The 57,671-nt window shown below is 59.1% G+C and carries 52 protein-coding genes and 4 pseudogenes (1 of these 56 running past the window's edge); 25 read left to right on the top strand and 31 right to left on the bottom strand.

What is annotated here, in order from left to right:
* The 3 genes from CAI21_RS16755 to CAI21_RS16745 form a co-directional block, all read left to right on the top strand.
* A protein-coding gene (locus CAI21_RS16755; protein ID WP_220348609.1) for an FIST N-terminal domain-containing protein crosses the window boundary here: on the top strand, positions 1-1,097 show its 3' portion. 28 nt of this gene lie to the left of the window's left edge; the window shows 1,097 of its 1,125 coding nt (coding positions 29-1,125); its start codon lies off the left edge, out of view; the stop codon is at positions 1,095-1,097.
* A 34-nt stretch (positions 1,098-1,131) separates the two neighbouring features.
* The gene (locus CAI21_RS16750) at positions 1,132-3,603 is read left to right on the top strand and encodes a hybrid sensor histidine kinase/response regulator (RefSeq protein ID WP_116303342.1); all 2,472 of its coding nucleotides are present in this window, start codon (positions 1,132-1,134) and stop codon (positions 3,601-3,603) included.
* Positions 3,604-3,718: 115 nt separating this feature from the next.
* Positions 3,719-4,939, top strand: coding sequence for an EAL domain-containing response regulator (locus CAI21_RS16745; RefSeq protein ID WP_116303341.1), 1,221 nt, complete (start codon positions 3,719-3,721; stop codon positions 4,937-4,939).
* A gap of 206 nt (positions 4,940-5,145) precedes the next feature.
* On the opposite strand, the gene CAI21_RS16740 is transcribed toward CAI21_RS16745, so the two are convergent.
* From CAI21_RS16740 to CAI21_RS24125, 7 genes and pseudogenes are all read right to left on the bottom strand, one after another.
* Complete coding sequence (locus tag CAI21_RS16740; RefSeq protein ID WP_116303340.1) at positions 5,146-5,682, bottom strand: DUF6624 domain-containing protein; 537 nt, start codon at positions 5,680-5,682, stop codon at positions 5,146-5,148.
* Between the two features lie 118 nt (positions 5,683-5,800).
* Positions 5,801-6,183 (bottom strand): annotated as a pseudogene (locus CAI21_RS26105) (DUF2750 domain-containing protein).
* Between the two features lie 72 nt (positions 6,184-6,255).
* On the bottom strand, positions 6,256-6,438 hold the full coding sequence (locus tag CAI21_RS16730) for a hypothetical protein (RefSeq protein ID WP_116303338.1): 183 nt from the start codon (positions 6,436-6,438) through the stop codon (positions 6,256-6,258).
* Positions 6,439-6,462: 24 nt separating this feature from the next.
* Positions 6,463-6,891: a YybH family protein gene (locus tag CAI21_RS16725; protein WP_116303337.1), complete on the bottom strand. Its 429-nt coding sequence runs from the start codon at positions 6,889-6,891 to the stop codon at positions 6,463-6,465.
* Between the two features lie 262 nt (positions 6,892-7,153).
* Positions 7,154-7,534: a hypothetical protein gene (locus CAI21_RS16720; RefSeq protein WP_116303336.1), complete on the bottom strand. Its 381-nt coding sequence runs from the start codon at positions 7,532-7,534 to the stop codon at positions 7,154-7,156.
* 105 nt (positions 7,535-7,639) lie between these two features.
* A complete protein-coding gene (locus tag CAI21_RS26100; protein WP_404840888.1) occupies positions 7,640-7,858 on the bottom strand; it encodes a VOC family protein in 219 nt (72 codons plus the stop codon).
* 34 nt (positions 7,859-7,892) lie between these two features.
* Complete coding sequence (locus CAI21_RS24125) at positions 7,893-8,036, bottom strand: VOC family protein (protein WP_220348605.1); 144 nt, start codon at positions 8,034-8,036, stop codon at positions 7,893-7,895.
* Between the two features lie 550 nt (positions 8,037-8,586).
* Here CAI21_RS24125 and CAI21_RS16710 point away from each other — a divergent pair.
* Positions 8,587-10,491, top strand: a complete 1,905-nt coding sequence (locus CAI21_RS16710) for a TonB-dependent receptor family protein (protein ID WP_258868979.1) — start codon at positions 8,587-8,589, stop codon at positions 10,489-10,491.
* 644 nt (positions 10,492-11,135) lie between these two features.
* Here CAI21_RS16710 and CAI21_RS22930 read toward each other — a convergent pair.
* Together CAI21_RS22930 and CAI21_RS16705 are read right to left on the bottom strand one after the other, a co-directional pair.
* Positions 11,136-11,567: a hypothetical protein gene (locus CAI21_RS22930; protein WP_147305150.1), complete on the bottom strand. Its 432-nt coding sequence runs from the start codon at positions 11,565-11,567 to the stop codon at positions 11,136-11,138.
* Positions 11,568-11,791: 224 nt separating this feature from the next.
* Positions 11,792-13,687 (bottom strand): hypothetical protein, encoded by a 1,896-nt coding sequence (locus tag CAI21_RS16705; protein ID WP_147305149.1) that lies wholly within the window; start codon positions 13,685-13,687, stop codon positions 11,792-11,794.
* A gap of 428 nt (positions 13,688-14,115) precedes the next feature.
* Between CAI21_RS16705 and CAI21_RS16700 the strand changes: the two genes are divergently transcribed.
* Positions 14,116-14,448 carry a hypothetical protein gene (locus CAI21_RS16700; RefSeq protein WP_116303334.1) on the top strand — a complete coding sequence of 111 codons (333 nt, stop codon included), beginning with the start codon at positions 14,116-14,118 and terminating at the stop codon, positions 14,446-14,448.
* Between the two features lie 30 nt (positions 14,449-14,478).
* Here the strand turns inward: CAI21_RS16700 and CAI21_RS16695 are convergent, their stop codons facing one another.
* From CAI21_RS16695 to CAI21_RS16685, 3 genes are all read right to left on the bottom strand, one after another.
* Entirely contained in the window at positions 14,479-15,654 is a 1,176-nt protein-coding gene (locus CAI21_RS16695; protein ID WP_116303333.1) for a fumarylacetoacetate hydrolase family protein, read from the bottom strand.
* A gap of 3 nt (positions 15,655-15,657) precedes the next feature.
* Positions 15,658-17,235 carry an aldehyde dehydrogenase (NADP(+)) gene (locus CAI21_RS16690; protein WP_116303332.1) on the bottom strand — a complete coding sequence of 526 codons (1,578 nt, stop codon included), beginning with the start codon at positions 17,233-17,235 and terminating at the stop codon, positions 15,658-15,660.
* 107 nt (positions 17,236-17,342) lie between these two features.
* Positions 17,343-18,545 (bottom strand): ROK family transcriptional regulator, encoded by a 1,203-nt coding sequence (locus CAI21_RS16685; protein ID WP_116303331.1) that lies wholly within the window; start codon positions 18,543-18,545, stop codon positions 17,343-17,345.
* Between the two features lie 345 nt (positions 18,546-18,890).
* Between CAI21_RS16685 and CAI21_RS16680 the strand changes: the two genes are divergently transcribed.
* The 11 genes and pseudogenes from CAI21_RS16680 (at position 18,891) to CAI21_RS16635 (ending at position 30,544) form a co-directional block, all read left to right on the top strand.
* On the top strand, positions 18,891-19,661 hold the full coding sequence (locus CAI21_RS16680; protein WP_116303330.1) for an SDR family NAD(P)-dependent oxidoreductase: 771 nt from the start codon (positions 18,891-18,893) through the stop codon (positions 19,659-19,661).
* A gap of 76 nt (positions 19,662-19,737) precedes the next feature.
* Positions 19,738-21,027, top strand: coding sequence for an ABC transporter substrate-binding protein (locus CAI21_RS16675; protein ID WP_116303329.1), 1,290 nt, complete (start codon positions 19,738-19,740; stop codon positions 21,025-21,027).
* Between the two features lie 75 nt (positions 21,028-21,102).
* Complete coding sequence (locus CAI21_RS16670; RefSeq protein WP_116303328.1) at positions 21,103-22,035, top strand: carbohydrate ABC transporter permease; 933 nt, start codon at positions 21,103-21,105, stop codon at positions 22,033-22,035.
* On the top strand, positions 22,032-22,859 hold the full coding sequence (locus CAI21_RS16665; protein WP_116303327.1) for a carbohydrate ABC transporter permease: 828 nt from the start codon (positions 22,032-22,034) through the stop codon (positions 22,857-22,859). Before CAI21_RS16670 ends, CAI21_RS16665 begins: the two co-directional genes overlap by 4 nt.
* A 20-nt stretch (positions 22,860-22,879) precedes the next feature.
* Entirely contained in the window at positions 22,880-24,487 is a 1,608-nt protein-coding gene (locus CAI21_RS16660; protein ID WP_116303326.1) for a glycoside hydrolase family 43 protein, read from the top strand.
* A gap of 58 nt (positions 24,488-24,545) precedes the next feature.
* Positions 24,546-25,592, top strand: coding sequence for an ABC transporter ATP-binding protein (locus tag CAI21_RS16655; protein ID WP_116303325.1), 1,047 nt, complete (start codon positions 24,546-24,548; stop codon positions 25,590-25,592).
* An 18-nt stretch (positions 25,593-25,610) separates the two neighbouring features.
* Positions 25,611-26,117, top strand: a pseudogene (locus CAI21_RS26095) (aldose epimerase family protein); the annotation flags it as partial.
* Positions 26,118-26,131: 14 nt separating this feature from the next.
* Positions 26,132-26,485 (top strand): aldose epimerase family protein, encoded by a 354-nt coding sequence (locus CAI21_RS26090; protein ID WP_404840887.1) that lies wholly within the window; start codon positions 26,132-26,134, stop codon positions 26,483-26,485.
* 88 nt (positions 26,486-26,573) lie between these two features.
* Entirely contained in the window at positions 26,574-27,713 is a 1,140-nt protein-coding gene (locus tag CAI21_RS16645) for an endo-1,4-beta-xylanase (protein WP_116303324.1), read from the top strand.
* Positions 27,714-27,784: 71 nt separating this feature from the next.
* Positions 27,785-29,584 (top strand): IlvD/Edd family dehydratase, encoded by a 1,800-nt coding sequence (locus CAI21_RS16640; protein WP_116303323.1) that lies wholly within the window; start codon positions 27,785-27,787, stop codon positions 29,582-29,584.
* Positions 29,585-29,623: 39 nt separating this feature from the next.
* Positions 29,624-30,544: an SMP-30/gluconolactonase/LRE family protein gene (locus tag CAI21_RS16635; RefSeq protein WP_116303322.1), complete on the top strand. Its 921-nt coding sequence runs from the start codon at positions 29,624-29,626 to the stop codon at positions 30,542-30,544.
* 214 nt (positions 30,545-30,758) lie between these two features.
* On the opposite strand, the gene CAI21_RS16630 is transcribed toward CAI21_RS16635, so the two are convergent.
* The 3 genes from CAI21_RS16630 to CAI21_RS16610 form a co-directional block, all read right to left on the bottom strand.
* Positions 30,759-31,790 (bottom strand): DUF2156 domain-containing protein, encoded by a 1,032-nt coding sequence (locus tag CAI21_RS16630; RefSeq protein ID WP_116303321.1) that lies wholly within the window; start codon positions 31,788-31,790, stop codon positions 30,759-30,761.
* Positions 31,790-32,638 carry a metal-dependent hydrolase gene (locus tag CAI21_RS16625; protein ID WP_116303320.1) on the bottom strand — a complete coding sequence of 283 codons (849 nt, stop codon included), beginning with the start codon at positions 32,636-32,638 and terminating at the stop codon, positions 31,790-31,792. The genes CAI21_RS16630 and CAI21_RS16625 overlap by 1 nt, the downstream gene beginning before the upstream one ends.
* A 551-nt stretch (positions 32,639-33,189) precedes the next feature.
* A complete protein-coding gene (locus tag CAI21_RS16610; protein WP_220348601.1) occupies positions 33,190-33,678 on the bottom strand; it encodes a GNAT family N-acetyltransferase in 489 nt (162 codons plus the stop codon).
* 1,044 nt (positions 33,679-34,722) lie between these two features.
* Here CAI21_RS16610 and CAI21_RS16605 point away from each other — a divergent pair.
* The 4 genes from CAI21_RS16605 to CAI21_RS16590 all read left to right on the top strand — a co-directional run bounded on the left by CAI21_RS16605 (position 34,723) and on the right by CAI21_RS16590 (position 37,262).
* Positions 34,723-36,003, top strand: coding sequence for a serine hydrolase domain-containing protein (locus CAI21_RS16605; protein ID WP_258868215.1), 1,281 nt, complete (start codon positions 34,723-34,725; stop codon positions 36,001-36,003).
* Between the two features lie 113 nt (positions 36,004-36,116).
* Positions 36,117-36,398 (top strand): putative quinol monooxygenase, encoded by a 282-nt coding sequence (locus CAI21_RS16600; RefSeq protein WP_116303317.1) that lies wholly within the window; start codon positions 36,117-36,119, stop codon positions 36,396-36,398.
* Positions 36,399-36,717: 319 nt separating this feature from the next.
* Positions 36,718-36,963, top strand: coding sequence for a type II toxin-antitoxin system CcdA family antitoxin (locus tag CAI21_RS16595; protein WP_116303316.1), 246 nt, complete (start codon positions 36,718-36,720; stop codon positions 36,961-36,963).
* Positions 36,963-37,262 (top strand): CcdB family protein, encoded by a 300-nt coding sequence (locus CAI21_RS16590; protein WP_258868978.1) that lies wholly within the window; start codon positions 36,963-36,965, stop codon positions 37,260-37,262. The genes CAI21_RS16595 and CAI21_RS16590 overlap by 1 nt, the downstream gene beginning before the upstream one ends.
* Positions 37,263-37,973: 711 nt before the next feature.
* Here the strand turns inward: CAI21_RS16590 and CAI21_RS16580 are convergent.
* From CAI21_RS16580 to CAI21_RS16550, 9 genes and pseudogenes are all read right to left on the bottom strand, one after another.
* A complete protein-coding gene (locus CAI21_RS16580) occupies positions 37,974-38,564 on the bottom strand; it encodes a class I SAM-dependent methyltransferase (protein ID WP_258868977.1) in 591 nt (196 codons plus the stop codon).
* A 2-nt stretch (positions 38,565-38,566) separates the two neighbouring features.
* The gene (locus CAI21_RS25135; protein ID WP_258868976.1) at positions 38,567-38,728 is read right to left on the bottom strand and encodes a hypothetical protein; all 162 of its coding nucleotides are present in this window, start codon (positions 38,726-38,728) and stop codon (positions 38,567-38,569) included.
* A 61-nt stretch (positions 38,729-38,789) separates the two neighbouring features.
* Positions 38,790-38,975 (bottom strand): annotated as a pseudogene (locus tag CAI21_RS16575) (IS3 family transposase); the annotation flags it as partial.
* A 247-nt stretch (positions 38,976-39,222) separates the two neighbouring features.
* On the bottom strand, positions 39,223-39,738 hold the full coding sequence (locus tag CAI21_RS16570; RefSeq protein WP_116303314.1) for a ClbS/DfsB family four-helix bundle protein: 516 nt from the start codon (positions 39,736-39,738) through the stop codon (positions 39,223-39,225).
* Between the two features lie 305 nt (positions 39,739-40,043).
* Positions 40,044-40,538, bottom strand: coding sequence for a hypothetical protein (locus tag CAI21_RS24120; protein ID WP_220348599.1), 495 nt, complete (start codon positions 40,536-40,538; stop codon positions 40,044-40,046).
* A 42-nt stretch (positions 40,539-40,580) separates the two neighbouring features.
* A complete protein-coding gene (locus CAI21_RS23290) occupies positions 40,581-40,757 on the bottom strand; it encodes a hypothetical protein (protein ID WP_181919485.1) in 177 nt (58 codons plus the stop codon).
* Positions 40,747-41,178, bottom strand: coding sequence for a hypothetical protein (locus tag CAI21_RS16560; RefSeq protein WP_220348597.1), 432 nt, complete (start codon positions 41,176-41,178; stop codon positions 40,747-40,749). Before CAI21_RS16560 ends, CAI21_RS23290 begins: the two co-directional genes overlap by 11 nt.
* A 137-nt stretch (positions 41,179-41,315) precedes the next feature.
* Complete coding sequence (locus CAI21_RS16555; protein ID WP_116303311.1) at positions 41,316-45,218, bottom strand: DUF3683 domain-containing protein; 3,903 nt, start codon at positions 45,216-45,218, stop codon at positions 41,316-41,318.
* A gap of 214 nt (positions 45,219-45,432) precedes the next feature.
* A complete protein-coding gene (locus CAI21_RS16550) occupies positions 45,433-45,723 on the bottom strand; it encodes a helix-hairpin-helix domain-containing protein (protein WP_116303310.1) in 291 nt (96 codons plus the stop codon).
* 363 nt (positions 45,724-46,086) lie between these two features.
* Between CAI21_RS16550 and CAI21_RS16545 the strand changes: the two genes are divergently transcribed.
* Entirely contained in the window at positions 46,087-46,446 is a 360-nt protein-coding gene (locus tag CAI21_RS16545) for a hypothetical protein (RefSeq protein ID WP_116303309.1), read from the top strand.
* A gap of 172 nt (positions 46,447-46,618) precedes the next feature.
* Here CAI21_RS16545 and CAI21_RS16540 read toward each other — a convergent pair whose 3' ends face one another.
* The 3 genes from CAI21_RS16540 to CAI21_RS16530 all read right to left on the bottom strand — a co-directional run bounded on the left by CAI21_RS16540 (position 46,619) and on the right by CAI21_RS16530 (position 49,089).
* Positions 46,619-47,809 (bottom strand): alpha/beta hydrolase family protein, encoded by a 1,191-nt coding sequence (locus CAI21_RS16540; RefSeq protein ID WP_116303308.1) that lies wholly within the window; start codon positions 47,807-47,809, stop codon positions 46,619-46,621.
* A gap of 143 nt (positions 47,810-47,952) precedes the next feature.
* The gene (rnk, locus tag CAI21_RS16535; RefSeq protein WP_116303307.1) at positions 47,953-48,366 is read right to left on the bottom strand and encodes a nucleoside diphosphate kinase regulator; all 414 of its coding nucleotides are present in this window, start codon (positions 48,364-48,366) and stop codon (positions 47,953-47,955) included.
* A 114-nt stretch (positions 48,367-48,480) separates the two neighbouring features.
* A complete protein-coding gene (locus tag CAI21_RS16530; protein WP_220348595.1) occupies positions 48,481-49,089 on the bottom strand; it encodes a TetR/AcrR family transcriptional regulator in 609 nt (202 codons plus the stop codon).
* 295 nt (positions 49,090-49,384) lie between these two features.
* Here CAI21_RS16530 and CAI21_RS16525 point away from each other — a divergent pair.
* From CAI21_RS16525 to CAI21_RS16515, 3 genes and pseudogenes are all read left to right on the top strand, one after another.
* Positions 49,385-51,667: pseudogene (locus CAI21_RS16525) on the top strand (acyl-CoA dehydrogenase); the annotation flags it as partial.
* A 94-nt stretch (positions 51,668-51,761) separates the two neighbouring features.
* Positions 51,762-53,513 carry a cation:proton antiporter gene (locus tag CAI21_RS16520; RefSeq protein WP_116303305.1) on the top strand — a complete coding sequence of 584 codons (1,752 nt, stop codon included), beginning with the start codon at positions 51,762-51,764 and terminating at the stop codon, positions 53,511-53,513.
* A 26-nt stretch (positions 53,514-53,539) separates the two neighbouring features.
* A complete protein-coding gene (locus CAI21_RS16515; protein WP_116303304.1) occupies positions 53,540-53,734 on the top strand; it encodes a hypothetical protein in 195 nt (64 codons plus the stop codon).
* Here the strand turns inward: CAI21_RS16515 and CAI21_RS16510 are convergent, their stop codons facing one another.
* The 3 genes from CAI21_RS16510 to CAI21_RS16500 form a co-directional block, all read right to left on the bottom strand.
* On the bottom strand, positions 53,735-54,562 hold the full coding sequence (locus CAI21_RS16510) for an SAM-dependent methyltransferase (protein ID WP_116303371.1): 828 nt from the start codon (positions 54,560-54,562) through the stop codon (positions 53,735-53,737).
* Positions 54,563-54,648: 86 nt separating this feature from the next.
* Positions 54,649-55,395, bottom strand: a complete 747-nt coding sequence (locus CAI21_RS16505) for an SDR family oxidoreductase (RefSeq protein ID WP_116303303.1) — start codon at positions 55,393-55,395, stop codon at positions 54,649-54,651.
* 82 nt (positions 55,396-55,477) lie between these two features.
* Positions 55,478-56,359 (bottom strand): LysR family transcriptional regulator, encoded by an 882-nt coding sequence (locus CAI21_RS16500; protein WP_116303302.1) that lies wholly within the window; start codon positions 56,357-56,359, stop codon positions 55,478-55,480.
* 124 nt (positions 56,360-56,483) lie between these two features.
* Between CAI21_RS16500 and CAI21_RS16495 the strand changes: the two genes are divergently transcribed.
* Positions 56,484-57,260 (top strand): ferredoxin--NADP reductase, encoded by a 777-nt coding sequence (locus tag CAI21_RS16495; RefSeq protein WP_116303301.1) that lies wholly within the window; start codon positions 56,484-56,486, stop codon positions 57,258-57,260.
* A gap of 78 nt (positions 57,261-57,338) precedes the next feature.
* Here the strand turns inward: CAI21_RS16495 and CAI21_RS24115 are convergent.
* Positions 57,339-57,671 (bottom strand): hypothetical protein (locus tag CAI21_RS24115; protein ID WP_220348593.1); only part of this gene is annotated, 333 nt, incomplete at its 5' end.

Raw genomic sequence — 57,671 nt, 5'->3', positions numbered from 1 at the left:
CGTCTGACCCCTACCGGGCCGGCCTGGAGCTTGGCTCGGCGCTCTGCGACAACCATCCTGAAGTGATTTTCCTGTTTTCCAGCGTCCACTACGGCCATTCTAACGAGCTGCTCGAAGGCATCTACGACAGCCTGGAGCGAGACGATACTGTGGTCGTGGGCAATACCGGCGACGGCTTTTACGAAACCGGCGGCGTCGGCGATATCGGCGCCGCCGCCCTGGGCCTGAACACGCAGGGCCGGGTTCGCTGGCATACCGCGGTCGCTCACGGCGTACACGAGCACTCCGCCAAAACCGTACACGAGGCGCTCGCAAAGCTACAGGCCGAGCTACAGGGCGTACAACCCGCGTTTATGTTCCTTACGTCGGACTTCAAGGTCGACCCTAGCATTCTGGAGAAGATCATCGAACGCGAAACGTCGGTGCCGCTGATGGGCGGTCTTGCCGCCGACGACAACCAGATGGCGTTCTGCGCCCTGTACAACCGGGAAGTCCATTACGACGCCATACTGCTGTTGGCGGCCGTCGGCGACATCGATTTCCGCATCGTCATCGGCAACGCCCTCACCACCCCGATCGGCAAGCCGGGAGTCATCGACAGAGCCGAAGGCAGCAAGATCTATACGATAGACGGCACGACCGCGATGGACTTCCTCGAACGGGAGACCGGCCGACCGCTGATGCAATCCGACCGCGGGGTGACTTCGCTCACGATCATCGACACCGATCAACCCGAAATCAGGCGGTTGCGTTCGCTCGCGCCGGGCTTTTCCTCCACGGATTCTTCACTGGGCCTGTACGGCGGCATCGAGCGCGGCAAGACGGTTCAGGTTCGTCTCGCGCAGCCGGACGAGATCCTCCGCGAGGTGTACGAGATCGCCGAACAGGTGAACGCGGACGACTTCGACCCAGCGGCGGCGGTGATCGTCAGCTGTGCCGGCCGCAAGTGGGTACTGGGAGAGAGAATCGATCATGAGGTGAAGGCCCTGGCCGAGCGATTTGGGCACAATCTGGCAATTGCCGGTTTTCCTCGTTCGGCGAACTCGGACCGCTGTGGGGGTCGCAGGGCTACTCGCGCAACTTGTTTCACAACATGACCTACGTGCTGCTGTTAATCGGCCGGTGACCGGCATGCACTTTATTAGCGCCGAGCAGCCTGCCCCACCTGGATTCGAGCAGCGCATGCCCAGCAAGGCCGATCTGCTGCGCGATCCGGTGCTGGTGCTGACCGCCCGTCCGGACACGGCGCTGGCGCCCCTCCACGGCAGCGTGGAGCGTATGCGTGGGCTCGTCGCAGTACCTGCCGAGCACCTGACGGTTCAGCAGATGGCACCGCAGCTGTGGCGGATAGAGATTCCACAGGTCTTCGTACCTGAGCTGCGAAAGCTGTTCACGCCTATGCTCAGGATCCTGCAGGAGATGGAAACGCTGCTGGACGACCGCACCCGGCTCGATATTCAGCTAAAGCGGGTCAGCCGCGATCTTGCCGTTACGCATGAAGACTATCAGCGCGTTGCTAATCGACTCTCGAAGCAGGTTGCCGACCTGACCGCGGCTCAGGCCGAGATCCTCCAGCTCAATCGCGTCCTGGAGCGGCGAGTCGAGGCACGCACCGCCCAGCTCGCCGCCGCGAATCAGGATTTGATGGCAGCCAAGGAAGCAGCCGAGGCCGCCAACCAAGCCAAGAGCCTGTTCCTGGCCACCGTGAGCCACGAGATTCGCACCCCTATGAATGCGATCATCGGCATGCTGGAGCTGATGACAGACACCGCGCTCGACGCCAAACAGCAGAAGATGATTGGCACAGTCCAGGAATCGACCTTCTCGCTGCTCAATATCCTCAACGACATCCTCGACCTCTCCAAGATCGAAGCGGGACGGATGGACATCGAGCAGGCGCCGGTAGATCTGCTGGACGTGGTGGAAGGCGTGGCCGAAACCCTGCTGCCGATGGCGGTCAAAAAACACCTGCGCCTGCGCACTGAGGTCGATCCGGCCATCCCGCGCCGCATCCTGGGCGATGCCGTGCGAATTCGCCAGATTCTCTTCAACCTGGGCAGCAATGCGGTAAAGTTCACCGAAACCTCGCCCAATCGGCTGGGTAAGGTGATGCTCCGTGCCGAGCTGGCAGAGCGCAGTGAGCGGCAAGTCGTAATCCGCTTCGTAGTCGACGACAACGGCATCGGCATGAGCGCCAAGACCCAGGCCGAGCTGTTTCACCCGTTCAGCCAGGGCGAGCTGGACGTGGCGCGGCGGCACGGCGGCATAGGCCTGGGCATGTCGATCTGCAAACGGCTGGTCGACATGATGGGCGGCACCATCACCGTCGAGAGCGAACAAGGCGTCGGCTCGCGGTTTCAAGTTAAAGTGACGTTTCCCATCGCCGCGGAACAAATTCCGCCGCCGGATCTGCACGGCGCCGACGTGCTGTGCACCATCGACGACCCATCCATGGCAGCCACCGTACGGCGTTATCTGGAACACTACGGCGCCCGCGTGGCGAGCGCACCGGACCTCGACCGCGTGCAGCAAATCCTGCGCGAACGCGCTGGCACGCGGCCTATTTTAGTCGTCTACACCCCTAGCATGCAGGCACGCTGGACCGCCCAACTGACCGACCTTTTCGGCGGCAACATCGTGGCGCTGGTTCCGCGCAACGAAATGAGCCCGCCTCTCGCCAAGCGTTTTGTCAGCGTGCAAGCCGACCCGCTACGGCGGGACGATCTGCTTCGCGCTGTGGCGGAGGCCAGACACGGCCGCACATCCTCGTCGTACTCCTGCAGCAGTGCCGCGGCGCCGCCGACACTGCCGGCTATCGACGGGCGGCGACCACGGATTCTAGTGGTGGAAGACAACCTCACCAACCAGGACGTGGCGCGCATGCAGCTGGAACGGCTGGGTGCTGACAGCACCGTTGCCGGCACCGGCCAGGAGGCGCTGAAAAAGTGCGAGGAGGCAGAATACGACCTCATCCTCACCGACTGCCACATGCCGGTGATGGACGGCTCCGCATTCGCGCAGGCCATCCGCGCCAAGGAGCAGGTACAGGGCGGGCACGTGGCGATCATCGCCGTAACGGCCAACGCCGTTCGCGGCGAGGAGCAGCGATGCCTCAGCGGCGGCATGGACGGCTACCTGGCCAAGCCCGTTCAGATCAGGCAACTGTACAAGACGATCATGAGCCACTTGCGGCGGACCGCTAAGGACAGCGCACCGCGGGCACACGAACACGAACAACTCTCAACCCTAGACCCGACCAGGCTGGACGACATTGTAGGCCCCGACCCCGCCCTACATGCCCGCATCATCGAATCCTATCGCCAGGATGCCCCGCGCAAACTTGCCGCCATAGACGATGCCGTGCAGCGTGGCGATGTCGAAGCCGCCGCGCTATCCGCCCACAGTCTGAAATCGTCGTCCAAGGCTTTGGGCGCCGATCGGATGGCCGCATGTTGTCAGCGATTGGAACGACTGGGAGAGTCCAGAACCAGGGCGCCAGACGCAGCCGCGATAGCCTTGGAGGCGCTGCGCGCCGAGTTCGACGCCCTGGAGTCGGCGCTGGATCGTCTGGCCGCCGGCAAGACCAGCAAGACGCGACTCTAGGCGAGGCTGTCGCGGACAAGGCTTCGTCGGAGCATTTACGGCTTCGGGTAGCGCTTCCAGCAGCGCTACCACCGCTACGGCTTCATGCGTAGCGCCCAACACGAGATAGGCGCCAATGAGGAAAGAACGGCTTTCCCGCCTGCGAGCTCTGGTCGTAGACGACGACCCTTTCATGCAGGAGCTGGTCAAGCTCACCCTGGAGCGCCTGGGGCTGGCCGATGTGCAGACTGCTGGGGACGGGCGGGAAGCATTAGACAAGATAAACCAGGGCAATCCGTTCGACCTGGTGTTGTGCGACCTGCACATGCCGGGAATGGACGGCATCGAGCTCTTGCGCCACTTGAGCGACTTTGAGTTCGGCGGCGGGCTCATTCTCTTCAGCGGTACCGACGAACGTATCCTGCGCGCTGCCGTGAGCTTGGCGCGCGCACGTTTCCTGAACGTACTCGGCTCTATCCACAAGCCAGTGACGCTCAATGCCCTGGCAAGCCTCATCTTCCGTTTCGAGGAAGCAGCGGGGTGCGGCAAGAAAACCGGCCAGCGTGTCTCGGTACTAACAAAGCACGAGCTCAAGCAATCGCTGGCGGAGGATCACCTGACCTTGTTCTATCAACCGCAGGTCGACATGTACTCGGGTGCTGTGGTGGGCGTCGAAGCGCTGGCACGCCTGCGTCACTCGACTCACGGCGTACTGCGTCCGGCGGCCTTCGTACCGCTCACCGAAGACGACGACCTCATCGTGCCGTTCACCGAGGCTATCCTTAAGCAGGCGCTTAACCAAGCGCTGCGCTGGAGCGAGGACGGCCAGAAACTGCGGGTGGCCATCAACCTCTCGGCGGCGGCGCTAACGCAGCTGGATCTGCCGCAGATTTTTGCAGACTGTTGCTCCGGCAACGGCTTGCCCCCCGAGCTGGTCATGCTCGAAATCACAGAAAGCCAGATTACCAGCGACGCCATCGAGAGCCTGGAAGTGCTTACCCGCATGCGCCTGCACGGCATACAGCTTTCCATCGACGACTTCGGGACCGGCTACTCCTCGTTGGAGCGCCTCAAACAGATTCCCTTCGACGAGCTGAAGATCGACGGCAGCTTCGTGCACGGCGCCGTCAGCGACATCACGGCCAAAGCCATCTTTACCTCCAGCGTGGCTCTGGGCAAGCAGTTGGCACTTTCGGTGCTCGCCGAAGGCGTCGAGACACCGGAAGACTGGTCGCTCGCGCTCGACCTGGGCTGCGACCTGGTGCAGGGCTATTACGTCGCGCACCCGATGGCACCCGACGATCTAAATCGTTGGATGCGGGACTGGAAAGGGTTGGCGAACTTACCCAGCCACTAGCGTCCCGGCACGCGCCCAGGGTACGTGCAGACTGAGCAGCCCCCTCTCCCCCTGCGATCATCCAGCATTCGACGCACCGACCTATGCCAGCCGGCAAAATGTTGGAATGTGAGAGTTGGGCCCGGTCTTGTCTTCACGGCCGTACCTTCACACATAACGCTTCGCATAACCGGCGCCGCTTTTGGCCACCCAAGCTCACGCGCTTGTTAGCCACTTTTATTGATGACAGGCCGATACCGGTCCTGAATTCGCTTGGTTGCCTCGGATAGTGGCTCAAGACCTATATCCCGCCGTAAGAGGTCAACTTTGCCAGGCTCCGCGATTGGCAAGGGAAAGGCAATGCCGTTCTCGTCGAAATCGTGCTGCGTTCCGTAGATTTGTGGCTTACCCGCCATGGTTAACACCCTGTCTTGCAGATACGCCAGGCACCAGCCTTCGGCGTCGCCATTCTTTACCGCTTCTTCCAGCAAGGGCAAAGCTCGTTCCATGAACGCAGTGTCCAAAACCGCATGTTGAACCATCAGCCACGCTGCCTTGGCGCCCTCCTTCCCGACCAGGGCGACACCAGGCCAACCGTACTCGCCAACGATCGCCTTGATTCGTGCATTATTCCGCTCATGCACGGCGCGCATCCGCGGGTGGTACTCCTGTTCACGCAACTCGCCCGCGTCCATGAGTTCCCGCAGGACTCGCTGGTCTTCCTCCTGCATCGACAGTAGCTCTTGACGCAACCGATGATTCATCGCCGTGGGCTCCTTGGCTAACAATGTATTCAGCGGTCGGTTTGTGAAGCGACAGCCTAACAGACCGATTCGGCGGAGGCCTGTCAGGGCCGGAGCGTACTGGATGACTGGCGATGTTTTACTCATACAAGGCCAGCTCATCCCTCAAGCATTGCGCCAAATCTGTGGGTTCCATTACCCAGAAAACCCACTCCTTATTTGGAAACACCCCGACCTTGATCCCGTCGCGCTCGAATGTTGGCAGCCAATGGGACAGGAACTCTTCCAAAGCGATTTCAACCGCATGATGGCCAGGGAAATGCGCATCTGTGATTTTTGAGCATATTCTGGATGCGGCCAAACAGGAAAATACTCCCAATCATCAGGGGTGATCGGAACAAGCCAACCTTCGTCGTTTTTTACGCCCCATAATTGCTGCCAATCTACCACCTTACCGACAAAATGAGCGCTTCGATCCGCACCGCTAAGGGTTAATACAGACTCATATTGTTGAGGGCTCATTCGGTATGGCATTGATATCCCTTTGAGCATAACGTCGCGCACGCTGAAGATCAGCCCCTATGACGTGGACTCCTACATGAAGTAAATGAGCTCATCATGATATTCGACGAACACACGGACGAGAAGGTCGGTCTCCAGCGATTGCATGAGCAGCCCGCCGACAAACCTACCGCCAGGCCCAAGTGGCAGTTGGATCGGCGCGATTAGCGCCGCGCTACGCTCCGCCACCACCCGGTTGAGGTCGGTTTCGCGCATGGAGCGGGCAGGTTGAGTGTCTTGCTAAGAACCATCGGTCACTGCCAAGGGGCCAGGAGCGGACTCATGGTAATGGATAACCTTCCAGGTACCACGCTTACGGTGCAAGATAAAAGTGACCCGTCCATCAGCGCTGTGACTCTGCCCCTGGGCCTCTCCCTCAAAGTGAAAGTTGCAATATGCATAAGCCACATCGCCAAAGAGATCCAGCGACAAATCGCTCACCGTCATCGCACTGACCCGCTCTAGAAAGCCACTGACTCTCCTGTAGTATTGCTCTACTCCTCTCCAACCATACACTGGTTGGGCCATTTCCTGAGCAAGGTAGATGATATTGTGGTAGTCCTGATCCCATATGGCTTCGAGCACTTCCACGTCCATCGTGGCAAACCCACGGCGATACTGCTCAATCACCGCCGCAATTTCTTGCCTGTCCTGACTGCTAGACGACATAGCACAGCCTCTTCATCTTTTACCTAACAACTTCACGGAAGAGCCAAAGGGCTAAGTAAACCCCTTCTCTCACTCAGCGAGCCAATACTCTACTCGTTGAAGCCACGTCGCCGCGTTTATCGCTAAACTGGTGCGGCTGGACGGAGTCCCCTTGTTTCTTGTTTCCGCACATTGTTCATCTTAGGCGGGGCCTCCCTAAGCTTGACTCACATGCGCCGAGCTACCCGCCGCGGCACCTAGCGCCACCGCCTTCAACGACTTGTTAGGGATTGCTGGACAGCTCGCTAATCCAGTTTTCCAATTGCCTATCTCTTTCTTCTTGGGTTACAACTTCAAGATACGGACTTTCGGCAATAGGCGTTCCAATACGGGCCTTGAACAAAGGTATCAGATCATTTTGATATTCACTTGTTACCTGAGCTATCGCATCCCACACTGTGTCTGGAAGTTGGTAATCGAATAGCTCTATGAAAGCATTGCGTGATTCTTCGGTATTCATCCTTCCAAGAACAAGTACCAATTGATCTTCGCCAAATGCAAAATCAGCTGACTCCAAATCACCAACACCACCATGCTCAGTAATATATGCCAGCCTAAGAATAGAAATCTTTATTGACTGTGCCAATCGGTGTTCTTCTTTCATATATTTGATCCCTAACGCCGCGCACACCGGCGCGAGCTCGCGAGCGTCCGGCAGCCAGAGGCTGCATAGTGCTGCGTTTAGTTATGTGTTGACCAGGCTGCCACCTTAGTTCGACAGATTAAGCTGCCAAGATACGCCGTACCTATCATTCAACCATCCAAATTTATGACTAAACCCGTAGTTATCCAAAGGCATTAACTCCGCCCCACCATCGGCTAAGGCTCGGAACGCCTCTTCTATTTCGCTTGCTGATTCACACTCAACATACAACGACATGGAAGGCGTAAAGTTAAACTTATGACCAAGATGGCTATCCAGCGCCATGAACTCGGTGCCATTAATCGAAAATCTAGCCATCTTAGTGGACCTGCTCACCAGCTTCGTAGCGCTGAATATCGGTGATCTTTGAATTTGGAAATAGAGAGGTATAAAACCTGATAGCTTCCTCGGCTTTTCCAGCTTGATCTCCCACAAACATGAGCGATGTCGTAATAGACTTCATCTGTTCCTCCATTCCGATTGATACACATAATGCTCAAGTTGAGCCGACAGGGAAAGCGCGCAGTGCTTTTCACAGCCGACTCGAGCGCAATGTTGGGCTGCTTTCATAGCGCCTGAGCGCCTGAGCGCCCCAATACAGCAGGCCAGAACGCGACGCGGGACACCCAATACGCTAAGGAACCGCCTTTGGTCACTCAGTTAGCCGAGGGCGGCTGGCTGGGTGTCTCCTTGTTTCCCTTGTTTGCTGTTCGTGCCGTACCTAGCACAAACGCTGGACATGTAGCTGGATGTTCCATTGTTTCATCAACGCCTTATGGGAGAACTCCAGCCCTTGCCAACGCAGGAGTCGCAAGGCAGGCAGGTGATGCGGTTGTGCCTGAGAATTATTATCATTACACTTCGCGGTAGTCGCTGCCGATAATGTTGCGACAGCGGGGGCAGGGAGGCCTTGATTATCAGTGAAGGCAGTCGTGTGTAAAGGCGCCTGCTCTGGTGGTCTCCTACGGGGGTCTCTAGACGCGCGCCGGGATTAAAAAGCAGGATCCACAGTAATGCGCAGAACACTTCTTATGGGGCGCCTGACACCCATCGCGGCCGCCGTAGCGGTCACCTTCGGTATGGCTTCGACCGTACACGCACAAAAAACCATCAAGCTGCCGCGAATTGAGGTGGTGGGCCACCCCGCGGATGACGTTACCCGGATTCCTGGTGCGGTGACGGTGGTCACTGAGGAAGATATTAACGAGACTCAGCCGCGCTCCACCGAGGATGTACTGCGCCGCGTCCCCGGAATCTATATCAAGCGCGAGGAAGACAGCGCGGTGGTGACCAACTTTGGTATGCGGGGCATCCCTGCCGATGCCTACAAGACGCTTGTGTTGGAAGATGGCGTGCCGGTGCAACCTGGGATATTTGTCGGGAACCAACGCTATTACAACCCGCGTATCCAGCGGATGGAGGGCATCGAAGTCCTCAAGGGCGCCGCATCACTGCGCTATGGTCCGAATACCATCGGTGGAGTGGTCAACTACCAAACCAAAATCCCGGAAGATGGGGTCGCGGTCATTGGCCGGCTGGGCTCTTGGAATACTCGTGAGGGCACCGTCGAGATCGGTGGCGGGTCAGCCAGCGGCGATTCGCTGTTCGGCATTGTCGCCACCCGCGCCGAGAGCGATGGCTGGATGGACAAGGGCTGGGATATGACCGATGTGATGGTCAAATCGGGTACCACCCTCGGGCACAACCAGTTTATCGGAGTGAAATTCTCGCACTACGAAAGTGAAGCCAACATCTCCTACCGCGGCCTCTTCCCGGACGCGTATGAGGCCGGCGCCACGTTCAACCCCGCGCCCGATGATTGGTATTTGAGCGGGCGCACGGGTTTTGATATCAACCACGAGTGGGATATCACGCCGAACATGCGCCTGCAGACCCTCGGCTATTGGAGCGAGACATACCGAGAATACTGGCGGTATCGACTCGCAAGCGATCCGACGACCACCAACGCCGATGGTCACACGGTGTGGAATTTCAGTGACGAGGTACAAGGCAATAACCGAACTTTTGAACGGGTGGGTATTGATTCGCGCCTGACTATCAATCACACGCTGCTCGGGATCGGCAACGAAGCGGAGCTCGGTCTGCGGTGGATGCAGGAAGAGATGTTGGACCAGACGATCCGCGCAGATAGGCAAACGCCACGAGACCCGAACCAAACACTGAACCGAAACAGGATCGACTCTGCCGATAGCCTGGCGCTCTTTGGTCAGAACCGTTTCGACATCAATGAACAGCTATCGGTCACGGCAGGCTTGCGCGTGGAGACTTACGAGCAGGAGCGGGACAACCGGCAGGATACAGATTCCGCCGAGACCTTCTCCAATACCGAGGTTATGCCGGGCCTTGGGGCGACCTTCCAACTCACGCCCGCAGCGCAACTTTTCGGCAGTGTCTATCGCGCTTTCAATCCACCCGTTGTGGGCAGCGTGGTCGGTGGGGACGACACGCCGACTAAAGCCGAACGATCGGTGAATATCGAGCTGGGCGTACGTGGTGCCACCGGTCGTCTGAACTACGAGGCCACCGCGTTCCAGATGGATTTCTCCAACCAGGTGGACCCGGGGGTCTCAGGCATCAGGAATCCTCATGAGGGCAGCGCCCTGATCCAGGGGCTGGAAGCCGCTCTAGGCTATGAAATAGGATTCGGATTCCGAGTGGATGGCAATGTAACCTGGATCCCGACAGCGGAATTCGGTGAGGATCGTCCCGATGTCGATGAAGGCCCCATAGATAAAGGGAACCGCCTGCCTTATTCGCCGGAGTGGACGGTTAATCTCGCGCTGGCCTACCAGTCCGGTGGCCTGGAAGCCGCCTTGCTCCTGAACTATACGGATGAGGTTTTGCTGATGGCCAGAATCGGAAAGAGATTGACCCGGCGGAGCATCAAGGTGGTTTAATATCAAGCTACTATACGGTTGATCTTACGGGCCGATACGCTGTCAACCCTCAGCTGAGCATATTCGGTGCCATCAAGAACCTGACTGACGAGCGCTATATCTCCGGCCTGCGTAACGGTATCTATGTGGGCCCCGAGCGCAGCTTCGAGTTGGGCGCACGATATAGCTTCTAGCTCCTGCCGAGTAATTATAAAGGGCGGCGCGGGGAACACTGCCCCGGCCGCCTGCACCTACGCGCATCCCTGCAACACCTGGTTTATCTCTCTGAGCCTGGCACCTCACTGACGACTTGCCGGCGACTACATCACCCTTGGTACGGGAACGGACGACGCGCTGATTGTGCGGCGGATCCGCCACGGCAAGGAAGGCCGTTAGACGAGTTTTCTTGATTGGATGGCTATCCAGTTCAAGTCATTCGCTATTCGTATTCAGCGCACGCGATATTCTTCGAGTGGGTGGAACTCTTTGGCGTCCCCTCGTTCATGGCTGGGTGTTCCATTGTTTACTGTTTACGGCTGGGCTTGAAGCCCCTTCCAAAACCAAAAGAGCAGTTGCTCCGAACCGCCTCCACGCTTGTCTTCAGCCCGCAGCGGAGCAGAGCCGCTGTCGGCTGCAAGGCATGGTTATGAGGTGACAATGGGAAGTCATGGAGAGCAGAATCCTGCCACCTTTACGACTTTTGAACCCTCCACAGCCAAAAGGTAGCGACAGTTATCATCTGGCTTCCAGTAATTGAATACTGGGTAAACTCTGTCACAGCAATCCTCATAGCCGGAATCCGCCAAGAGCTCTTCATCCCAAACATCACCGACACACACGCCATCGCCTAAGCACACTCCTTCGCTATCGCTTTCTATACCAACGATATCTTGGCCGCCTACCGTGTGAATCGAGAAGTCTTCATAGATATGTACATGATCGTACCAATCCATAGCGCTCTCGGTTCTCAAGGGCTCCCCAAATGCAGAAACGACATCCTCCATTTGCATACTGAGATCGACACCACCAACAGCTAGAGACTGCGATGACAAACCGGAAGCCAACGTCATCAAAAATGCTACCGTTGAAATACTCATTTCACCTCATAACAGTGTATTTGGTAGGCGGCTGTCCGTTTTTTCCCTTGTTTCTTCATCTTTAGAGTGCTGATACGGCATTGGAACTGTAGCAAAAACCGCAAGTGTTTAAACCCCAATTATGGATGATAATCTCTCGTCAAAGTTTCGAATAATCATTTAGAAAACACCTGCTTATTGCACTTGTATACCACCGCTGACCAATTCAACGTCAAATTCATACTCTACAAGCGTAGTATCCCCCTTATACCAAACCTCGACCGACTCCGGTTCACCGTAAAATAGTAAACATCAACCGCAGTCCGCCCAGAATGAGGGTGATACAGCGTTTCTTTCTTTATTTCTGTCAAATACCCGTTTGCATCCTTCACGAAGACCTTATTTCTCCGTTCAGTCAGCTCGTCCCTGACTTCTGCGACTTCACGAGGCTCGAACACTGCGTAATCGATCATCAACTGATTTCCGTTCAGAGCCATACCTGCTGGAAGTTCGTCAATCGCGTAGCTGTCTTTGACAATATTAGGGGCGACAATCATCGGCAATATGCCTTTGACACGTACTGGTGGCTTAGTGAATCGCTCGGGGCTGTAAACCAGACGCCCAAACATACGGGGGTATTCTAGGCTTCCCGGCTTATACTCGAAGGCAAGTTTTTCGCTGTTAGCATCGCTCATTTCTCGAGCTTCGACAGGATCACCCTGCTCATCGTAGAACTCGAACTCACCAAGTACATGAAGTGCGCCAGCACGATCTTGTCGTTGCATAAAAATGTCACTTTGCACGGGTGGGTAAAACCAGCCAATCTGACCTGTATACTCTCTCTGCAAATCAGGGCTCTCAATGTCCTCGTGCCACTGAACCATTCTTACCCGTGCCTGCATCTGCTGCGCATCTAACTCAACGATCGAGGCATTGAGCTCAGCTCGTGCATCATAAACTGGGGTTGCAGCAGAGATCTGTGGCAAAGCGTTCAGATTCACCTCATTAGCGACCTGCGGTCGTGGGAAATTATATACGGGCAATTCCAATTCACGGCTAAAGGATTCGCTCTCCTCTGAGTAGATCATCAAGGTGATCCGTGCTTTGTCCACAATGCCGTTAAACGCCCGGCTCAAAAATAGCTTACGGCCTTGCTCTTCAAGCAAGGTATCGCGTAACACCTCAAGCTCTCTAAGCGCATCTTCCGTACTTATGGTTCCCTGCTCCGCTCTTTGAAACAGTTCTTCCAGTAACTTGTGTATTCGATGCGCGCGGGTAGTAGGTTCACGCTCGGTTGCTCGCCAGGCAATATACTCGCCATGCACATCAACCGCCTCTGCAACAACATCGCGACTATGAAAGTTCAAGCTTTTTTCTTCAACAGCATCAATCTCAATTGCATAGCGGCCTTGCTCAAATTCCAACAAGGTAACTAAATACCCATTCTGCTCAATGGTTTTACCGATGTCTTCAGCACTGAATTCAAATTCAATTAAATTATCTGGCAGTTCAGCATGAAACTCACCTCTGACCTTTGTTGGTTGAGGATCGTCCGTGGAAAACACCTCTTTGTAGCAATAACTGCCTCCCCTATGAATGACATCCGGAGTTTCCTGCTGTCTGTTCGCTACATCTGGGAGTTGTAGAGTATTACCATCGTCAAATACCATGTGAGAATAGATAAGGCGGTAGCGAAACGGAAATTCAAACCCTTCGCGAAGAACAAAGCCATGATTACCTGAGTAACGCATGCAGTGAGGGTGTTGATGGCTACTAATCGCCAATAAACTTTGCAGATAGGCCTCTGTCATCTCCGCCATATCGCCATAATCTTGCAAGCGAAGCAACTGCGGCTGAGTATACTGAAATTCTCCCGGCGTCATATGAAAAGAGATAAGATTCAGCATAGTGAAATAATTCGCGCGTTGTTCTTCCCATAGCAATCGCGCTAACTCGGTATCTTCAAGATTCTCCAATAACTTGTAACGGGCTTCATGGGTAGCTTCAAGCTGCTCAAACTGTTTTCTCACACTGATTTGCTCCTGCTCTACCTCCTTGCCTCCTGAACAACCAGCGACAAGCATTACACTGCCTAATATGCCCATTACGATCTTAAAGGCAGCCCATTTCATTCTCTTCATGCTTATAGTTTTCCTTGTTTTCTATAACCGTATTTACTGAGGCCTCATCCCACAAGGAGTTTTACTCTAGCTCAAATTCGCCAGTTTCATGATCGAGTACCAGAACATTGCGGCAGCATATCTTTGATGAGTTTGGCGCACACACCGTAAAGCCCTCGCCCTATCTCCAGTGCAGCCTAACGTCAGCCAGTAGGCACGCGAGGCACGAGCACCGGTTTCGCGGGACACCCAGTGCACTCAGTGAACCGCCTTTGTCACTCAGTTAGCCGAGGACGGCTGGCTGGGTGTTTCCTAGTTAGTTATTATCCCTAGTTATAGTTATTAATTTGCTGATGGGTATGTTACTAGGAGAGCTTGGCTTGTACACGTCGCTGTGGTGTCTCCAAGAGCCAACCCCGACCGCTGAGCGATAACTCAAAGGAAGACACGTGACGATCTACTTCACACTCAGCACCAGGCTCTTTGCCTCCGCGCTGGTTCTGGTTTTGCTCGGGCTAGCCTGGATAGCGATTAACGGTGACTCCGGCAGTGTCAGGGGCGCTATCCTTAAGGTGGGGACCGCCCACAAGCTGATGTTCGGCGCCGCGCTGCTGCAGCTTCTCATACTCCCTGTCTTTCTCAATTCCGTGTTTGCCACCTTGCTCGCCAGCGGTGCGGTCGAGGCAGCGCGGCAGTCGTTCTGGCATTCCGTCCACGGGATCTACGGTGCCGCTCTGGTGCTCCAAACTGCGCTCTTCGGACTCTGGATCGCGCGCGCCTGAGGCCTCGGCTGGGAACCGCTCCCGCGTACTTCAAACGGCCATAGCCGTTTTCTGGTTTATGTGCTTTAACCACTGCCGGATGCCGAAAGCCCATGGCGGCAATCGATCGCTGCGATCGACACGATTGACCAGGCTGCCCAGTGCCGGCGTGGCAATGGTCACGGTATCGCCAATGCGGTGGGTAAACCCCTTACCCGCGCCGTCGCGATCCTGGATCGGCGAAAACATGGTGCCGAGGAACAGCATGAAGCCATCCGGGTACTGATGGTGCGCGCCCACGGTCTGCTCCACCAGCTCCAGCGGATCGCGGCTGATCTGGCGCATGTCGCTACTGTCGTCGAGCACGAAGCCGTCGCCCTCCCCCTCGATGCGCAGCGAGACGTGCGCCTCGCGCACGGTATCCAGGGTGAACGTCTCGTCGAACAGGCGAATGAATGGACCTATTGCGCAGGAGGCGTTGTTGTCCTTGGCCTTGCCCAACAGCAGGGCGCTACGCCCCTCGATATCGCGCAGATTGACGTCGTTGCCCAGCGTCGCGCCCTTGACCCGGCCGGCGGCGTCGACCGCCAGTACAATCTCGGGCTCGGGGTTGTTCCATTGCGAGGCCGGGTGCAGTCCAACGCGAGCTCCGAACCCTACCGCGGAGAACGGCTGGGCCTTGGTGAACACCTCGGCGTCGACACCCAGCCCCACCTCCATGTACTGCGACCAAGCGCCCCGGGCCTGCAATTCCGCTTTGAGCGCCATGGCCTCCTCGGAGCCGGGCACGATGCGCGACAGATCGCCGCCGATCAGTGTCTGTAATTCCTCGCGCAGCGCCCCGGCGCGAGCAGCGTCACCGCCCGCCTGTTCTTCGATCACGCGCTCCATCAGACTGACGGCGAAGGTCACGCCGCAGGCCTTGATGGCCTGCACGTCGCAGGGCGCGAGCAGGTACGGCGCGCGCTGGGGCTCGGCGAGGGAGTTCGCCAGCAACGCTTCCACGGTTCCCAGCGCTTCGCCTTCGACCGTCGCGACGAATGCTGCTGCATCGTCGCGATCGAGAAGGTCGGCCATGCATTGGCATTGCGCGCTGATGTCGATGACCTCGCCTCGGCGAATCGCGACCAGCGCCGGCCCCGCATCGGGGGCCGCACGCCATACCCGGCCGACCAATAGTGCACGCGCCGAGTCTTCGGGAAGTATTGAGTTGTTTACGGTTTTCACGTCTTATCCCTCGCGTTGGCCGTCCACTAGCCGGGTCACGGCCAGCGGGTTTCCATCCTGGAGCGGTTCGGGCAGCAGGCCTGCCGGCAGATTTTGGTAGCACACCGGCCGCAAGAAACGCCGAATCGCGGCGCTGCCCACCGAGGTGGTGCGCGGGTCAGTGGTGGCCGGGTAAGGGCCGCCGTGGACCATGGCGTGGCTCACTTCCACGCCAGTCGGCCAGCCGTTGGCGAGAATCCGGCCGGCCTTGCGCTCGAGCACCGGCAACAGTGCCTTGGCCGTCGCGAGATCGTCGTCGTCCATTTGCAGCGTGGCGGTGAGTTGGCCTTCCAGCCGCTCGGCGACCCGCGCCATCTCGTCGATGTCGCGGCATTCGACTACCAACGAGGTGGAGCCGAAGACTTCGTTCTGTAGTGACTTGTCGGCGATAAAGTCCTCGGCGTCCACGGCGAACAGCCCGGCGCGGCATTGGCAGGCGCTGTCGCCGGCCTGGCCGCGGGCGATCTCGCGAACCTTGGGGTGCTTGGCGAGCGCCTCGACGCTCGCCTCGTAAGCGCTGTGGATGGCCGAGGTGAGCATGGTTTGAGGCGCGCTGGCCTCGACCGCCGAGCCGGCCGTGGCGACAAAGGCCTCCAGCGCTCCGCTCTTGACGCCCAGGACCAAACCGGGGTTCGTGCAAAATTGCCCGGCCCCCATGTTCAGGGAGGCGACGAAGCCTTCGGCGATCGCTCCGCCGCGCACGCTAAGGGCCTCGGGCAATAAGAACACCGGGTTGATGCTGCTCATTTCCGCGTAGACCGGGATCGGTTCGGCGCGGGTTTGGGCAATGGCGGTCAGCGCGGTGCCGCCGCGGCGGGAGCCGGTGAAACCGACCGCCTTGACCCGCGGGTCGGAGACCAGCATTTCGCCGATCTCGTTGCCGGCACCGAACAAGAGCGAGAACACGCCCTCGGGCAGCCCGCACTTGGCGACCGCCCGCTGGATCGCCCGGCCGACAAATTCCGACGTGCCAAGGTGAGCGGCGTGACCTTTGACCACCACCGGGCAACCGGCGGCCAACGCCGAGGCGGTATCGCCGCCGGCCACGCTGAAGGCCAGCGGAAAGTTGCTGGCGCCGAAGACGGCGACCGGGCCCACGGCGATGTGCCGCTGGCGCAGATCGGGGCGGGGCAGCGGCGTTCGATCGGGCAGCGCCGGGTCGTGCCGGAGATCCAACCACTCGCCGGCACGTACCACCGAGGCGAACAGACGAAGCTGACCGCAGGTACGGCCGCGCTCGCCTTCCAGGCGCGCCCGTGGCAGACCGGTCTCCATTATGGCGCGCTCGATCAGCGCATCGCCGAGGTCTTCGATCTCGGTGGCGATCGCTTCCAGGAAAGCGGCCCGCGCTTCGAGCGACGTTTCGCGGTAGCTATCGAACGCGGCTTCGGCGAGTCGACACGCTTGCTCGACCTCGCTGCCGCTGCCGCCATGATAGACCGGCTCCAAGACCTCGCCGGTCGCGGGATTGACCGCACGAATGGCGGCTTGGCCGCCGTTTACGGCCTGTTGGCCGATAAGAAGAACTCCTTCCGGTTGCATGCGCACCTCCTTCTGATAGTCGACAGAGCTTCTACCTTAGGAAAGGTAGCACGTTTGTTCAAACTTTTTACTTAGTAGCGAAATGAGAGCGCAAATGAGGTAACCGCTTATAGCAACTCGCCGGGGCCGTGGATGGCTCTGGCCAACACTTGCGCGGCGGCGCCGCGCGCGGAAACGAAGGTCGAATCCTCGATGATGCGAATCGGCACCTGCTGAGTCGTTCCCAGCAGCGAGTTTTGATTAGCTTTGAAGTAAGTTAGAGCAGGATCGAGCAGCGGCGCGCCGATTTGAACGAGCGAACCACCGAGGACGATCTCGGAAGGGTTTTGAGTGTGATGAAGATTGAGCAGCAGCGTTCCGAGCGCCTCGCCGGCCCGCCGCAAGGTAACCTGCACCTCGGCTTCCCCGAGGCGCGGCTGCAAGGCCTCGCTAAGGCTCTGATCCTCGGCGATGCCCAAGGCGGCACGAATCGACCAACCGCTGACCAGGGTTTCCGCGCAGCCGCGATTGCCGCAACGGCAGTACAAGCCGCCCGGTTGCAGCACGGTGTGGCCGATTTCCCCGGCCAGCCCTTGCAGGCCGCGCGAGATCAGCGGTAGGTGGTTGCCCTCGACCATGCCGCTGCCGATACCCGTGCCGGCGCTGACGTAGACCAGCGAGTCGGTAATTTTGTCGGTACGGAAGTAAAGTTCGCCGAACGCCGCGGATTTCGCTTCGTTGTCCATCAGCCACAGACTGTCTAGCTCCGGCAGGCGGGCACGCAACAGATCCAGGAAACGGATATCGCGCCAACCCAAGTTGGGTGCGAGACGAAGAATCGGCTTCTTGGGATCAATCGGACCGGGCAGCGCGATACCCACTCCGAGACACTGGCGACCGGCCACTTCCGGCGAGGACCGCAATGCCCTCAGCAAATCGGCGAGCAAGTCAGCGGTAATTTCCGGCGTCGTCGGAGCCAAATACTCTTGACGCGAGGTCAATATCTGGCCGGTGAGCGTACATGCGACCAGGCGTAAACCGTGGACATCGACCTCGGCACCGAGCAGCACATAATGCTGCTCGTTGAGATACAACGACCGTCCGGGACGACCGCCGCCGCTTCTTTGCAACTCGCCTTCGCTAAGCCAACCCTGTTCGAGCAAAGACTGCACACCAGCGCCCACGGTGGCTTTGGTCAATTGCGCTTGAGTGGCGATATCGGCCCGCGTCATGCCCGGCGCGCGACGGATCAGTTCGAGGATGGCGCTGCGGTTGAGCCGCTTTAGGAAATGCAGATCACCCGCCTTATGCTGTTGAAAGTTGGTTGACATAAATAAAAGCGTAGCCTCTTTTCCCGGCGCCGACGCCGAGCCGACTCTCCGAACGGCGTAATGATGAGTAGATGTCGGTCGCGCTCGCGCGGCTGGCGTTGGCGGCTTTATTTTGCCTCCGCGACCGAGCGTTTACCGCCCTACCTATAATCTTGGTAAGCAAACTAAACGAAGCATGGACACGCTACCGACATTAATCGGCTGCATCCAGGCCGTCGATTTTCAACGCACTTATACTATATTAACGTACTAGCACCGGGTATCGCAGCAACTATTGCGTTTTTTACGCAAGCGGATAAACTGATTTTCTATTAGTAAACAGAATAAACTAAGTAGGGAGCCAGAATGAGCTACGACGCGGCACGTTATCCAAGCCTCGAACAGCGTGTGGTCTTTATTACGGGTGGCGGCAGCGGTATCGGCGCGGAGCTAACGCGCGCTTTCCACCGCCAGGGGGCGCGGGTCGCGTTCGTCGATATCAACGACGCCGCCAGCGAGGCGCTGCTCGAGACATTGCAGGCCGAAACCGGCGAGGTGCCGCGGTACTTCCATTGCGACATCCGCGATGTGGCGGCGCTACAGGCTGTCATCGCCGACGTCGGGCAAACGCTGGGGCCGATCCATACGCTCGTCAATAATGCCGCGAACGACGATCGCCATTCCTGGCAGGAGATTGACGTCGATTACTGGGACGAGCGCATGTCGCTCAACCTGCGGCCGATGTTCTTCGCCGCCCAGGCCGCCGCCCGCCAGATGATCGAGGCGGGCGGAGGGTCGATTATCAACTTCGGCTCGATCAGCGTGCAGATGGCGATCGCCGACCTGTCGGCTTATGTCACCGCCAAAGCCGCGGTACATGGTCTAACGCGCAGTTTGGCGCGCGATCTCGGCCCGCATCGCGTCCGCGTTAACACCCTCGTGCCCGGCTCGATCATCACCGAACGACAGCTTGAGAATTGGATCGGCCCGGAAGAGGAAGCGTCGATCCAGGCTCGGCAGTCCCTGAAGATGCGGCTGGAGCCGACGCATGTCGCTCCTGCCGCACTCTTCCTCGCCAGTGCCGACAGTTCGGCGATTTCCGGCCAAGAGCTCGCGGTCGACGGCGGTTGGGGCTGAAGCGAAACGCCGGGTAAGGCGCCCCGGCAAAAGAAGATGCGTCGAATTCTAATAACACCATAAGGAGGAGAACGTCATGCATATATCCGCTAGGCACAATAAGGCATGGCCGCGTTCCCGTGGCTGGGTGGCGGCGATCGCCGCTGCTTTGGCCGTGAGCTCCATCGAGGCCGCCGCGGACACCACCGTGCGGTTGCTACGCGTCGAGATCAGCGACGCCGAAAAACAGTATTACGACGAAATCATCGCCGAGTACGAAGCTCAGAATCCAGACGTTAACGTCGAGTTCCAGTATATCGCCAACGAGGCCTACAAGACGCGCCTGCCCACCCTGCTGCAATCCCGACAGCGTCCCGACATCTTCTATAGCTGGGGCGGAGAGGGCTTGCGCGACCAAGTGGAAGCTGGGTTCGTCCGCGATATCACCGAGGAAATGAACGACGGTTGGGCGGACCTCTATCCCGAGAGCGCCGTGGGTGCCTTCACCCTCGACGGCCGGGTCTATGGGGCGCCGCTCTACGCGACCGTGGTGGGCTTTTGGGCCAACGCCGCATTGACCGAACAAGCCGGGGTCGACATCGACGACGTCGAGACTTGGGATGACCTTAAGAACGCCGTCGTCGCGCTGCGCGAGCAGGGCATCACACCGGTGGCGGTCGGCGGCCGGGACGGCTGGCCCATGCACTTCTACTGGGGCTACCTGGCCACGCGCTTGGCCGGTGGCGACGGTATCGAGGCCGCCAAAACCGGCGCGAACGGCGGCTTTGCCGGCGAACCGTTCGTGCAAGCCGGGCAACTGCTGCAAGAGTTCGTGGACCTGAACCCCTTCCAACCCGGCTTTATGTCGACCACCTACGAGCGGGCCAGCGCCATGTTCGGCGATCAGGAGGCCGCCATGCACCTGATGGGCGACTGGGATTACATCCCGCACAAGGAGCGTTCGGAGAGCGGCGAAGGCGTGCCCGACGAAGACTTGCGCTTCATCCCCTTTCCCACGATTGCCGATGCCGCCGGCAACGAGCATAGCTTCGGCGGTATCAACGGCTTTGCCGTCACGCGGGATGCTCCCGACGAGGCGGTCGACTTCCTGCGCTTCCTGCTCAACGAAGAGAATCAACGCAGGGCCGCGCGCGCCGGTATCTTCGTGCCGGTGGCCTACGGCTCAGAGGAAGAACTCGATACGCCGTACGCCCGCAGCGTCGCCCGGATGCTCGACGAGTCGAGCTTCCATCAGGTGTTCCTCGACCAGGCGCTGGGGGTTTCCGTCGGCGCCACCGTCAACGACATCAGCGGCGATCTGGCCCAGGGGGCGATCACGCCCGAACAAGCGGCCGAGCGGGTCGCGGAGGCCTGGGAGTTTAGATAATCCCCGATCTATCCCGGCGCGGGCGGGATTCGTGCCCGCGCCTGTCAATGCCTCGTTTCGGGATGGAATGTCACTATGACGACTATGACCCAAGCCGTTGTTAGCCGCGGTGGAGCGGCCGAACGCTTCAAGCGAACGATCGCCAGCGGCAGGCTGACGGCGGTGCTGATTCTGTTGCCGCCGGCCCTGACTCTGTTTTCGTTATTTGTCATTTTGCCGCTGATCGACGCGAGCTATTACAGCGGCTTCTCGTGGAACGGTTACGGTTCGCCGAGCAATTTCGTCGGTACCGAGAACTACCAGCGACTATTCGATCACAGCGTGTTTCATACCGCCCTGCGGAACACCTCGATGCTGATCGTCGTCTCGCTGGTCCTGCAGATGCCGTTAGCGCTGGGGCTGGCGTTGCTGGTATACCGCAAGACGCCGACGAATACGCTCTTTCGGCTGGTGTTTTTCCTCCCCTTCATCCTGGCGGAAGTTGCCGCCGGGCTGATTTGGAGCTTCGTCTTCGACGGCGACTACGGCGTTACCGCCTCCCTGTTGCAAAGGCTGGGGCAGGATCCGGTCTACGTATTGGCCGATCATCAGTGGGCTTTCCCGGCGATCATGACAGTCATCGTGTGGAAGTATTTCGGTTTCCACATGATGATCTACATTGCCGCGTTGCAGAGTGTGCCCAAGGATCTGATCGAGGCCGCCAAGCTGGAGGGCGCCAAACCGGGCCAGGTGGCGCTGTTCGTGCAGATTCCGATGATCAAGCACGCCCTGGTGGTGAGCGGCTTTTTCGCCATCATCGGCTCGCTGCAGATCTTCGACGTCATCATCCCGATGACCAACGGCGGACCGTCGCACTCGACCCACACCATTGTCACCTACCTCTACACCTTCGGCTTGTCGCGCCTGAACATCGGCTTCGGTAGCGCCGCCGCCGTCGTCCTGTTCGTGCTGGCCATCGGTGTCGCCTTGTTCTATCAGCGCGCTACCGCGAAGGAGAGTCGGGCATGAACTCCGTGACTACCCGCAACACCCTGCGCGTGATCGTGCTGATTTTGGTTGCCAGCCTGGTCGTCGGCCCGTTGCTGGCCGCCTTCTTCGGCGGCTTCAAGACTAATGCGGAGCTACGCACCAATCCGCTGTGGCTACCGGCAAGTTGGGCGCCGGATAACTATCTGTCGATCGTTTTCGATAGCAGCTTCTGGCGCTATCTGGGCAACTCGTTCTTCATCGCCTCGATGACGGTGTTTCTCACCTTAGTGGTGGGTGCGGCGGCGGCCTACGTGTTCTCGCACGTCCGCTTCTTCGGTTCCAAGATGATTCTCTCTTATCTGTTGTTGGGACTGATGTTTCCGTTCGCCGCGGCGATTCTGCCGCTGTTCATCAAGGTGCGCGATCTAGGGCTGCTGGACACCTACTGGGCCGTGATTCTGCCGCAGACCGCGTTTGGTCTGTCGCTGGCGGTGTTGTTGTTCAAGGCGTTTTTCGACCGGCTGCCCAAGGAGCTGTTCGAGGCTGCCCGGATCGAGGGTTGCAGCTATGTGCGTTTCTTCTGGTCGTTCACGCTGCCGTTGTCGACGCCGATTCTGGCCACGGTGGGGGTGTTCGTCTTCGTGCAGAGCTGGAACAACTTTCTGCTGCCGCTGGTGGTGCTCAACGACCGCGCCCTCTACACCTGGCCGTTGGGCATGATGCAGTTCCAGGGCGAGTATCTGACCGAATGGAACATGATCCTGGCCTTCGTCACGCTGACCATCGCTCCGGCAGTGATCTTCTTCCTGGCTGCGCAAAAATACATCGTGGCCGGACTGACCGGTGGCTCCGTCAAGGGATAACGGATAAAGGACAATAGCCAATGAGTGACGCGATTCAAAACCCGATTCTGGCCGGCTTCAATCCCGACCCGTCGATTTGCCGAGTCGGCGACGATTACTACATCGCCACGTCGACCTTCGAGTGGTACCCCGGCGTGCAGATTCACCACTCGCGGGATCTTGCCAACTGGCGCTTGGTGACGCGGCCTCTCAACCGCGCCGCCCAGCTCGACATGCGCGGCAACCCGGACTCCTGCGGTATTTGGGCGCCCTGCCTGTCCTATGCCGACGGCCTGTTCTGGTTGGTCTACACGGACATGAAGCGCTACGAAGGCAACTTTAAGGACGGCCGCAACTATCTGGTCACCGCGCCCTTCATCGAAGGCCCCTGGAGCGACCCGATCTATCTCAACGCGAGCGGCTTCGATCCCTCGCTGTTCCATGACACCGACGGCCGTAAGTGGCTCGTCAACCTCCAGTGGGATTATCGCCAGCGCGAGGGCGGCGACCGCTTCGGCGGCATTCTGCTCCAAGAATACGCTCACGAGCACCAGCGCTTGGTCAGGCCGATCCACAACATTTTCGCCGGTACCGAGATGAAGCTCACCGAAGGCCCGCATCTCTACCGCCGCGACGGCTGGTACCACTTGCTGGTGGCGGAGGGAGGTACCGGTTACGACCATGCCGTGACCATGGCCCGCTCCCGTCATATCACCGGCCCCTACGAGGTGCACCCCGACAACCCCGTTCTTACCAGTAAGGACGACCCGGACAACCCGTTACAGCGAGCCGGCCATGCCGATCTGGTGACGACCCGGACGGGAGAGACCTATCTCGTCCACTTGTGCAGCCGTCCGCTGCCCGACCTACGCCGCTCGCCCATGGGCCGCGAAACCGCGATCCAGAAGATGGAATGGGGCGATGACGGTTGGCTGCGCCTAGCGCACGGCGGCAACGCGCCGGCGACCGAAATTGTCGGTATCGGCGCGAGTCAGCAAGCGCCGGCCGTCGAGGAAACCTATGACTTCGCGAACGCCACCTTGCCCCGAGCGTTCCAATGGCTGCGGACTCCGCAGCCGGAGCGGATCTTCTCGCTGACGGAGTGTCCCGGCCACTTGCGCCTGTTCGGCCGCGAATCGGTGGGGTCCTGGTTCGAGCAGGCGCTGGTGGCGCTCCGTCAAGACAGTCTGCATTGCAGCGCCGAGACCGAGCTGGAGTTCGAACCGGACGATCTACAGCAGTTCGCCGGCCTGATCGCCTACTACAACCGCTTCAAGTTCCACTATCTCGCGGTCACGCGCAGCGACGACGGTAACAAGGTGCTTAGCCTGATCAGCTGCAACGACGACTGGCCGAACGGCCGTCTCGACATCGCCGACGAGGACGAGGTGGTGCTCGAACCCGATATACCGGTCCGCCTCGGCCTGGATATTCACCAGCGCAGATTACAGTTCCGCTACGCCCAGAACGACGACGGTTGGCAACCGATCGGGCCGGCGCTCGATGCCAGCTTGCTGTCGGACGAAGGCAACGGCCGCGCGCACGGCTATTTCACCGGCAATTTCCTTGGGATGGCGGCGCATGACATCAGCGGCCGCGGCGCGCCGGCGGACTTCGCGTGGTTCCGCTATCGCCGCAAACCCTACTGAGAGGCTTTCCGCCGCCTCCGGCAATCGACAATCAGTCGCCTGACGATGAGAGCACATTATGGCTGAAGTGACACTGGTCGACATAGAGAAGACCTTCCGCGACAACACTACGGTGATCCCCAACCTCAATTTACATATTGAGGAGGGCTCCTTCACCGTCCTAGTAGGCCCCTCCGGCTGCGGCAAATCGACCCTGCTGCGCATGATCGCCGGGCTGGAAACGGTCACCCGCGGCTCGATCACGATTGGCGGGCGCGACGTCACCGACGTTGAAGCCAGCCAGCGGGATATCGCCATGGTCTTTCAATCCTATGCGCTTTTCCCGCATATGACCGTGGCGCGCAATATCGACTTCGGCATGCGCCTGGCCAAGCTGCCCGCCGACCAGCGCCAGGCCAAAGTGGCCGAAGCGGCCCGGTTGCTGCACCTGGAGGAACTGCTCGACCGCAAACCGGCGGAACTGTCCGGCGGCCAGCGCCAGCGGGTAGCGATCGGCCGGGCCATCGTGCGCAACCCCGGCGTGTTTCTGTTCGACGAGCCGTTGTCCAACCTCGATGCCGCCTTGCGGACCAAGATGCGTGTCGAGCTGGCCGAACTCCACCAACGGCTCGACACCACCATGATCTACGTGACCCACGATCAGATCGAGGCGATGACCCTGGCCGATTGCATCGTGGTCATGAACGCCGGCCGGATCGAACAAGTCGGTTCGCCGATGACGCTCTACCAGCGCCCCGAAACCTTGTTCGTCGCCGGCTTCATCGGTTCGCCCAAAATGAACTTGATCGACGGTTTGATCGCCGAGGCCTACGGCGCGACCACCCTCGGCATCCGCCCCGAGCACATCGACGTCAGCCGCGAACACGGCGACTGGCGGGTCACCGTGCGAGTGATCGAGAAATTGGGCGCGGACTCCTTCGCCTACGTCGACAGCGAACAGGCGGGCGCGATGACGGTGCGTCTGCCCGGCGATGCCGAGATGGCGACCGGCGACACGCTCTATCTAACGCCGCGGCCCGACCAGCTGCATCCCTTCGATGCCGACGGGCGGCGTCTGCCGGACGAGGCGATCCGCCGACGACTGGCCAGCCTCAGTCTGGTCTGACGAACGCGCGGAGGCGTTATGACGATCATCCTCGATAACGGCAACCTGCGCTTAGCGGTCGAGCCGGCCGCCGGCGCCAGCGCGGCACGGTTCGACGCCCTAACCGAGCAGGGCCCGGTGGCGCTGATGCGCCCCGGCCGGGAACGCGAACGAGACCCGAACCGGCTGGCCATGTATCCGCTCGTGCCTTGGTCGAACCGTATCGCGACGGGCGGCTTCGACTGGCACGGGCGCCGCTACGACTTCGCCGCCAACCTGGCCGGCGAGCCCCTGCCGATCCACGGCGACGGCTGGCAGCGGCCTTGGCTAGTCGAGGCTCGAACGCAGCACGAAGTGCGCCTGACGCTGCGCTCCAACGAACAACCGCCGTTCGATTATCGGGCGGAGTTGCTCTATCGGCTGGAGAGCGAGAGCCTGATCGTGGAACTTGCCGTAACGCATCTGGGCGAGCGGAGCGCGCCCTATGGGCTGGGCTGCATCCCTGGTTTCCGCGTAGCGCCGATACATGCCTCGAAGCACCGGCCGCCGGTGTCTGGGAAGTGGACGACGCGCAACTCCCTACCGAATGGACACCCCTCGGCAGCGATGATCCCTGGAACTTCGCGCACTCCTCAAGGCTGCCGGACGGCAAGATCGACAACCTCTTCACCGGTTGGAACGGCCGCGCGCTGTTGCGTTGGCCGCGGCGCGGCGTGGCCTTGGAAGTCACGGCCGAACCGGATATTTCGCGTTATTTGGTGTTCTCGCCTGGTGCGCAGGCCGACTTCTTTTGTTTCGAACCGGTCGATCACGCGGTCAACGCTCATAACCTGGGGCCGCGCGAGCACGGTTTGGTCGAGCTGCATAACGGCGAGCGCCATGCCCGTCGCTATCGCTTCCGCTGGGTTCGCTAGCGCCGAGGGCGAAGTTGCAACGTCTATAGGCTTAGTTCAGAGAAATTACTAAAAAGCCATCAAAACGAATAACTCGGAGGAGATCAACATGCCGTTATCACGCCGCCGTTTTCTACAAGCCAGCGTCGCACTGGCCGCACTTTCCCAGCTCAAGGGCGTCGCCATGGCCCGCGCGCTCGAGATCAGTGGTCTGAAAGAGGTGTTTCGCGACGACTTCCTGATCGGCACGGCGATCAGCAATCGCACGCTCGAAACACAGGATCGCGAACTGCTCGATATTATCAGTAGCGAGTTCAACGCCATCACCGCGGAGAACTGCATGAAATCCGGCGAGATCCAGCCTGCCCAGGGCCAATGGGACTGGACGCTGGCCGACCGGTTCATCGAGTTCGGGCGCGAGCAGGGCATGACCGTGGTCGGCCACGCGCCAGTTTGGCATTCGCAAACACCCGACGACCTGTTCGTCGACAGCAGTGGACACACAATCTCCCGCGACACGCTCAAGCAGCGCATGGAAACGCACATCACCACCTTGATGGAGCGCTATCGCGACCAAGTCGCTATCTGGGACGTTGTAAATGAGGCGATCGACGAGGACCAAGGCTGGCGGCGCAGCCCTTGGTATGAGATTTTCGGCGATGCGAGCTACATGGAACACGCCTTTCACCTAGCCCATGAGCTCGATCCCGCGGCGCACCTGCTCTACAACGACTACAACATGCACAACCCCGGCAAGCGCGCGTTCTTGGTCGACGTGTTGCGAGACTATCGGCGCCGGGGCGTGCCGATTCACGGTGTCGGCCTACAAGGCCACGTCGGCCTCGACTTTCCCGATCTCGACGAATTCGAACGCAGCATCGAAGCCTATGCCGCACAAGGCATGCGCATTCATATCACCGAGTTTGAAGTCGATGTGCTACCGGTAGCCTGGGAATATACCGGCGCCGATATCGCTACCGACTTCGAATACGCCGACGAACTCGACCCCTATACCGACGGCCTGCCGGCAGACGTGGAAGAGAAACTCACCGCGCGTTATGTCGAGATGTTCGAGTTATTCCTGCGGCATCGCGACAAGATCGATCGCGTCAGCACTTGGGGCACCTACGACGCCGAGTCCTGGAAAAACGATTTTCCGGTGATAGGACGCACCAACTATCCACTGCTCTTCGATCGCGACCGCCGCCGCAAACCCGCTTATCACGCGGTTGCGGAACTACGGCGTTGATCTCCTTCATCGACGCCGACACAGGCGACTTGGCCAGCTAACGCATCGGCCGCTTCGAGAGGTTCAAACAAATGACCGACCGCAAAATAACCCCGGAACAACTGCGCTCGCGCTACTGGTTCGACAACCCCGAGCACCCGGGCACGACAGCGCTGTGCATCGAGCGCTACATGAACTACGGCATCACCTTGGAAGAACTCGCCAGCGGCAAGCCGATCATCGGCATTTGCCAGTCGGGGTCCGATCTCACGCCGTGCAACCGCCATCACGTAGCGCTCGCCAAGCGGGTCAAAGACGGCATCCGCGCCGCCGGCGGCGTGCCGTTCGAGTTTCCGCTGCACCCCATCCACGAGAACGTACGCCGGCCCACCGCCGCGCTCGATCGCAATCTCGCCTACCTTGGGCTGGTCGAGGTGCTGCACGGCTACCCGCTGGACGGCGTGGTGCTAACCACCGGCTGCGACAAAACCACCCCGGCCTGTTTAATGGCCGCCGCCACCGTCAACATCCCGGCCATCGTGCTCTCTGGCGGGCCGATGTTAAACGGCTGGCGCGACAACGAGCGGGTCGGTTCCGGCACCATTATATGGGACCTGCGCAAACGCTTAGCCGCCGGCGAGATCGACTACGCCGACTTTCTTTCCCGGGCGACCGACTCCGCGCCCTCGGTCGGGCATTGCAACACCATGGGCACCGCCTCGAGCATGAACTCGCTGGCCGAAGCGTTGGGTATGAGCCTGCCCGGCTCGGCGATGATCCCGGCGCCTTACAAGGAGCGCTCCATGGTGGCCTATCAAACCGGCGAGCGCATCGTCGAGATGGTGTGGGAGGACCTGCGCCCCAGCGCCATCCTCACCCGCGAGGCCTTCGAGAACACCATCGTGACCTGCTCGGCGCTGGGCGGCTCGTCCAACGCGCCGATCCATATCAATGCCATCGCCCGCCACGCCGGCGTCGAGTTGACCAACGACGACTGGCAGCGCCTCGGCCATCCAATCCCGCTGCTCGCCAACGTAATGCCCGCCGGGGCCTACCTGTCCGAAGAGTTTTATCGCGCCGGCGGCGTGCCGGCGGTGCTTTGCGAATTGCTCGGGGCCGGCAAGCTCCACAGCGGAGCGATGACCGTCAACGGCCGGACGCTGGGCGCCAATATCGAGGGTTGCGAGACGCGGGATACCGACGTGATTCGCCGCTATGACAATCCGCTGGTCGAACGGGCCGGCTTTCTCAATCTCAAAGGCAATTTGTTCGACTCGGCGCTGATGAAGACCAGCGTCATTTCAGAAGACTTCCGCCGGCGCTTTCTCAGCAACCCCGACGATCCCGACGCCTTCGAAGGCCGGGTGGCGGTGTTCGATAACGCCGAGGATTATCACGCCCGCATCGACGACCCCGCCCTGGCGATCGACGAGACGACTATCCTTATCATGCGCGGCGCCGGCCCGGTCGGCCACCCCGGCGGCGCCGAAGTGGTGAACATGCAGCCGCCCGAGGCACTGATCAGGCGCGGCATCGACGCGCTCCCGTGTTTGGGCGACGGCCGCCAGTCGGGAACCTCGGGATCGCCGTCGATCCTCAACGCCTCGCCCGAAGCGGCCACCGGCGGCGGTCTGGCCTTGCTGGAAACCGGCGACCGTCTGCGCATCGATCTGGGCAAGGGGGAAGTCCGCGTCTTGCTCGACGACACGGAGCTCGCGGCGCGCCGCCACCGGCTCGAAGAGCGCGGCGGCTACCCGTATCCACCTCACCAAACGCCTTGGCAGGAGATTCAGCGCGATCTGGTCGAACCGCTCGACCGCGGAATGACGCTCCGGTCGGCGCCCAAGTATCAAGATGTGGCGCGGCGCCATCCGCCGCGGGACAACCACTGAATCGACGCTAAGCCTTTCTCAACCGCGAGATACGACACCATGAACGACAACGACATCAAAGTAGCGGCCGAGCTGCGGATGAGCCTGGGCGAAAGCCCATTGTGGTCGGTGGAGCGCCAGACGCTTTACTGGGTGGATATTAACAACGGCTATATCTACTCGTGGCGGCCGAACAGCGGCAAAGCGCCGGAACGGCTCGAACTCGCCGAGAAAGTGGGCTGTATCGCCCTCTGCGAAGACGGCCTGCTAGCGGCGACGGCCTCGGGCATCTTGCGACTGCGTTTGCCGCTCGGCGGCGAGCCGGAACGGCTGGTCGCCAATGCCGAGTGGCGAGAAGGGGGAGGCAATCGCTTCAACGACGGACGCTGCGATGCCGCCGGACGGCTATGGGTGGGCACCATCGCCTTTGACGAGCAAAGCCCGGTCGCGGCGCTCTACTGCTTCGACCAAGGCGAACTGGCGTGCCGCCGGACGAATGTCAGCATCTCCAACGGGTTGGCCTTCAGCCCCGATCAACGCTGGCTCTATCACACCGATTCGCTCACCCGGCGCATTCTTCGTTACCCCTTCGACGTCCGCAGCGGCACCACCGGCGAACCCGAAACCTGGGTCGACTTGGCGGCGCTGGACCTGCCCGGCGTCCCCGACGGCGCCGCGGTCGATAGCGAAGGGTATTACTGGATCGCGTTATACGGCGGCGGGAGCATCGTGCGCTTCTCGCCCAAGGGGGGCTTGGTCGCCAGTTATGCCCTGCCCTGCCCGCACCCGACCATGGTCGCCTTCGGCGGTCGCGATCTACGCACGCTCTATATCACCACCGCCACTCAGCATTTGGATGCGGAAGGCAAGGCGCGTTGGCCTTTGGCAGGCAGTCTGCTGAGCATGCCCGCCCCTGCCTCTGGACTGCCAGAGCCGAAGTTCAGCCGCGGAGCGTCGCGGGCCACCCAATGCGCTAAGTGAGCCGCCTTTTGCCACCCCGTGAGCCGAGGGCGGCTAGGGCTGGGTGTCCGCTTTTTTGCGCGGCCTTAGATCGCCACCACGGCAGGGGCACTAGGCCAGGAAAAGCCCTGCGCCAAAATCACGCCGGATGATGAAAACCTGGCGGGAACCGCGCCCGAAAACACTCGGCACGTCGCGGTCAGTTGGATGTCCTCGTGTTTCTCGTGTTTTCGCTTCAAAACATCCGCAACGCCTTGCAGACGCCTAGCACACGATAAACACTGAAAGCAGGCATGGACGCAATATAGGTTTTGATTGAACGCCCCCGGTATTTCTCCTTGTGAAAAAAGTTTCCTTCGAACGGATAAATGAAGGAGCAATTGCGATACATGAAGCGGAACAATTTGTTAACAAGTGTCCTATGGCGGTAGTGCGCGTCCTCCACGCCCGCCAGCGGAGAAAGGCCTAGCGAAAGGATCTCGCGCCCCTCGGCACGGAAGCGCCGGATGGCTTCGAGCACAATCAAGTCGCTCGTCCCGTGTGGGGCATCATGCACGGTGCGCGAAAGATTATGCAGATAGCCGATGATCTGGCCATCGCGGTACATCGGATCGAAGACCGCGAAGCTCAGCAGCCTCCCCTGCTTCGTCGCCCAGAAATAACGCACGTCCGGTTCGTTCTCCTGCACGAACGGGCGGACCAGCCCCACCAGCTCCTCGCCACCTTTGCGTTGCAGCCAGTCCCTATTCAGCGCAGACACCTCCTCCCGGTTCAGCGTAGAGATCTTTCCCTCGGCCACCTCCACCCCTGTTTTGCTGGCCTTATTCCGCCATCGGCGCAGGTGGCTGTATTGCCCGCCACGCAGTTCGTCATCGAACTCGTCGAGGTCGATCTCCCACTCGATACCCACCTCGTTGACGGGATAGCCACGCCGACTCAACAGCGTCGCGAAATTGGGGCCGATCTCGATAAAAGCAGTGGCGGCAGCGCCAGGGCTTTCGAGGTAGGCGTCGAGTAGCGCCTCGTAATCCGCGACCGCGGCAACGGGATCGCCGATGACCACATGCAGCCCCCGGGGAGCGAAAATCGGGTGTCGCAACCGCAGGTACGCCAGATATCCCAGCCGCTCGTGCAGAAAATAGTCAAGCCCCGGTTGCAGTGTGGAGTAGGCCATACAGCCGCGACCATACCGCCTCAGAAACCAGCGCAGCGTGGCGTCACGGTCGGAGACAGTGGCCGAGCACTCGACTTGCAGTGCTGTTTCCATCACGCATCTCCCGCACTGTCTGCCTTGATAACGCGGCGCCGCAACACATGCTCCGCCAACTTGCGGTTATCGCTCTGGGAGGGGTGAAAGCCGCGCTTGAGCACCTGCAAGCAGCCGCGGGTCATGCGCGGTAAAAACCGCTCCTTGGTAAACCAATACTGAAAGGCCCGCCTCCAAACCTTCCACTTGAACAACTGGCCGTCCTGTCGCATGAAGGTCGAGAAAGCGAGGAACAGGTAGCCCATGTTGACTAGGTAAGACATGACCACCCCGTACCCCAGCCAAAACCGGCTACCCGAGATAGCCTGGTAGACGTCGAAGGCAACCGCCTTATGCTCGATCTCTTCGGCAAAATGCCACTCATAGAGGGAACGCACAGCAGGTGATGCCTTATCAAGGGTTCCGCTCGCCAGGCTAATCTCGGCGAACAGTTCGTTGATCCGCTCGACACCGACCACGAAGGCAAGTTGCTGCGTCTGCGTCGCCAGCGGCGCCAGGATCTTGAATGATAGAAACCGGGTAAAAGCCAGGTAGGTTTTCAGCTTGAAGCCTTGCTGTTGCAACACGTCAAAGAACTGCGAGTGCCCCCTCGAGTGCGACACTTCCTGCCCGATAAGCCCTTGCGCGTCATCGCGCACTCTAGGCTCGTCGAGCTTGTCCATCGCCTGCTTGATGGTCTGGATAATGAACACTTCACCATCCAGAACCGTCATCGTGTAGGCGTTCAGCCAGTGGGTTAGAAAAACGTCGCCCTCAACCCATATGCGCGGGACGGCACTGTCGTTGTAATTTACGGCGAAGCGGCGGGCCCTGATCCTATCCGGGGCGCTAGCGGTCTCGGTTTCCATGATAACTTCCCTTATTCCGGCAAAATTCTGTTGAAAAAGCTTGACTGGGGCGTATCCCCAAAAGCTTCGGCCGGTCTTAAACTCTCCCAGCTAGAAGCCGTGCAGCTTCGCCAGCTCCAGCATTTCCAGCACTCGCTCCTTGCGAACTTCCCCTTTACTTTAGTCGCTGGTGATCCCGGTTGCCCCATTAAGATAGTTTCGGTAATACAGGCGAACAGATGCTCCGGCTCGATCGGCAAGCCCTCCAGCAGGAAATCCCGAACGCCGATATCGGCGTTCTGCCGCGCACCAGAGGGCGGCGCCGGCGGCACGCGCACCAGCCCGCCTTTGATGACCGTCACGTCAGGGCGCGTAGGGCCGAACCCGTCATCATCGATGATTATTCCAAGGGGTGCCCCGCTATTTCATCGGGTTGTCAGACGACAAAAAGCTCGAATTTTCCACAATCAAAAGGTCACAAATTGGTAAGGACTCTGGGCGCCACGAGCGAACCTCCAGCGTCTTCTTCCCTGCGGCAATAAATGCAGTAGCCATCGCCGTGACAGGCATGGTTAGGTCGCTTTCCATGACATCTGGATGTGCGTCTCTGTGTCGCGTATTTTCTCGAAGCCGACACGCTCATAAAACCGACGCGCTGATGTATTCGTTCGAAAAACCCCCAAATTTAGCGGCACGCCACTGACAGCAGCCTTTTTTTGAAGTTGCTGAATGAGGCGAGTACCGATTCCTTTCCGCTGGTAGTCACCTGAAAGGGCAATATTCTGGAGATAAATACCTCTGTCATCCTCGCAGACTTGTACATAACCAACGATGAGGCCATCGATTATGACGACTGATGTCGCTGAGGACTCTATCTCCCTCGCGAAATTGGCCTTCTGCCAATCCTCATCCCAACCCCAAATTTGCTCGATGTGCGAGTAAAAAACTGCACGATGTATTTCGAAAAGGATCCCCTCTTCGCCATCCCCAATTGGACGAATATTCATTCCCACTTCCCGATCTAACAGTGTATTAGACGGAATCTCGCCGCCTACCGACAATATGGTTTCCTTTGTTGAGTGGCTGTCCTGTTCGAGACTGTTCGAGATCGACTTGCAATATGACGGCCGCCGTCTAATGCCGATGCCCCCTTGCATCGTTTGCAAACGAGACCGCCCACGCTTATTCCTGAACTTCCGCCCGCAACCGCTCCAGCTCCTGCTGTTTCTCAGCCGGTAGGTGGCTCAGCGACGTGCGCATGTCCTTATGATCCAAGCGGTGGTACTCCAGCGGCGGCATACCCTCGCCCTCAGCGTTTTTCGTGGTATGGGGGAAGTATCTGGTAATAGTGCCATAGACGAGGGAGAAGGCACAGAGCCCAAGGCAAACGTGGCAAGTTGTAAGGTTTTGATTTCAGAGCGTCGCGGGCGCCTTCCTCCGTCGGGTAGGTGCCCCCGTGATTGTCGCCCATAATTCTGTAAGGGATACGCACGCGGCGCTACAGCCCGCGAACCGAGACAACCTGTTGAGAGATCACACCTAGGGTTACGCTGGTTGACCTGATTGTTCAGCGATCGCGCAGGCGATTGCCAACGGAAGGGGACGCGGGGTCAGTTCTCACATTCCAACATCGCCTGCTCGTACTTCCGAACGGCGTGACTGACGGTCATGTAGTGAACCATGTTCCCCTCCTCCTTAAGGTCGCCCGGAATCTAGGAGCCTAGGCAATGGCGGGAGAGAGTGCCAGATGTTGGAATGTGAGAACTGACCCCGTTCCTTTGCTCAACGAGCCCGAGTGGGTTATAGGCGGCCAGGGGCGGATCTCATCATGGCGCGGGGCGCGACAGCACAGCCCCACTGAAGACGCCGGATAGTTGTCCGCGAACCCACTGCTTTATCGACTAGCACCCTTGACCACGGGGAGGCGTCCATATATGTCCTGTTGACTCCAACCAGATGCGCGGCCTGGCCAGCGAATACGGTGTTTTTTCCCAAAATGCCTGCGCAACCTCAGAAGCGAACTGCCGCTTGCACTGGAGAATGCCGACAATGACGGCTGCGTCATGTAACCTAGCAAGGGCAAACAGCAGAACAGGAAGATCGTCGTGTCTGAGTTGGTGACGCCTGAAAGTGTGGGATTTAGCTCCAGCCGCCTGCGCCGCATCAGTGAGTGGATGGAGAGCAAGGTCGAGCGCAAGCACCTGCCGGGCATGAGCGTACTAGTGCACCGCCAGGGCCAGACCGCCTTCTTCGAGACCGTCGGCCACATGGACGTCGAGGCCGCTAAACCGGTCGCGGAAGATACCATCTTCCGCATCTACTCCATGACCAAGCCGATCACGAGCATCGCCGTCATGATGCTCTACGAAGAAGGCCTGTTTCAGCTCGACGATCCGGTCGCACGCTTTCTTCCCGAATTTACCGATATGCAGGTCTATGCTGGCGAAACGGCTAACGGTCCGAAGCTCGAACCGGCAAAGACTCTGATCACCATCCGCCAGCTACTCACCCATACCGCGGGTCTGACCTACGACTTCATGATGAGTTCGCCGGTTGACGCCATGTACCGCGCGAACAAGATCAAGTTCTCTACCGGCAAGAGCGGCTCACTCGAGAGCATGGTAAAGCGCCTCGCGGAGATGCCGCTGCTATGCCACCCCGGCACGGAGTGGAACTACAGTGTCGCCACCGACGTCCTGGGGCGGCTGGTCGAAGTCATCTCCGGCCAATCGCTGGATCGTTTCTTCGCCGAGCGCATTCTCGAGCCGCTCGGCATGGTAGACACCGCGTTTCAAGTACCCGAAGACAAGCTCGATCGCTTCGCGGCGATGTATACCCCGACACCCGGAACAGCGGTTCCCTTGCCCGCCTCTGGTCCCGATCCGGCACGCATACACCCCGCCCCCAAGGGCGGGCTGCAGTTGATGGACCCTGCAGACGGCATATTCGCGCGGTCGGTGCAGATCCTCTCGGGGGGCGGTGGCCTGACGTCAACGATGGTCGACTACCTGCGCTTTTGCCGGATGCTACGTAACAAAGGTGAGCTCGACGGCGTCCGAATCATCGGCCGCAAGACCCTGGAATTCATGACCCGCAACCACCTCCCCGGCTCGCTCGCGGACATGGGGCAACCGCGCTTCGGCGCCGAGTCCGACGGCGCAGGATTGGGCTTCGGTCTCGGTTTCGCGATCGTTCTGGATCCCGCGCGGGCACAGACGATCGGCTCCGTCGGCGAATACGCCTGGACCGGCGTTGCCAGTACGCAGTTCTGGATCGATCCGGTGGAAGACATGATCGTGCTTCAGATGTCGCAGCTCGTTCCCTCCTCCACCTTCCCGCTACGCCGCGAGCTGCGTGCGCTTACGTACCAGGCGCTCATCGAATAGACATCCGCGCCACCGAAGACATGAAGCCATAAACGCCGCATAGAGACGCGCCAAAGCTCCTGTGCGGCGGTCAACCAAGAGGTCCAAAGCGGCCCGTCATCAAGGAGAAACGCATGTTAGCAATTGTCGCAAAACTCAAGGCTCAGCCCGGCAAGGGCTCGGAACTCGCTCAGGCAATGGTAGGTATTGCCGAAAAGGTTCGGACCGAGCCCGGTAATCATGCCTATCAGGTGCATCAATCGAGCGAAGATTCCGACCTGGTGATGATTTACGAACAGTACACGGATAAGGACGCCCTCGGCGCGCACCGTGAGAACATGAAATCGATGGGCGTCGATTTGTCCGCTCTGCTCGCAGGCCGGCCCGAGTTGGAATATTTCGACCTGAAAGGCTAGGGTCACAGTCCGGGGTCAGGTCTGACATTCTGCTGACATCTGCTCCGTCTCGAAACGCCGAACCGCGCGGCTAACGGTGCGCTATCTGCCCGTCGTTCGCGCCTTTGCTGGAGGATAACCGGCAGGCGCTACCTCAGGAACCGCTTGTCCTACTGTCAGACTTGACCCCGTTTTTGCAGAGGCTCCGAGGAAAGCGCGTAGCGCTTTTCACGGTTGCCTCCAGCGCCACGTTAGAGTCTTGCATTTGTAGCTTACTTGAATGCGCACTGCGATGCGCACAAACTAAGTCCACGCATTCAACAGCCACTTGGAGGCTCTGATGGCCGAACTCTACAATGCAGCTGCACCGAAAAAAGCGACAAACCTCTCAATCAATAGCGACTTGTTGCGCAAGGCCCGGGAACTGGACATCAACCTGTCTGCTACCCTGGAGCGAGCCCTGAAAGAGGAGCTCTCCAAACATGAAGCAGCACAATGGGTTAAGGAAAATCGCGCTGCGATAAAAAGTTACAACGATTTTGTCGAACAACATGGGTGCTTCGGCGACGAGTTCAGGGAGTTTTAATGGCACAGTTCGACGTATACCCCAATCCAAGTAAAACGAGCAAAGCACACTACCCATACCTTGTTGATATTCAGAGCAGCTTGCTAAGCGAGTTGGTAACTCGCATCGTTATCCCTTTGGGCAAACGATCAGCCTTTGGTGGCGAAGCCATGCAAGGACTCACGCCTGAGATCAGCTTTGCCGACCAAGAACTTTTACTGTTGACCCCGCAAATTTCCTCTGTGCCAGAAAAACATCTCAAAACCCAATTGGTTCCCTCTCGCATTTCAGAGACCAGATTGTCGGAGCTCTGGATCTAGCTGTCACGGGAATTTAACGCCCGCAGCACGCGCGGCCTTGTACGCACCTAACGCCAAGTAACAGGGATCCGGATCCAGCCAGCCTTCCGCCACCTCGCCCATCCGCATTCGGCAACTCGACCAAGCACAGTCCGCCGGATGGGCAACAAGCCGCCCTCGACAGCAAACACCACCTGACGGTTGTGCCCGCGCTGGACGATATGATGCAGGTAGCTCACCAAAACCACGCGGCCCGTCCTGGGCGTCGCCTCCCTGGTGGCTGACCCGAACAACAAGACTAGCAGGCCTGGAACGATGCCGCAGAGCGCGGCGGCAAAGGGTCGGCACGGGGTCAGTTCCCACATTCCAACATCGCCTGCTCGGCTCTCCAGGGTCGGACCTGTGAAACTTTTTGATTCTCCGACTCAAATCACCCATTTACTAGGGCTTTCTCATGCTTAGCGCCCGGGTTTTGGCGTATAAAACCAGGCGGCTAAACCGCCGACTGCGTTCGCGCTTGCTTTAGAAGGCCCATTTCTCCTCAGAATGGAGGCGCTAAGCGTCAAAATCGCTCACCTTGGGACTTGGTTTCTTTTGGATTCATTGACTTGAGTAGGTCCGACCCCCTACTCCACATCGCTCAAGCGCCAGGCACCGTTCAACACGCAGCTCATCCCGAAGACCGCTTGACAGAGGAAGACGGTATCTGACCCCGTTCCTGACTCGTGGCTTTTACTCATTGGGCTTCTTTGCGATATATACACCGTAACTAAAGTACGCTTTGTATTTCTCATAAAGCTCAATTTCGTGACGCTCCGCTTCAACGATTGCCCGAGCCTTTTCACTATTTCCATTCCGGCTCAGAAAGCTATCAAAGCTCTTGCGGATTGGCTCGTAATAATTGTCGAGCCAGCAATACTCTGGCAGGATAAAGTATCCGATAGGCGTATACCCCCTTTCTTCTAGCACCTTGATCTTTGCTGATGCTGTATCTATCTCGGGATATTCATTGTTCCAGTGATCTTGAAGCTCCGAAGGGCGAGAGTTTGTAAGCCAAGTAATCTCTGAGGCGATAAGCAACCCGCCCGGCTTCAAGTAGCGCTTCCAATCTGCGATACCCTTTTCAAAACCAATGTTGTAGATGGCGCCTTCAGACCAAATAACGTCAAACTCCTCGTATTCAAACGGAAGCTGCTCCATTGAAGCGCGAAGTGGAGTGATTTTGTCCTCAACACCTTCACTCTTTGCTCTGGCTGCCAGAATATCTATAAAATCCTGAAGGAAGTCGACAGCCGTAATCTTTGCTTTCAGCAAGCGAGCCAAAGTCAGCGTAGAGGCACCAGTGCCACAGCCAATATCTGCAATTTTAATGGCATATCTCGATCGATGCCAGCGAGTGCAATCGCCTTTTCGGTCTCAGCCTCGCCCCCTGGCCCTTGACGATTAGCGCCCTTATGCAGATCTACAAGTAATTCAAATTCGTCCACTATCGTATCCCTCTGGGCTTTTTGAACCGCCCCGGTTATCTCGGAGGCTCGTGGGTGTGAGTCACGCCGCCTCGGCGGACGCTTCTAGTTTCTGATAATACGCCACCTCGGCTTCGGCAGGTGGCCTGTCGCCGATCGGCCCCAATAACCGGCGGTGGTTAAACCAATCGGCCCAGGTCAGGGTGGCCAACTCCACCGCCTCACAGCTCTTCCATGACTGGCGGTGGATGACCTCGGCCTTGTACAGGACACGTCGCCAACCGAGCACGTGTGGCTGTATAGGCGGTCAGGGACCGGATCTCATCACGGCGCGGGGCCAGCTAATGCCACCCCATTAAAGACGCCGGGTAGTTGTCCGCGAACCCACTGCTTTATCGACGAGCACCCTTGACCACGGGGAGGCGTCCATATATGTCCTCGTAATCCGAGGTTCAATGGGACTGGAAACGCCACGCGTTGATAGTCCCTCTTGAGCCGTTTGTTATGTGAATTACCTACCGGAGCCTGTTGTTTTTGTTAAATCGCCTAACTTTGGCTCGCATATTTCTCATTGGCGATGATGTGTTGAACTGGATCATTCGACCAAATGTCCATTTTTCATACCATGCCGTTTCATACAATTCTTCATTGCTTAAACTTGCAACTAGCAAGATAATCTCGTTTATTGTTGAGCCCAACTCCTTGAGTAAGTCTTTGTATTTCCAGCCACTATACTGTTCGTGAAAACTGACTGCCAACAAACCAAGCTGGCTCCATTTATAACCCGTATCAGGGAAATCTACTGGCAAACCTTGCGACTTCAAACTATGCCATTTCAAGACTAATTTTCCCCAACCAATAAGATATGCGACAGTGTCACAAACGCTAATTTGTGTTCCTTTAACGTTACCTTCAATTTCACACTTACGTGCTAGTTCTGCAGGAATGACCCGATAGTCGTCCATAAGTTTCGCGAATATCGAATTTATGGCTGTGAGCAACTCATCTTTTGATTCAGGAACTGAAGACATTATTTTCCCCACTCACATAACGTGCCAGCTCAGCCGCGGCGAAGCCGTCGGCTGCAGCGCCTCGTTACAAGCGTCGCGGGGCACCCAATGCGCTAAGTGAACCACCTTTTGCCATCCAGTTAGCCGAGGGCGGCTGGCTGGGTGTCCGCTTGTTTTGGCCGGCAAACTCCAGCCGCAAGGGCCTGACCATGTTCCCCCTCCTCCTTAAGGTCGCTCGGATGCTAGAAGCCTAGGCAATGGCGGGAGAGTCTGCCAGATGTTGGAATGTGAGAACTGACCCCGTTCCTGACTGCGGCGTTATAGGATCAGTTGTTTTTGTCTAAGAATTCAGCAGCCGCTTTCGGGAGCATCGTGAGATCAACCTCTGTGGCAAGCTTACGCTCTTTTTGGCTAAGGTTAGGATTGATATCACTCCGCCAGAAAGCCATAAACTCGTCATAGTTTCGATCCGCTATCTTGTCAATCCAGGCTTCCTGAAAATAGACATTTCCTATATCTGACACCACGAGGAAAACTTGGTGATTAATCCTCTCGAATCTGGCTGGATGTTTGTTTCCCATGTCATACCTGAAGTGAGCTCTCACACTGATACCCATGTAGGCTTCATTAGCGGAGAACCCAAACGCGATGGCGTAGTCTTCCTTCCGCGCACTTGGTACGGATATTAAGATCGGCGTCCCGTAATAATTGTCCCCGCGCTTAGCTGGATGCCCCCTTGTTTCTGTTCGACAACAAGACTCCTCCCGCCACTGTATCCGCCTAGCTCCCTTGGCCTGGAACCTATACAGAAAACCCAGCACGCGGCTGGGCTCTCTGATGGGCTGGTGACCATTACGGTCCAATCAGTGCTCACACGCCCCCGGCGGCACCCTCACAACCTTCCCGTCACGCCAAGTCACTACCGATCGCCCAAGCAAATGGTGGGTACGCACAGCCTCGCGTACCGCCTGGCGCATGGCCTCATCAATTTCTCGCCCGTCTTTGAACAACTTAGCAACGTCTTTCTTTTTATCCGCCATCGCCATATGCCTCCACGATGCGCTTCCAGTATTCAGCTTCGGCAACAAGCTCAACTTTCCGTTCCGTCCCAGCCGCGATAAGCAGCGGCCCTTCCAAAGGGGAGCTATCGTAAACACGCCAACTATCCATGATTGGCATATAGAGTCTAAACAAATTCTCAAGCCCTCGCCGAAAACGCCGTCGAACGGTCTCCGCTGGCACATGGTGACCGCCCGCCTCTACTCTCTCGGCGACGCGTTTAATGGCCAGCTCTGGCGCGGGCAAAGACAGGAAAATCAGGTGGGTTTGGTACCCTTTCGTGCGCAGGTCGGCCAACCAGCGCGCAAAGCCACTGGAGACGATCAAGCATAATTCTCCCGGCCTGGACTGCGACAGCATCTGACTGAAATGCCGAGAGCCCCTGAGCAATCGTGTCCGCATTGACGAACTCGCAAAGGCCCAGCGCCTGCGGCAGCCCTAACGCGCAGTTGTCGATTTACCTGCGCCGTTAGGGCCTGCGATTACGATGACGTGGGGCGTTTCGGGTTCCTTTTCCATCATGGCGGCCCCTACTCAAGTTAGAGAAGCACCTTCTCAATCCCCCCACTCCTCGCCTTCTCCACAAACTCATCCTGCCACTTCTCACCCAGCAACTTACTCGCCATCTCAATGACGATATAGTCCGCCTCAATCCCTGTGTCGCCTTCGTACCGCGAAAGCCCCTGCAAACACGCCGGGCAGGAGGTGAGCATTTTCACCTTTTCTTTCTCGGCCACGGGTTCGCCGGTGAGGGTGGTGAGATCCTTGTTGATCTCTTCTTCTTTCCGGAAGCGGACCTGTTTGGCGATGTCCGGACGGGAGACGGCGAAGGTGCCGGCTTCGCCGCAGCAGCGGTCGTTCATTTTAACGTCCGTGCCCATGAGCTGGTTGACGACGTCCTGCGGCTTGTAGGTCTTCATCGGGGTGTGGCAGGGGTCGTGATACATGTACTTCGTATCGCCCTCGCCACCTAGCTTGAAGCCTTTCTCCAGCAGGTACTCGTGGATGTCCAGCAAACGGCAGCCGGGGAAGATTTGCTCGAATTGGTATTTGAGCAGCTGGTCCATGCAGGTGCCGCAGGAGACGATCACCGTTTTGATGTCCATGTAGTTCAGGGTGTTGGCCACCCGGTGGAACAGGACACGGTTTTCGGTGGTGATCTGGTTGCCTTTGTCGACGTCGCCGGCCGAGGTTTGCGGGTAGCCGCAGCAGAGGTAGCCGGGCGGCAGTACGGTCTGAGCGCCGGCTTCGTACAGCATGGCGATGGTGGCCATACCGATCTGGCCGAACAGGCGCTCGGAGCCGCAGCCGGGGAAGTAGAAGACGGCGTCGGAGTCGTCGTTGACCTTTTGCGGGTCGCGCACGATCGGGACGTATTTGTCGTCTTCCAGGCCCAGCAGGGCGCGCGAGGTCTTTTGCGAGACTTTCTTGGCCTTGGGCATGGGCTTGTCGACCATGTTGACGACTTGCACCGGGATGCCTTTGAGCCCTTTCGGCGTGCCGACGGTGGAGCGCGGCCGGTCGCTGAGTTTGGTGTCGACCTTGGCTTTGCTGAAGCCTGCGGTGCGGAACACGGCGTGGCCGAGGCGCTGGGCGGCAAAGCCGCCTTTGATCATGCCGGTGCGCATGACGTTGATCGCCTTGGCATCTTTGATGTTGAGGAAGGCCATCGCGGCAGCCGCTTGCGGCTTGCTGTGACGTTTGCCCTGCTCTTTTAGGATGCTGCGCATGCGCACGGTGACGTCGCCGAAGTCGATGTTCACCGGGCACGGGGTGAGACAGCGGTGGCAGATGGTGCAGTGGTCCGCCACGTCGTTCATTTCGTCCCAGTGGTGCATGGAGATGCCGCGCCGGGTTTGCTCTTCGTAGAGGAAGGCTTCGATCATCAGCCCGGTGCCGAGGATCTTGTTACGCGGCGAGTACAAGAGGTTCGCCCGCGGCACGTGGGTAGTGCACACGGGTTTGCACTTGCCGCAGCGCAGGCAGTCTTTGATGTCGTCGTTCAGCGCGCCGAGCTCGCTTTGCTCGAGGATGAGCGCTTCTTGCTGCACCAGGCGCAGGCTCGGCGTGTAGGCGTTTTGGAGGCCGGAGCCGGCCAGCAGTTTGCCTTTGTTGAAGCGGCCTTCGGGGTCGACCTTTTGCTTGTACTCGGTGAAGTTGTCGACGACCTTCTGGTCCATGTACTGCATTTTGGTGATGCCGATGCCGTGCTCGCCGGAGATGACACCATCGAGCCGGTTGGCCAGTTCCATCACTTCGTCCACGATGCGTTCAGCTTCGTGCATCATGTCGTAGTCGTGCGAGTTCACCGGGATATTGGTGTGCACGTTGCCGTCGCCGGCGTGCATGTGCAGGGCGACGAAGAGACGGCTGGAGAGTACTTGTTGGTGGATGTCCTCCAGCTTGCGGCGCACCGGCTCGAAGTCCTGGCCGTCGAACATGTCGCGCAGCGGGCGCTGGATGTCGGTTTTCCAGGAGATGCGTAGGGTGCGGCGCAGCAGTAGCTGGACGAGGGTGTCGTCGGCGCGGCGGTCGGCACGGGCGCGCTCGTCGAGCAGGTGGTCGTACTCGTGCGCCGAGCCGTCGAGGTTGTCGAGGATGCCCTGCCAGCGGGCTTCGACTTTGTGCAGCAAGTCGATGGAGGCTTGCTGTTTGCGCTGGACGATGCTGCCGCCTTCGGCGGTGCCTTCCAGGTCTTCGCGGCCGATGTAGTCCGGCCGGGCGCTCAGCTCCGGCAGGCCGCCTTCCAGATACTCGCGGATTTCGCGGGCGAGGCGGATTTTGTTTTTGATCGATTGTTTGATGTTGATGCGCTCGATGCCTTCGCTGTACTCGGCGAGTTTATCGAGCGGGATCACCACGTCTTCGTTGATCTTGAAAGCGTTGGTGTGGCGGGCGATGGCGGCGGTGCGCGAGCGATCGGCCCAGAAGGTTTTGCGCGCCTCGGGGGAGACAGCGATGAAGCCTTCGCCGTTACGGGCGTTGGCCAGCCGCACCATGCGCGAGCAGGCGGCGGCGCAGGCTTCTTCGTTCTCGGAACCGACGTCGGCAATAAGCACCATCTTCGGCCGCTCGCCGCGGGCGCCTTTGGGGCTGTAGCCGACGGCGCGCACGTAACGTTCGTCCAAGTGCTCCAGGCCGCAGAGTTTGACCTGATCGTCTTTTTTCAGATCGTCGATGATCTCGACGATGGCCGGTACGGCGTCGCGCAAGTCTTCGCCGTAGAACTCCAGGCAGACGGTGCGCAGGGAGCTGGGCATTTTGTGCAGGATGAAGGTGGCGGAGGTAATGAGCCCGTCGCAGCCTTCTTTCTGCACGCCCGGCAGGCCGCCGAGGAATTTATCGGTAACGTCCTTGCCCAGGCCTTGTTTGCGGAACAGTTTGCCGGGGAAGGTAAGCACTTCCGGCTCGGCCTTGGGCGTTTTGCCGTCCGGCTTAAAGCGAGTGACGCGGAAGCGGACGGTTTCCTGGTCGTGAATTTTGCCCAGGTTGTGGTCCAGCCGCTCGACTTCGATCCAGTCGGCATCCGGGGTGACCATGCGCCAGGAGGCGAGGTTGTCGAGCGCGGTGCCCCACAGTACGGCCTTTTTGCCGCCAGCGTTCATGGCGACGTTGCCGCCGATGGTGGAGGCGTCCTGCGAGGTGGGGTCGACGGCGAACACGTAGCCGTTGGCGACGGCAAGGTCCGACACGCGGCGGGTCACCACGCCAGAGCCGCAACGCACGGTGGCGACGTCTTTATCCACGCCCGGCAGTCGCTTGAGCTCGACTTGGCCCAGCGCTTCGAGTTTTTCCGTGTTGATGACGGCGGAGTCTTCCGTTAGCGGAACCGCACCGCCGGTGTAGCCGGTGCCGCCGCCGCGGGGGATGACGGTCAGCCCCAAGTCGAAGCAGGCCTGCACTAGGCCTGCCATTTCCTCTTCGGTGTCCGGGGTGAGGACGACGAAGGGCATCTCGACGCGCCAGTCGGTGGCGTCGGTCACGTGGGAAACGCGGGCTAAGCCGTCGAAGGCGATGTTGTCGTCCCGCGTGTGTTTCGTGAACGCCTTCAATGCTTGCTTGCGGCGCTCGCGCATGGCGGGGAACCACGCCTCGAAAGCACGCACGGCATCGCGGGCGCGCTTGGCCAGGTCGAGTGCTTGGGCGTTGCCTTCGGCGCGCTGCTCGATTTGTTCGAGGCGATGCTCCATGGCTTCGACCAGCGCGGTGAGGCGCTTTTGGTTGCCGAGAAGATCGTCCTGAATATACGGGTTACGGCGGACCACCCACAGATCGCCGAGCACTTCGAACAGCATACGGGCGGAAATGCCCGTACGGCGCGTGGCGCGCAGCTCGTTCAGGGTGTCCCAGGCCTCTTCGCCGAGAAAGCGGATGACGATCTCGCGGTCGGAAAAAGAGGTGTAGTTGTATGGAATCTCACGAATCCGGGCAGTGCTGGTCATAGATCTCGCGCGGCGTATCTGCAAGTTAGAAAGTGAAGACCGCGCATTCTACCAGCGTGAGCGCCGGTTCTGTAGCGGGTTGATGAGAAAACGCTTTAATTTTCTGTGACGCAACCGTTACGGAAGCAACTTAAACCCTTCCGTAACGACCTAACCTCTATTAGCCGAAACAGCCGCAGCCCTTGCCAGCAACCGCTTGCAGGGGCTGCGGCCACTAGTACTCGGCTTGTCGGCGCGCAGCCAGTTCGCGTTTACGCTCTTCGGTGTAACGCCACCACTGCTGCCCCGGCTCGCCGTCCATATAACGCACCACGCTAATAAATACGTCGAGTATGCTGAGGTCTTCCCTATGACCGCTAAGCCGACAAAGTTCGGCATACATGTCATAAGGGTCCCTCCCCTTGAGGGCTTGCGGCGAATTAATACCGAGCCGCCGTAACTCGGCTGCCGCCGCAGGGCCGATATTCGGCAGTTGTTCCAGGCGGGATAGCTGGTCGCGATCCATAACCGCCTCCCTTCAATTCGTGTACCTATGCGCGACGGTTGCGAGCGCGGGCTATAAGCCCGGCATAGCACCATGCAGGCTGCCGCTGACTGCCATCGCGCGCGCTTTCGGCAGCCGTCTTAGTGATAAAGATGGGGGCATTTTCAGACATTTATCGATCTCACGTCACAAGCTCGCCCAGTGAGTGTGTCCTTCCCATCCTCTCCTCCTGTTGCGCCGTTTTTAGCGGGCGCACGCGGGGGGTAAAATTTTTTGAAAAAGGGGTAGACAGACCTGTCTTTCCATGCCAGTATAGCATCCATACATACAAGCACGTTTGTACAGAAAGATTCATCCAAAGCTACTTAAAAGAGGTTACTTACTATGAAACTGAAAATTGCTGCTCTCCTTATCTCCGGCCTTGTTGCTACCAGCGCTTCCGCTTCCGATGCTCTGGATCAGCACCTGATCGAGCTTGGCTTCCTGGCTCCGGAAGTTCAGCAAAGCGTCGTTGTGCGCGGCACCGCTGCCGAGCCGCGGGATGCCGTTGAAGCGGTGGCAGTGGAATCCGGCTTTCTGACCTTGCCGGCCGCTGAGGTAACCCACACGGTTCAGCTGCCGCGCCAGCAGGCTCAGCTTGATCTGCTGACCCAGAACCTGGTGGACAACGGCTTCATGACTGCTCCGCTGAGCACGGTGTCGGTGGTGGCCGGTTCGGCCCCGGCGCAAAACCCCAACACCTAATCGGTTGGGTAAAGCGCTCGCCGCTAACGTCTCTCCTCTGGAGGTGCATAACCTCCGCTTTCGCCGGCCACGTCCCCTTCGTGGCCGGTTTTTTTGTTTTGTTGCGAGGAGAAGGCATCGGGCCTGATGGCCCGACCTATCGGGAGAGCAGAAGGCTTGAGACGGAGGCTGCTTAATGCCGCTTGAGCGTCTCGTCCAGCCAATCGAACATACGCGCGTAAAAGATGGGTTGATTCAGCCCCTCGCAATGCCCAGCCGCTCCCTCCGCCGAGGCGAAGCGTATGTAGCTTTTCGGGCTGCTTAGGTGATCATAGAGTGTGGCACCCTGCAGGGTGGATACGGCGTCTTCTTCGTTGTCGCACACCAAAGTCGGACAGCGGATTAGTTCGGCATGCCCTTTGGCGTGGTAGTCCCGCAGGGTGCGTAGGTAATCGAGCACATTGGTGCTCCCGTGCGCCGCCATACGGGGCAGGAAGAAACGGCGCCAGCGCGGATGGTCGAGCATGACGTTGGCGTAAGCTTCGACTTCCGGGGAATCCTCGTCGAGCCGGTCGGCAATTTGCGCGGGCAAGCGCTCAAGCATGGCTGCGCCCATATCGTATTGGCCGGGGTCGACCACCAACGCCGCCAGCCGAGGCTCGTGCGCCGCCGCTCGCGGGGCTAACAAGCCGGCGAAACTACGCCCTAGTAGCACGATGCGGGCGTTGTCGACGTCGGAGCGACTGCTTAGCACGTCGATCACGGTCGGCAACACCCGCTCCCAGTCCGGGCGCATGGTTACCCGTTGTTTGTATAACACGCTCCCCTGCCCCGGCCCGTCGAAAACGAAAGCGTTGTAACCATGCTCAACGGCCGCCGCCATGGCTGGGTATAATTCTTCCGCTGTGGAATCGTAGCCGCTGGGCACCACTAGCGTGGGGCGCGGCGTACCGTCGTCCGTAGGGGCGGCAAAGTAACCGGCGATGTAGAAATCTTCCTCCGGCACTGTGGCGGCTTCCACCGGAAAAGCGAGATAGCGAATGGCGGCCTGAAAACATGCTCGGTGCGCCTCGTAAGCTTCGTGCAACCGCAGCGCATCGAGATCGCCGCGCTGGTAGAAAAACGCATTCCGGTAATATTCGCTCGCACGCAGGAATTCTTCCCGCGCGGTAACGCCGTGCTCGCGCAAAGCGGCCTGCTCCGCCGCACCGCGTAAGTCGGTCGCAAAATCGGCGAAGGCGTCGAACCAGCTCTCCGTATCGTCCTCGCCAATATGATTGGCAATGGCGAGGCACTCGCCGAGGTTCGCCATACCGTAAGGCTCTTTAGCCACCGAGCGTTGTAGTTGGCCGTCGAAGTCGGGATCGTCGAACACTAGTCTCATCGCTACCTACCTTTAGAGACACTCTGCTATGACGCATTGCGTCTCCCTAAGTGGGTCGCTGATGTGCAGTGCACAACTGAGGATACAGCAGCAGAAGCTGCCCGGCAGGCGGGCGCGGCACGTCCCTGTGCCGTGTCAGGCGTTTAGCGATTGTAGTCGCCGGCGCGCTCCGGTTGGTACATCAGGTCGACAACGCGAACCCGGATCGAGCGACCATCCGGCCGCGGCCAGTCGATGACTTGCCCAACCGATAAGCCTAATAATGCGCTACCGACCGGCGCCAGAATCGATACCTTGCCCGGCTTGCCGTCGACCGCATGCGGATAACACAGCGTCAACTCGAACTCCTTACCGCTTTCCTCTTCGACAAAGCGAACGGTGGAATTCATCGTGACCAAGGTAGGCGGAATTTCCTCCGGCTCGAGCACTTCGGCCCGCTCCAGCTCTTCTTCCAACCCCTTCAGCTGCGCAGCCGCATTAGGCGGCAGTTCATCCAACAAGGCCTCGATACGCTCTAAGTCGAGCGACGACACCGTGATATTCGGCAGCTCGGCCACAATCACATCTCCTTCAAATTCGCGTCCAAAAGGACCATTTTGCCTGACGCTGGCAATAAACCAAGTCCCATTCGTTAGCGTGCCGAGCAGAAAGTGCCAAGCACTTGATTAAGATTAACTTTTAGATATAGCGCGCCAAAGCATTTCAAACTGTATGTCGGCTTGTTCGGTGAGAGGCTCTTCCCGCCCGCGCAGCACCCACATGAGGACCACCCGCTGGATTACGCCAAGCATGAAATCGAGCAAAAACGTCTCGTCCACCTCTTCGTTCAGCACGCCCCGATCTCTCCCCTCGCGCAGGACCTTAAGCAATAATCCCATTAACTCATCCTGCCGGAAGGAGTCATGGCGACGCCATGCATCTATATAGGTGGAGGTGATAATAAGCTGGGCAACATCGGGGTTGGACTCGAAGAAGTCCATGACGACCCAGTAGACTTTGCGTAAGCGGTCTTTGTAGGTAGCAATGCCCCGCAGGTGGTCGATCATGCGGCCGGTTAGCTTCGATAGCCAACGATCGAGACACACATAAACCAGGGTTTCTTTATCGCCGTAATATTTGTAAATCGTTTGCAGACTTACTCGTGCTTCGCGAGCGACTTCAATCAATTTTACGCGATGAAATTCGTGCTGCGAAAACAAGCGCAGCACGGCAGCTTCGATACGCTGTGCGGTAGCGCCCTCCGGCACCCGCCGCAGCGCGCGATTTCCCTCGCTTACCACGCGTAGAACCTCCCCTTAGCGTAATCTTGGCTATCCAACATAAGTCGATACTTTATTTTGGCAAGTCATTGGCATGAAAGACCAAAGCGGCGAGCGACTTGCATAGCGTAAGGTAATTGCAGTAGCAATAGCAGGGGGAAGGTAATCCTAATTACGCCTCGGACAAAGGTTTATCGCTACATACGGAGCCGAGCGCTCAATAAACTCTATTGTCTGTAAGCAATTCATCACCATACGGAACAGCGACGACAACCCATTGCCTAAATAACGACGGTGCCCGCGTCGATTAAGGAGACAAGCCATGTTCAAAGCGCTAATGAATACGATTAAGGCCAAGGGCATGCTACCGAAGGTGTCCGATACGGAGCGAGCGGCTCTGGAAGCCGGCACTGTCTGGGTCGACGGCGAGTTTTTCTCCGGCAACCCGGACATCGAGCGCCTACGTCAAGCGCCTTACCCGACCCTGACCGAGGACGAGCGGGCGTTGGTGCAAGGTCCGGCCGAAGAGGTCTGCCGCCGGGTCGACGCTTGGCAATTAGACGTTACGCGGGAACTACCGGAAGACGTCCTGGCCTATCTGCGCGAACAAGGCTTTTATAGCTTTAATGTACCGGAAGAATACGGCGGCAAGCCGATGGGCGCTTTCGCCAAGAGCGTTATCATGGGCAAGCTCGGGCCGGCGACCGGCGCGGTGAGCACCATCGTTACCATTCCTAACTCGCTGGGCCCGGCGGAGTTGTTGGCGCACTACGGCACGCAGGCGCAGAAAGATAAGTACCTGCGCCGCCTCGCCAAGGGCGAACTCACTCCGTGTTTCGGCCTCACCGAACCGACCGCCGGCAGCGATGCCGCCTCGATTAAGTCGGAAGGCGAAGTGTTCAAAGACACCGACGGCGAGCTCAAAATCAAGCTCAACTTCCGTAAGCGCTACATTACCTTGGCCCCCATTGCGGATATTGTCAGCCTCGCCGTGCAATTGCACGATCCGGACAACCTGCTCGGTAAGGGCGAGCGGCCGGGTATTACTTGCATTCTGCTGGAGAAGGGCACGCCCGGTTTTGACAGCGGCAAGCACCACGAACCGATTGCCCCCTTCCCCAACGGGCCGCTGGTCGGCAAGGACGTGATCGTACCCGTCGATAACATCATCGGCGGGCCGGACTACGCCGGCAAAGGCTGGCGCATGTTGATGGAGACTTTATCCGGCGGCCGCGCCATCTCCTTGCCCGCCGGCGCCGTGGGAGCGGCCAAGCACGCGGCGGCATCCGTGGGGCCGTACAGCGCCATTCGCGAACAGTTCGGCATCAGCATCGGCATGATGGAAGGCGTGCAAGCCAAGGTCGCTAAGCTGGCGGCGCTCAGTTACGCGCTGGAGGCGATGCGTACCTATGGCTGCGGCGCGATCGACAGCGGCGAGAGCCCGCCTGTGATCTCTGCCATCATGAAATACCGCGCCACCGATCTTGCGCGCGAATTGGTTACCGACGGCATGGACGTGATCTCCGGCGCCGGCGTTGTACGCGGCCCGAACAATTTCTTAGCCGGTAGCTATATCAATAGCCCCGTCGGCATCACGGTGGAAGGCGCCAACATCCTCACCCGTACGCTAATCGTGTTCGGCCAGGGGGCCGTGCGCTGCCACCCCTATGCGCTGAAAGTAATGGCGGCCGTCGAAGAAGACGACGCCGATGCCTTTCGCCAATCTTTACTCGGCTGGGCCGGGCATTTCTTGGCGACTTTCGGCCGCACCGCGACGCGCGGCCTCACCCGCGGCCTGACCGGCGCGCCAAGCGCCAAAGGCCCGACCGCAACGCATTACCGCCGACTTGCCTGGACTTCGAGCCGCTTCGCGCTCCTGACCGATCTGGCCATGTTCGGCATCGGCGCAAAACTAAAAGCCGCCGGTAACCTCAACGGCCGCTTTGCCGACATTCTCTCGTGGATGTTTCTTGCCACCGCCACCCTGCGCCGCTTCGAAGCCGAGGGCGAGCGAGAAGAGGATCTTATTCTGGTGCGTTGGTCGCTGGATTATATGCTTGGCGAGATCCAACGCCATTTCGAAGAGATTTACAACAACTTCCCGGTACCGGTATTGGGCGGCCTGATGCGCTGGCCGGGGCGGCTGTGGCTGCGTATCAACCCCATCGGCACCGGCGTACGGGATAAACTCAACGCCCCGGCCGCGCGGACTATCCAGCAACCCGGCGAACAGTACGATCGCTTGATGGAGCACGTTTATCTACCCGGCGCTACCGAGCCCGGCCTGGGCCGCTTGCTCCATGCTTGGCGCTTGGTTAGCGCGTGCACGCCGCTGATTGTCAAAATTCACAAGGCGCAGAAAGAGGGCCGCATTCCACGCGGCCGACCGCAGGAGCATTTGGAGCAAGCGGTTGAGGCGCGGATCGTCACGGAAGCGGAGGCCGAGCAGATCCGCAACGCCGAAGCGGCCCGCCTGGAGGCTTACGAGGTTGACGAGTTCACGCCGCAAGAATATACCCGGCGGATGAATACCCGCCGCAACGGCAGGACCAATAGTCGTAAGGCCGCGACGAAGAAGCAAGCGGCCGAGAGCGAGTAGAGGGCCGTCCATCGCGCCGGCTGGGCGTTTAGGCTCCATTAGGCCCCTAAACGATGCTGGGCCTAACGGCCCAGCCTACCCCATATCGTGAGATATGGGCTTACCGAATTGGCTACTGATACTATCGTCGCTGTTGCTGGCGGGCGTGTTGCTCAGCGTGCTGGCGCAGCACATACGGCTACCGCTTACCGCCTTACTCGCCATTGTGGGCTTTTTGGCCGGTTGGATCGGGCAACCCTACGGGCTGGAAGCACCGCTGCATGGGCCGGCGTTCGAACACGTCGTTGCCTATTTGTTTCTTCCCATTCTTATTTTCGAAGCCGCCTTCGCCTTAGCCAGCCGTGCCTTCTTCCGTAACTTACTGCCGATTCTCGCGCTGGCTTTACCGGGTTTGGCCATCGCCGCCGGACTCATCGGGCTTAGCTTAAATGTCTTGTTCGCGGTACCGCTCGCGGCAGCGCTACTATTCGGGGTGATGATTTCGGCGACCGACCCGGTAGCCGTCGTCGGCATATTCCGCCGTTTGGGCGTGCCCAAACGGTTGCTTATTCTGATCGAAGGCGAAAGCTTGTTGAACGACGGCATCGTCGTTGTGCTGTTTAATATTCTGCTCGCCGTCGCACTCGGCGCGACCTTCGACTTGGGCGAAGGGCTGGTCGGCTTCCTGTCGGTGTTCTTCGGCGGATTAGTCATCGGCGCCATATTGGGGCTATTGGCCGCGCTTATTCTCCCCTGGCTGGATCGTTATTCGCCGATTGCACTCTCGCTAGCGCTTGCTTATGGCAGCTTTGTACTGGCGGAGCACGTACTGGCCATCTCCGGTGTGATGGCCACGGTAGGCGCAGGCATTGTGGTCGGTGCGCTAGCGCCCACTCGGGCCAGCGCCGAAGCGCGTAAGACCGGCGGCGTGTTCTGGGTCGGGCTGGCCTATGTGGCTAACGTTCTGCTGTTTCTACTCATCGGCCTGGCGATCGACCCGGCCCTACTTGTTACGCACGGCCCGCTTATCCTCGCGATTATCCTGATCGCGCTGATTGCCCGCACCGTGGCGGTCGTGCCCTTGGTTTACCTGGTACAACGCCTGGCGGGCATCCCGCCGGTGGGCTGGCGCAACGAAGCCGTGCTCATCTGGGGCGGCTTACGCGGCGGGATTGCATTGGCTTTGGCACTCTCCTTACCCGAAACCCTGCCCGAGCGGGACTTGTTCATCGCAATGACAGGCGGTGTCGTGCTGGCCACTTTGCTGATTAACGCCACGTCCATCGGCCGCTTAGTAGAGCGCTTAGGGCTTACCGAACCCAGTCGCGCCGACCGATTCTTAACCTTAGGCGCTCGGCTCACCGGAATTGCTGCTGCGCAGGAGCGGCTGCGGGAGTTGTCGCTGCGCGAACCGATCATCGAAGAAGCGCTGGAGAAACTAGACAGCAGCACCTATCAAGAGCTTATTCGAATTGAACTCACACCGGAGGAAGAGGTGCATGTCGCGGTGCGCCGCGGGCTAGCGGTGGAACGGCAAGTATACCAACGACTAAGCGATGCCGGCTTGTTACCCGCCCCCGTTGCGCGCACGCTCTTACATGAAGTGGACGACCAAATCGAAGAAGTCAGCCTGGATCGGGTACGCCTTGCCGCTCGCCAGCGCCACCGCCCGTGGTTCGATCACTGCATAGAGGCTCTTACGGCGAAGCTACCGCCACCGGCGGGAGAAGACGCCCATGAACTTGCCTATGCCGAAGCCAGCGCCCGCCGCTTGGCGGCCAGACGCACTCTGGAAGCGCTGGACCTGCTGGAGCGCTTACCTAATATGCAAACCGCTGCCGTGCGCGATGCGAAGGCGGTTTTTTAAACTGGGAGCGCGATGCCGAGCGACAATTGCAAACCCTGGACCGCACCGTCGCCCGCAAGCACCACGACCTGCGTCGCCGACAAGCCGATATGCTGGCGCAAGTCTCCTCGGAAGACGCACTGGCCGAGCTTACCGCCGTGGGCTTGCTGCCGCCGGCCATCAGCCGCCAAGCCAGTGCATTGATTGCCGAGCGCGTGGACGAAGCTTTACATCGCTTATGACTAGGCTTGCAGCACGGCCTGCACAATACCGATGCGGCCCTCTTCGAGGTTGCGAAGAATGTTGTTTGTCTTCTCCTCGCCGGCCTCTCCCATTAACAGGTTCAGGCTTAACGGCGAAGTCTGCGGTCGATCTGCCCTCGCCTCTTGCATATTCCGCAGCCAAGCCAACGCAACCTCGGAAATATCCCGCCAAGCGAGTACGGTAAACCCCGCTTGCTCGGCGGCCGCTTGTAGCTCGGTGGCTGGGCTTAAGAAATCGATCGTCTCGTCTCCCGCCCAGGGCACCGGATAATGCGGCGAAGGCTGCTCGCCGGCGCAGATTTCGTAAAGCCCCAGCTTGCCTTCGGGGCGTAACACGCGCTTAAGCCCGGCGAACAAACCGGCTTTGTCGGCGATGTTCATGGAAACATGCTCAAGCAACGCGGCATCGAACGCTGCATCGTCGAACGGCAGCGCCGCGGCGTCTCCTTGTCGAAAGCTCAACTTATCGGCAAGGCCCACGCGCTGGCTTAAGTCGGTAGCGGCCTCGATGTAGGCGTCCACCAAATCGAGGCCGGTTACTTCACAGTCGAACTCGCTCGCCAACGTCCGCGCCGGACCGCCAATACCGCAGCCGACATCGAGCACCCGCATCCCCGCCCCAAGCTCCATTGCCGTAGCCAGTTCGCGCGTTGCCTGGCGGCCACGGATATGAAACTCTTCGAACCCGGCGATATCGTCGCGGCTCAAGGCCTCCGGGTTCTTACCTGCTTCCTGCAAGGCGTTAAGTAGTTTTTGCTTGAGGTCGTCCTGACCATAATGTTGCTCAATCTGGGAATGGGACGACACCACTACAAACCTCCTGCAGGTCGAATGAAGGAATTGCCTATACCTGTCGGGCCTGCGGTCGACACAGACCTACGTTCGGCATTCGCTCAGCCCATACGGGCTACCCATTTAAGCGGCAGATGCCGCATCAAAAAGCCGACCGCCACCCAGGGCCACGCCGGTACGCAAGCCTTGGCCGGTTCCCGTTCGATGGCTTTCGCCAACGCGCGGCACCCCGTTTCGGTATCGACCATGAACGGCGTGTTCTTTACCTTCTCGTTAATTTCGCTGCGAATGTAGCCGGGGAAAATCGTCGACACTTTTATATTCGTGCCCAGCACGTCGGCTCGAATCCCCTCGGCCAGCGCGGCCAAACCGGCCTTGGTGGCAGCGTAGGTCGTGATGTTGCCACGCATGCCGCGCATGGCACTCATGGAGGAAATGGCAACCAAATGCCCCTCGCCTTGCTCGCGAAAAATCTCCAGTGCCGCTTCGCATTGGGCCAGCGCTGCCACAAAGTTGGTTTCGGCCGTTTGGCGATTGGCGTAGAAATAGCCGGTACCGAGCGACTTGCCTTTACCTAGGCCGGCGTTGACGATAACCCGATCCAGCGTCCCGAACTCATCCCGAAAGGCGCGAAAAACCGTGAAGACACGCTCGTAGTCGCAGACATCGAGCGCTTTGATCGACACCCGGATATCAGGGTGGCTGGCTGCAAGCTCCGCCTTCAGCGCTTCGAGGTTCTCCGTCCGCCGCGCGCATAGCGCGAGATTGGCTCCCCGAGCAGCAAACTCCCGCGCCATACCAGCCCCGAGCCCGGAACTGGCGCCGGTTATGAGTATATTTTTCCTCATCGCATAACTCCTCGGCGTATTCTCATTGTTGTATGCAAGTAATCAGGCGGCCAAAACATTAGCAGAATTTAATGTATTAGACTTACCCCGTCTCTCCGCACAGTTCGAGCCAACGCTCGATGCCGGGACTGCGAAACTTCTGCCGGTGCAGAATAAAGTAAAAGCGGCGCTGGAAATCCCGGTGCGGCACGGGCAAAGGCACTAGGCTGCCGCGGCGGAACGCCTCCGCCAAGGTCACGCGGGACAGGCAGCCGATTCCCAAACCGGCTTCCACCGCGCGCTTAATCGCTTCGGTATGTTGCAGTTCTAACAGCACGTTCAGTTCCGGCAATAGGCCGTGCATCGCCCGGTCGAAGGTCTGGCGGGTACCGGAGCCCGGCTCGCGCAGAATCCAGGTGGCGGATAGCAAATCCTCGTCGGTTAACCGCTCGCATTGGGCCAAAGGATGCGACGGTGCGCAAAACGCAATGAGTTCATCGTCGCGCCAGGGGAACACCTCCAAATCGGGATCGTGCAATTCGCCTTCGATCAAGCCGACATCCAGCTCGAAGCGGCTCACTTTGCCCGCAATCGTGGCCGTATTGGCAACCTCCAGCGAGACCGTTGCCCCGGCCTGCTCGCCCATGTAGCGCGCCATAATGCCGACCGCGAGGTAATTGCCGATGGTTAAGGTTGCCCCTACTTTCAAATGCCCGAACGACGACTGTCCGGACAAGGCAGCTTCCAATTCTCGCGCCTGCTCCAACAGCGCTTCGGCGCGCGGGCGCAGCGAGCGTCCCAGCTCGTTGACCTGTAATCGTTTACCGACGCGGTCGAATAACTGCACATCGAACTGCTGCTCCAAATCCCGCAAAGCACTGCTCGCTGCCGATTGCGACATAGAGAGGCTTTCCGCGGCACGCGTGATGTTCTCGTAGTGCGCAGCGGCCAGAAACACTTCGAGCTGTCGAAAGGAATAGCGCATTATCGAATTTTCCGGTTACGTCTATCTATTTATCCCATTTTACCGATTGGATGCGTTTACAGTAGAATCAACCCAATGAAAAATCCCGCAAGTGAGTCACTTGCCAACGTCGATGAGGGTTGCCATGGCGAGCGTGAACCAGGAAGAAGTGCTGAGCGTCCACCACTGGAACGACACATTATTCAGCTTCCGTACCACCCGGGATCCGTCCCTGCGGTTCGAGAACGGCCACTTCGTCATGATCGGCCTCGAAGTCGAGGGCAAACCTTTGATGCGCGCCTACAGCATTGTAAGCGCTAACCACGAGGAGTACCTCGAATTCCTCAGCATCAAGGTGCCTGACGGGCCGTTAACCTCGCGTCTGCAGCATCTTAAAGAAGGCGACAACCTGCTGGTCAGCCGCAAGCCGGTTGGCACGTTAGTGCTGGGCGATTTACTACCTGGCAAAAACTTGTTCCTGTTCGGCACCGGCACGGGGCTTGCGCCGTTCATGAGCATCATCAAAGATCCGGAAGCTTATGAGCGCTTCGACAAGATCATCTTGGTACACGGCGTGCGTTTCGTCAGCGAACTGGCGTACCACGACTATATTCAGTATGAGCTACCTGAGCACGAGTATCTTGGCGACGAGATCCGCGAGAAGCTGGTCTACTACCCGACGGTAACGCGCGAAGAGTTCCGCAACCAGGGCCGGATCACGACGTTGATCGAGCAAAACAAGCTGACCGACGACCTCGGCCTACCGCCGCTCAACCCGGAACATGACCGCGCCATGCTCTGCGGCAGCCCGTCCATGCTCAAAGACGTCACCGCCATGCTCGACGAGCGCGGCTTCGAGGCTTCCAAGCATCAGGGCCATGCCGGTCATTATGTGATTGAGCGTGCTTTCGTCGAGAAGTAAGCGCGGGAAATTTCGATTCGAGATAGTTGTTGTGCGCTTCGTTCACTGCCTCTGCCATCCCCAACCCGCCTGACGCTGTTAGCCGGGTTGGTGTTTGTGCCTTGGGAAGGCGTGGATCGAAGGGTCTTGCTCTTGCCCATTGGCGCTGCCGAGCATCGCAGGGGCTTTCGGACTAGGCCCCGTAGGGGTGGCCGCCAGGGAGGGCGGCCATTCGACCGTCAGGCCAGGGGCGAGGCGGAAAGCGACGGGCGTCCGGTGGACGCCTGTCCCGCCGAGCGGCGCACACGGATGTGCGCCCTGGGCTTTGGCGCGGAGCAGGATAGCGCAGCGACAAAGGCCTGTCGGGCGAACCCCGAAAGCCCCGAGAAGCGCAGGGAACCCCGCGCAGCGGGGCAGCGCCTCCGGGTCGCC

Origin of the sequence: Alkalilimnicola ehrlichii (genome assembly GCF_003399765.1) — a bacterium.
Lineage (GTDB): Bacteria > Pseudomonadota > Gammaproteobacteria > Nitrococcales > AK92 > AK92.
This window is presented reverse-complemented; position numbering and strand designations above follow the sequence as displayed.

What these genes read in the sequence shown, in the direction of transcription:
- CAI21_RS16630 (WP_116303321.1), bottom strand. Translation starts at nt 31,790, where the DNA reads ATGGAAACAGCACTGCAAGTCGAGTGCTCGGCCACTGTCTCCGACCGT.
- CAI21_RS16660 (WP_116303326.1), top strand. Translation starts at nt 22,880, where the DNA reads ATGAGTGACGCGATTCAAAACCCGATTCTGGCCGGCTTCAATCCCGAC.
- CAI21_RS16520 (WP_116303305.1), top strand. Translation starts at nt 51,762, where the DNA reads ATGGGCTTACCGAATTGGCTACTGATACTATCGTCGCTGTTGCTGGCG.
- CAI21_RS16665 (WP_116303327.1), top strand. Translation starts at nt 22,032, where the DNA reads ATGAACTCCGTGACTACCCGCAACACCCTGCGCGTGATCGTGCTGATT.
- CAI21_RS24125 (WP_220348605.1), bottom strand. Translation starts at nt 8,036, where the DNA reads ATGAAGTCTATTACGACATCGCTCATGTTTGTGGGAGATCAAGCTGGA.
- CAI21_RS16555 (WP_116303311.1), bottom strand. Translation starts at nt 45,218, where the DNA reads ATGACCAGCACTGCCCGGATTCGTGAGATTCCATACAACTACACCTCT.
- CAI21_RS16740 (WP_116303340.1), bottom strand. Translation starts at nt 5,682, where the DNA reads ATGAATCATCGGTTGCGTCAAGAGCTACTGTCGATGCAGGAGGAAGAC.
- CAI21_RS23290 (WP_181919485.1), bottom strand. Translation starts at nt 40,757, where the DNA reads ATGGCGGATAAAAAGAAAGACGTTGCTAAGTTGTTCAAAGACGGGCGA.
- CAI21_RS16600 (WP_116303317.1), top strand. Translation starts at nt 36,117, where the DNA reads ATGTTAGCAATTGTCGCAAAACTCAAGGCTCAGCCCGGCAAGGGCTCG.
- CAI21_RS16680 (WP_116303330.1), top strand. Translation starts at nt 18,891, where the DNA reads ATGAGCTACGACGCGGCACGTTATCCAAGCCTCGAACAGCGTGTGGTC.
- CAI21_RS16635 (WP_116303322.1), top strand. Translation starts at nt 29,624, where the DNA reads ATGAACGACAACGACATCAAAGTAGCGGCCGAGCTGCGGATGAGCCTG.
- CAI21_RS16750 (WP_116303342.1), top strand. Translation starts at nt 1,132, where the DNA reads ATGCACTTTATTAGCGCCGAGCAGCCTGCCCCACCTGGATTCGAGCAG.
- CAI21_RS16590 (WP_258868978.1), top strand. Translation starts at nt 36,963, where the DNA reads ATGGCACAGTTCGACGTATACCCCAATCCAAGTAAAACGAGCAAAGCA.
- CAI21_RS16655 (WP_116303325.1), top strand. Translation starts at nt 24,546, where the DNA reads ATGGCTGAAGTGACACTGGTCGACATAGAGAAGACCTTCCGCGACAAC.
- CAI21_RS16505 (WP_116303303.1), bottom strand. Translation starts at nt 55,395, where the DNA reads ATGAGGAAAAATATACTCATAACCGGCGCCAGTTCCGGGCTCGGGGCT.
- CAI21_RS16730 (WP_116303338.1), bottom strand. Translation starts at nt 6,438, where the DNA reads ATGCGCGAAACCGACCTCAACCGGGTGGTGGCGGAGCGTAGCGCGGCG.
- CAI21_RS16550 (WP_116303310.1), bottom strand. Translation starts at nt 45,723, where the DNA reads ATGGATCGCGACCAGCTATCCCGCCTGGAACAACTGCCGAATATCGGC.
- CAI21_RS16570 (WP_116303314.1), bottom strand. Translation starts at nt 39,738, where the DNA reads ATGTCTTCAGTTCCTGAATCAAAAGATGAGTTGCTCACAGCCATAAAT.
- CAI21_RS16545 (WP_116303309.1), top strand. Translation starts at nt 46,087, where the DNA reads ATGAAACTGAAAATTGCTGCTCTCCTTATCTCCGGCCTTGTTGCTACC.
- CAI21_RS16725 (WP_116303337.1), bottom strand. Translation starts at nt 6,891, where the DNA reads ATGTCGTCTAGCAGTCAGGACAGGCAAGAAATTGCGGCGGTGATTGAG.
- CAI21_RS16540 (WP_116303308.1), bottom strand. Translation starts at nt 47,809, where the DNA reads ATGAGACTAGTGTTCGACGATCCCGACTTCGACGGCCAACTACAACGC.
- CAI21_RS16645 (WP_116303324.1), top strand. Translation starts at nt 26,574, where the DNA reads ATGCCGTTATCACGCCGCCGTTTTCTACAAGCCAGCGTCGCACTGGCC.
- CAI21_RS16745 (WP_116303341.1), top strand. Translation starts at nt 3,719, where the DNA reads ATGAGGAAAGAACGGCTTTCCCGCCTGCGAGCTCTGGTCGTAGACGAC.
- CAI21_RS16690 (WP_116303332.1), bottom strand. Translation starts at nt 17,235, where the DNA reads ATGCAACCGGAAGGAGTTCTTCTTATCGGCCAACAGGCCGTAAACGGC.
- CAI21_RS16595 (WP_116303316.1), top strand. Translation starts at nt 36,718, where the DNA reads ATGGCCGAACTCTACAATGCAGCTGCACCGAAAAAAGCGACAAACCTC.
- CAI21_RS26100 (WP_404840888.1), bottom strand. Translation starts at nt 7,858, where the DNA reads ATGGCGCTGGATAGCCATCTTGGTCATAAGTTTAACTTTACGCCTTCC.
- CAI21_RS16685 (WP_116303331.1), bottom strand. Translation starts at nt 18,545, where the DNA reads ATGTCAACCAACTTTCAACAGCATAAGGCGGGTGATCTGCATTTCCTA.
- CAI21_RS16495 (WP_116303301.1), top strand. Translation starts at nt 56,484, where the DNA reads ATGGCGAGCGTGAACCAGGAAGAAGTGCTGAGCGTCCACCACTGGAAC.
- CAI21_RS16640 (WP_116303323.1), top strand. Translation starts at nt 27,785, where the DNA reads ATGACCGACCGCAAAATAACCCCGGAACAACTGCGCTCGCGCTACTGG.
- CAI21_RS22930 (WP_147305150.1), bottom strand. Translation starts at nt 11,567, where the DNA reads ATGAGTATTTCAACGGTAGCATTTTTGATGACGTTGGCTTCCGGTTTG.
- CAI21_RS16675 (WP_116303329.1), top strand. Translation starts at nt 19,738, where the DNA reads ATGCATATATCCGCTAGGCACAATAAGGCATGGCCGCGTTCCCGTGGC.
- CAI21_RS16500 (WP_116303302.1), bottom strand. Translation starts at nt 56,359, where the DNA reads ATGCGCTATTCCTTTCGACAGCTCGAAGTGTTTCTGGCCGCTGCGCAC.
- CAI21_RS16625 (WP_116303320.1), bottom strand. Translation starts at nt 32,638, where the DNA reads ATGGAAACCGAGACCGCTAGCGCCCCGGATAGGATCAGGGCCCGCCGC.
- CAI21_RS16560 (WP_220348597.1), bottom strand. Translation starts at nt 41,178, where the DNA reads ATGCGGACACGATTGCTCAGGGGCTCTCGGCATTTCAGTCAGATGCTG.
- CAI21_RS16710 (WP_258868979.1), top strand. Translation starts at nt 8,587, where the DNA reads ATGCGCAGAACACTTCTTATGGGGCGCCTGACACCCATCGCGGCCGCC.
- CAI21_RS16705 (WP_147305149.1), bottom strand. Translation starts at nt 13,687, where the DNA reads ATGAAGAGAATGAAATGGGCTGCCTTTAAGATCGTAATGGGCATATTA.
- CAI21_RS16670 (WP_116303328.1), top strand. Translation starts at nt 21,103, where the DNA reads ATGACGACTATGACCCAAGCCGTTGTTAGCCGCGGTGGAGCGGCCGAA.
- CAI21_RS16720 (WP_116303336.1), bottom strand. Translation starts at nt 7,534, where the DNA reads ATGAAAGAAGAACACCGATTGGCACAGTCAATAAAGATTTCTATTCTT.